The organism is Roseovarius sp. MMSF_3281 (genome assembly GCF_030733685.1).
Lineage (GTDB): Bacteria > Pseudomonadota > Alphaproteobacteria > Rhodobacterales > Rhodobacteraceae > Roseovarius.
The window spans coordinates 1-57,671 of the sequence record NZ_JASHIM010000011.1 but is presented as its reverse complement, the minus strand read 5'-3'; the positions used below and the strand labels follow the sequence as shown (position 1 = coordinate 57,671).

51 protein-coding genes (1 of these 51 running past the window's edge) are annotated in these 57,671 nt (G+C 61.7%); 33 read left to right on the top strand and 18 right to left on the bottom strand.

The annotated features are described in order from the left end of the window. The 7 genes from comD to RBB32_RS11960 all read left to right on the top strand — a co-directional run. Positions 1 to 490, top strand: the 3' portion of a protein-coding gene (comD, locus tag RBB32_RS11990) for a sulfopyruvate decarboxylase subunit alpha (RefSeq protein ID WP_306152949.1). Its footprint begins 8 nt before the window's first position; the window shows 490 of its 498 coding nt (coding positions 9–498); its start codon lies beyond the left edge, outside the window; it ends in the stop codon at positions 488 to 490. A gap of 1 nt (position 491) precedes the next feature. Next, the gene (gene comE, locus RBB32_RS11985) at positions 492 to 1,055 is read left to right on the top strand and encodes a sulfopyruvate decarboxylase subunit beta (protein WP_306152948.1); all 564 of its coding nucleotides are present in this window, start codon (positions 492 to 494) and stop codon (positions 1,053 to 1,055) included. Between the two features lie 45 nt (positions 1,056 to 1,100). Further along, positions 1,101 to 2,057: a tripartite tricarboxylate transporter substrate binding protein gene (locus RBB32_RS11980; RefSeq protein ID WP_306152947.1), complete on the top strand. Its 957-nt coding sequence runs from the start codon at positions 1,101 to 1,103 to the stop codon at positions 2,055 to 2,057. A 26-nt stretch (positions 2,058 to 2,083) separates the two neighbouring features. Then, the gene (locus tag RBB32_RS11975) at positions 2,084 to 3,586 is read left to right on the top strand and encodes a tripartite tricarboxylate transporter permease (RefSeq protein ID WP_306152946.1); all 1,503 of its coding nucleotides are present in this window, start codon (positions 2,084 to 2,086) and stop codon (positions 3,584 to 3,586) included. Then, entirely contained in the window at positions 3,586 to 4,041 is a 456-nt protein-coding gene (locus RBB32_RS11970; RefSeq protein WP_306152945.1) for a tripartite tricarboxylate transporter TctB family protein, read from the top strand. The genes RBB32_RS11975 and RBB32_RS11970 overlap by 1 nt, the downstream gene beginning before the upstream one ends. Positions 4,042 to 4,180: 139 nt before the next feature. Then, a complete protein-coding gene (locus RBB32_RS11965) occupies positions 4,181 to 5,344 on the top strand; it encodes a mandelate racemase/muconate lactonizing enzyme family protein (protein WP_306152944.1) in 1,164 nt (387 codons plus the stop codon). Between the two features lie 286 nt (positions 5,345 to 5,630). Next, positions 5,631 to 5,936 (top strand): hypothetical protein, encoded by a 306-nt coding sequence (locus tag RBB32_RS11960; RefSeq protein ID WP_306152943.1) that lies wholly within the window; start codon positions 5,631 to 5,633, stop codon positions 5,934 to 5,936. A 254-nt stretch (positions 5,937 to 6,190) separates the two neighbouring features. Here the strand turns inward: RBB32_RS11960 and RBB32_RS11955 are convergent, their stop codons facing one another. Beyond that, positions 6,191 to 8,482: an adenosylcobalamin-dependent ribonucleoside-diphosphate reductase gene (locus RBB32_RS11955; protein WP_306152942.1), complete on the bottom strand. Its 2,292-nt coding sequence runs from the start codon at positions 8,480 to 8,482 to the stop codon at positions 6,191 to 6,193. 90 nt (positions 8,483 to 8,572) lie between these two features. On the opposite strand from RBB32_RS11955, the gene RBB32_RS11950 reads away from it, so the two are divergent. The 9 genes from RBB32_RS11950 to RBB32_RS11910 all read left to right on the top strand — a co-directional run bounded on the left by RBB32_RS11950 (position 8,573) and on the right by RBB32_RS11910 (position 18,122). Next, positions 8,573 to 9,001 carry a DUF1489 family protein gene (locus RBB32_RS11950; protein WP_306152941.1) on the top strand — a complete coding sequence of 143 codons (429 nt, stop codon included), beginning with the start codon at positions 8,573 to 8,575 and terminating at the stop codon, positions 8,999 to 9,001. Positions 9,002 to 9,042: 41 nt separating this feature from the next. Further along, positions 9,043 to 9,276, top strand: a complete 234-nt coding sequence (locus tag RBB32_RS11945) for an N-(5'-phosphoribosyl)anthranilate isomerase (RefSeq protein WP_306152940.1) — start codon at positions 9,043 to 9,045, stop codon at positions 9,274 to 9,276. A gap of 248 nt (positions 9,277 to 9,524) precedes the next feature. Beyond that, on the top strand, positions 9,525 to 10,388 hold the full coding sequence (locus tag RBB32_RS11940) for a LysR family transcriptional regulator (protein ID WP_306152939.1): 864 nt from the start codon (positions 9,525 to 9,527) through the stop codon (positions 10,386 to 10,388). A gap of 176 nt (positions 10,389 to 10,564) precedes the next feature. Next, the gene (locus tag RBB32_RS11935; protein WP_306152938.1) at positions 10,565 to 12,016 is read left to right on the top strand and encodes an aldehyde dehydrogenase family protein; all 1,452 of its coding nucleotides are present in this window, start codon (positions 10,565 to 10,567) and stop codon (positions 12,014 to 12,016) included. Between the two features lie 4 nt (positions 12,017 to 12,020). Beyond that, a complete protein-coding gene (locus RBB32_RS11930) occupies positions 12,021 to 13,016 on the top strand; it encodes a membrane dipeptidase (protein ID WP_306152937.1) in 996 nt (331 codons plus the stop codon). 42 nt (positions 13,017 to 13,058) lie between these two features. Next, a complete protein-coding gene (locus tag RBB32_RS11925; RefSeq protein ID WP_306152936.1) occupies positions 13,059 to 14,615 on the top strand; it encodes a BCCT family transporter in 1,557 nt (518 codons plus the stop codon). A 64-nt stretch (positions 14,616 to 14,679) separates the two neighbouring features. Continuing rightward, on the top strand, positions 14,680 to 16,374 hold the full coding sequence (locus tag RBB32_RS11920) for a hypothetical protein (protein ID WP_306152935.1): 1,695 nt from the start codon (positions 14,680 to 14,682) through the stop codon (positions 16,372 to 16,374). Then, entirely contained in the window at positions 16,371 to 17,015 is a 645-nt protein-coding gene (locus RBB32_RS11915; RefSeq protein ID WP_306152934.1) for a DUF3726 domain-containing protein, read from the top strand. Before RBB32_RS11920 ends, RBB32_RS11915 begins: the two co-directional genes overlap by 4 nt. Positions 17,016 to 17,261: 246 nt before the next feature. Further along, positions 17,262 to 18,122 carry a DUF2189 domain-containing protein gene (locus RBB32_RS11910; RefSeq protein WP_306152933.1) on the top strand — a complete coding sequence of 287 codons (861 nt, stop codon included), beginning with the start codon at positions 17,262 to 17,264 and terminating at the stop codon, positions 18,120 to 18,122. A gap of 110 nt (positions 18,123 to 18,232) precedes the next feature. Here the strand turns inward: RBB32_RS11910 and RBB32_RS11905 are convergent, their stop codons facing one another. Together RBB32_RS11905 and RBB32_RS11900 are read right to left on the bottom strand one after the other, a co-directional pair. After that, complete coding sequence (locus tag RBB32_RS11905) at positions 18,233 to 19,198, bottom strand: MBL fold metallo-hydrolase (protein WP_306152932.1); 966 nt, start codon at positions 19,196 to 19,198, stop codon at positions 18,233 to 18,235. 99 nt (positions 19,199 to 19,297) lie between these two features. Next, complete coding sequence (locus tag RBB32_RS11900) at positions 19,298 to 19,885, bottom strand: riboflavin synthase (RefSeq protein ID WP_306152931.1); 588 nt, start codon at positions 19,883 to 19,885, stop codon at positions 19,298 to 19,300. Positions 19,886 to 20,475: 590 nt separating this feature from the next. Here RBB32_RS11900 and RBB32_RS11895 point away from each other — a divergent pair. From RBB32_RS11895 to RBB32_RS11835, 13 genes are all read left to right on the top strand, one after another. Then, a complete protein-coding gene (locus RBB32_RS11895) occupies positions 20,476 to 21,768 on the top strand; it encodes a capsule biosynthesis protein (RefSeq protein ID WP_306152930.1) in 1,293 nt (430 codons plus the stop codon). A gap of 141 nt (positions 21,769 to 21,909) precedes the next feature. Continuing rightward, entirely contained in the window at positions 21,910 to 23,010 is a 1,101-nt protein-coding gene (locus RBB32_RS11890; RefSeq protein WP_306153009.1) for a polysaccharide biosynthesis/export family protein, read from the top strand. After that, positions 23,010 to 25,025 carry a capsular polysaccharide biosynthesis protein gene (locus RBB32_RS11885; RefSeq protein ID WP_306152929.1) on the top strand — a complete coding sequence of 672 codons (2,016 nt, stop codon included), beginning with the start codon at positions 23,010 to 23,012 and terminating at the stop codon, positions 25,023 to 25,025. The genes RBB32_RS11890 and RBB32_RS11885 overlap by 1 nt, the downstream gene beginning before the upstream one ends. A 174-nt stretch (positions 25,026 to 25,199) precedes the next feature. Beyond that, a complete protein-coding gene (locus tag RBB32_RS11880; RefSeq protein ID WP_306152928.1) occupies positions 25,200 to 25,985 on the top strand; it encodes an IclR family transcriptional regulator in 786 nt (261 codons plus the stop codon). Between the two features lie 357 nt (positions 25,986 to 26,342). Next, positions 26,343 to 26,855, top strand: a complete 513-nt coding sequence (locus RBB32_RS11875; RefSeq protein ID WP_306152927.1) for a TRAP transporter small permease — start codon at positions 26,343 to 26,345, stop codon at positions 26,853 to 26,855. Positions 26,856 to 26,867: 12 nt separating this feature from the next. Then, positions 26,868 to 28,172, top strand: coding sequence for a TRAP transporter large permease (locus RBB32_RS11870; RefSeq protein ID WP_306152926.1), 1,305 nt, complete (start codon positions 26,868 to 26,870; stop codon positions 28,170 to 28,172). Between the two features lie 49 nt (positions 28,173 to 28,221). Next, positions 28,222 to 30,462: a thiamine pyrophosphate-dependent enzyme gene (locus RBB32_RS11865; RefSeq protein WP_306152925.1), complete on the top strand. Its 2,241-nt coding sequence runs from the start codon at positions 28,222 to 28,224 to the stop codon at positions 30,460 to 30,462. After that, positions 30,459 to 30,917, top strand: coding sequence for a VOC family protein (locus tag RBB32_RS11860; RefSeq protein WP_306152924.1), 459 nt, complete (start codon positions 30,459 to 30,461; stop codon positions 30,915 to 30,917). Before RBB32_RS11865 ends, RBB32_RS11860 begins: the two co-directional genes overlap by 4 nt. Continuing rightward, positions 30,914 to 31,861 carry an NAD(P)-dependent oxidoreductase gene (locus RBB32_RS11855; RefSeq protein WP_306152923.1) on the top strand — a complete coding sequence of 316 codons (948 nt, stop codon included), beginning with the start codon at positions 30,914 to 30,916 and terminating at the stop codon, positions 31,859 to 31,861. The genes RBB32_RS11860 and RBB32_RS11855 overlap by 4 nt, the downstream gene beginning before the upstream one ends. Then, positions 31,858 to 32,139: a hypothetical protein gene (locus RBB32_RS11850; RefSeq protein ID WP_306152922.1), complete on the top strand. Its 282-nt coding sequence runs from the start codon at positions 31,858 to 31,860 to the stop codon at positions 32,137 to 32,139. The genes RBB32_RS11855 and RBB32_RS11850 overlap by 4 nt, the downstream gene beginning before the upstream one ends. Further along, positions 32,136 to 33,296 (top strand): TRAP transporter substrate-binding protein, encoded by a 1,161-nt coding sequence (locus RBB32_RS11845; RefSeq protein ID WP_306152921.1) that lies wholly within the window; start codon positions 32,136 to 32,138, stop codon positions 33,294 to 33,296. Before RBB32_RS11850 ends, RBB32_RS11845 begins: the two co-directional genes overlap by 4 nt. Positions 33,297 to 33,379: 83 nt before the next feature. Continuing rightward, positions 33,380 to 34,708 carry an acetoin dehydrogenase dihydrolipoyllysine-residue acetyltransferase subunit gene (locus RBB32_RS11840; protein WP_306152920.1) on the top strand — a complete coding sequence of 443 codons (1,329 nt, stop codon included), beginning with the start codon at positions 33,380 to 33,382 and terminating at the stop codon, positions 34,706 to 34,708. A gap of 160 nt (positions 34,709 to 34,868) precedes the next feature. Further along, positions 34,869 to 35,558, top strand: a complete 690-nt coding sequence (locus RBB32_RS11835; RefSeq protein WP_306152919.1) for an SDR family NAD(P)-dependent oxidoreductase — start codon at positions 34,869 to 34,871, stop codon at positions 35,556 to 35,558. A 377-nt stretch (positions 35,559 to 35,935) separates the two neighbouring features. Here RBB32_RS11835 and ribD read toward each other — a convergent pair whose 3' ends face one another. Next, a complete protein-coding gene (gene ribD / locus RBB32_RS11830) occupies positions 35,936 to 37,006 on the bottom strand; it encodes a bifunctional diaminohydroxyphosphoribosylaminopyrimidine deaminase/5-amino-6-(5-phosphoribosylamino)uracil reductase RibD (protein ID WP_306153008.1) in 1,071 nt (356 codons plus the stop codon). A 23-nt stretch (positions 37,007 to 37,029) separates the two neighbouring features. After that, a complete protein-coding gene (gene nrdR, locus RBB32_RS11825; RefSeq protein WP_154152810.1) occupies positions 37,030 to 37,515 on the bottom strand; it encodes a transcriptional regulator NrdR in 486 nt (161 codons plus the stop codon). 195 nt (positions 37,516 to 37,710) lie between these two features. Here nrdR and RBB32_RS11820 point away from each other — a divergent pair, with 195 nt between their 5' ends. Further along, a complete protein-coding gene (locus tag RBB32_RS11820; RefSeq protein WP_306152918.1) occupies positions 37,711 to 38,388 on the top strand; it encodes an SDR family oxidoreductase in 678 nt (225 codons plus the stop codon). Positions 38,389 to 38,391: 3 nt separating this feature from the next. Here the strand turns inward: RBB32_RS11820 and RBB32_RS11815 are convergent, their stop codons facing one another. The 11 genes from RBB32_RS11815 to RBB32_RS11765 form a co-directional block, all read right to left on the bottom strand. Further along, positions 38,392 to 38,808, bottom strand: a complete 417-nt coding sequence (locus RBB32_RS11815) for a secondary thiamine-phosphate synthase enzyme YjbQ (protein WP_306153007.1) — start codon at positions 38,806 to 38,808, stop codon at positions 38,392 to 38,394. 5 nt (positions 38,809 to 38,813) lie between these two features. Next, a complete protein-coding gene (locus RBB32_RS11810) occupies positions 38,814 to 39,323 on the bottom strand; it encodes a hypothetical protein (protein ID WP_306152917.1) in 510 nt (169 codons plus the stop codon). A 411-nt stretch (positions 39,324 to 39,734) separates the two neighbouring features. Then, on the bottom strand, positions 39,735 to 40,019 hold the full coding sequence (locus tag RBB32_RS11805) for an HlyU family transcriptional regulator (RefSeq protein ID WP_306152916.1): 285 nt from the start codon (positions 40,017 to 40,019) through the stop codon (positions 39,735 to 39,737). A gap of 8 nt (positions 40,020 to 40,027) precedes the next feature. Further along, positions 40,028 to 42,022, bottom strand: a complete 1,995-nt coding sequence (rpoD, locus tag RBB32_RS11800; protein ID WP_306152915.1) for an RNA polymerase sigma factor RpoD — start codon at positions 42,020 to 42,022, stop codon at positions 40,028 to 40,030. A gap of 119 nt (positions 42,023 to 42,141) precedes the next feature. Next, positions 42,142 to 44,088: a DNA primase gene (gene dnaG / locus RBB32_RS11795; RefSeq protein ID WP_306152914.1), complete on the bottom strand. Its 1,947-nt coding sequence runs from the start codon at positions 44,086 to 44,088 to the stop codon at positions 42,142 to 42,144. 53 nt (positions 44,089 to 44,141) lie between these two features. Further along, complete coding sequence (locus tag RBB32_RS11790; protein ID WP_306152913.1) at positions 44,142 to 44,438, bottom strand: DNA primase; 297 nt, start codon at positions 44,436 to 44,438, stop codon at positions 44,142 to 44,144. Between the two features lie 97 nt (positions 44,439 to 44,535). After that, complete coding sequence (locus RBB32_RS11785) at positions 44,536 to 45,084, bottom strand: sarcosine oxidase subunit gamma (RefSeq protein WP_306152912.1); 549 nt, start codon at positions 45,082 to 45,084, stop codon at positions 44,536 to 44,538. Further along, a complete protein-coding gene (locus tag RBB32_RS11780; RefSeq protein WP_306152911.1) occupies positions 45,077 to 48,007 on the bottom strand; it encodes a sarcosine oxidase subunit alpha family protein in 2,931 nt (976 codons plus the stop codon). Before RBB32_RS11780 ends, RBB32_RS11785 begins: the two co-directional genes overlap by 8 nt. Then, a complete protein-coding gene (locus RBB32_RS11775) occupies positions 48,004 to 48,276 on the bottom strand; it encodes a sarcosine oxidase subunit delta (RefSeq protein ID WP_306152910.1) in 273 nt (90 codons plus the stop codon). The genes RBB32_RS11780 and RBB32_RS11775 overlap by 4 nt, the downstream gene beginning before the upstream one ends. A gap of 49 nt (positions 48,277 to 48,325) precedes the next feature. After that, positions 48,326 to 49,579 (bottom strand): sarcosine oxidase subunit beta family protein, encoded by a 1,254-nt coding sequence (locus RBB32_RS11770; protein WP_306152909.1) that lies wholly within the window; start codon positions 49,577 to 49,579, stop codon positions 48,326 to 48,328. 120 nt (positions 49,580 to 49,699) lie between these two features. Beyond that, entirely contained in the window at positions 49,700 to 51,130 is a 1,431-nt protein-coding gene (locus RBB32_RS11765) for a Glu/Leu/Phe/Val dehydrogenase (RefSeq protein WP_306152908.1), read from the bottom strand. 303 nt (positions 51,131 to 51,433) lie between these two features. On the opposite strand from RBB32_RS11765, the gene RBB32_RS11760 reads away from it, so the two are divergent. From RBB32_RS11760 to RBB32_RS11750, 3 genes are read left to right on the top strand one after another with little or no spacing between them, the layout of a single operon-like run. After that, positions 51,434 to 53,506 carry a TadE/TadG family type IV pilus assembly protein gene (locus tag RBB32_RS11760; RefSeq protein WP_306152907.1) on the top strand — a complete coding sequence of 691 codons (2,073 nt, stop codon included), beginning with the start codon at positions 51,434 to 51,436 and terminating at the stop codon, positions 53,504 to 53,506. Further along, positions 53,503 to 54,036 (top strand): TadE/TadG family type IV pilus assembly protein, encoded by a 534-nt coding sequence (locus RBB32_RS11755; protein WP_306152906.1) that lies wholly within the window; start codon positions 53,503 to 53,505, stop codon positions 54,034 to 54,036. Before RBB32_RS11760 ends, RBB32_RS11755 begins: the two co-directional genes overlap by 4 nt. A gap of 1 nt (position 54,037) precedes the next feature. Continuing rightward, positions 54,038 to 54,631, top strand: a complete 594-nt coding sequence (locus RBB32_RS11750; protein WP_306152905.1) for a TadE/TadG family type IV pilus assembly protein — start codon at positions 54,038 to 54,040, stop codon at positions 54,629 to 54,631. 8 nt (positions 54,632 to 54,639) lie between these two features. Here RBB32_RS11750 and RBB32_RS11745 read toward each other — a convergent pair whose 3' ends face one another. Continuing rightward, complete coding sequence (locus tag RBB32_RS11745; RefSeq protein WP_306152904.1) at positions 54,640 to 55,116, bottom strand: hypothetical protein; 477 nt, start codon at positions 55,114 to 55,116, stop codon at positions 54,640 to 54,642. A gap of 62 nt (positions 55,117 to 55,178) precedes the next feature. Beyond that, the gene (locus RBB32_RS11740) at positions 55,179 to 57,626 is read right to left on the bottom strand and encodes an FAD-dependent oxidoreductase (protein WP_306152903.1); all 2,448 of its coding nucleotides are present in this window, start codon (positions 57,624 to 57,626) and stop codon (positions 55,179 to 55,181) included. Positions 57,627 to 57,671 lie beyond the last annotated feature (45 nt).

Here is a 57,671-nt window from a genome sequence, read left to right as displayed (position 1 = left end):
AGACTCAAAGATCGTTGCGGATCTGGTCAAGAACGACGTCAAACTGGTCACGACGGTCCCGTGCAAACAGCTTGCCGGGGTCATAACCGAAATCGACCAGTGCGAAGACATCCACCACATCCCCGCGAACAAGGAAGACGAAGGTATCGGCATCTGTGCCGGGGCGTTCATGGGCGGCAAGCGGTCCGCGATCATCATGCAGAACACCGCACTTGGTGTGACGGTCAACACACTGGTGACGCTGACGCAATTCTACCGCATGCCCCTGCCCATGCTGATCTCATATCGCGGAGAGCTGGGCGAACCCGTGGCCTGCCAGGTGGAGATGGCCGTGCATACCAAGGCGCTGCTGAATCAGCTTCACATCCCGACCTATCACTTCCACCATGAATCCGACGCCGACGAGTTGGACAAGATCCTGGAATACACCTTCATGTGCAACAAACCGGTCGCGATACTGACGGATGCCACCTTCTGGAAAGGGTACTGACATGATTCGATCTGATGTCCTGCGCACGCTGGTCCCGGTGATCTCGGACCATTTCGTCATCTCCAACATCGGCCTGCCCAGCCAAGAATTGCACATGCTGGATGACCAGCCTACCAACTTCTACATGCTGGGGACTATGGGCCTCGCCTCGTCGATCGGGCTCGGCGTGGCACTGGCACAGTCGAAAAAGGTGATCTCGATCGACGGCGACGGCTCGGTCCTGACCAATTTCGGCACGCTGCCCACCATCGCCAACAACGTGGCCGACAATTTCATCCTGCTGATCATCGACAATGGCAGCTACGGCTCGACCGGCGACCAACCGACCTATGCCGGCATGAAGACCTCGCTGGCCAAGGTGGCCGAGGCCTGCGGGTGCGAAAACGTCATCGAGTGTCAGGCCGAAGACTGCGCCTCCGTCATGAAAGACGCACTGGAAGGTGACAGGATGACCGTGATCGTGTGTAAATGCGAAAGCGGGAACATCCCTGTTTCCGTCATCAAGACTGACCCGGTCGTGATCCGCGACCGGTTCATGAACGCGTTGAAGGAGGCCAACGCGTAATCACGGCAGCGAAAGCTGCCGACACAACAGCTTTGGGAGGAATACATGCTGAAAAGAACATTTCTGAAGATGAGCGCGGCGCTGGCCGTGACGGCATCGCTGGCAACCGGTGCCAGCGCGGCCGAACTCAACGGCCCCGTCAATTATATCATCCCGTTCGGACCCGGCGGGGAATCCGACATTTCCGCACGCTTTCAGCAGCCGTTCTTCAAGGACAAGTTCGGTCAGGACATGGTAATTTCGTACCAGCCTGGCGGCGGCGGTGCGGTGGCATGGGCCACGCTCAACGGGCTGACAAATGACGGGCAGACCATCATGGGTGTCAACCTGCCTCATATTATCATCAAGCCCGCGCAAAAGGATGTGGGATTCAAGACTGAAGACCTGAATGTCTTCCACATGTTCCACTTCACGCCGGACGCGATCATCGTGCGCGCAGACAGCCCCTATGAAACGCTCGGAGACCTGATCGAGGACGCCAAGGCGAACCCGGCGCAGGTCACCATGTCGGGTTCGGGCAAGGCAACAGCCAACCACCTTGCGCATATCAAGTTCGACAAGTTGGCCGACGTTCAGACCACCTATGTTCCCTTTAAAGGCACCGGCGCCGCCGTGACCGCGCTTCTGGGCAACCAGGTCAAGGCGGAATGGGGCTATTCCACCGTCGCCGCCACCCAAGGCGAAGAAGTGCGGATGTTGGCCGTTGCGATGGAAGAACGCCACCCGCTTTTCCCGGACGTGCCCACCTTCAAGGAGCTGGGCTATGACATGGTGGGCGGCGCTTATCGCGGGATCGCCCTGCCCAATTCCGCCAGCGACGAAGTCACCCAGATGTGGTCGGACATGATCGCCGAGATCAACAACGACCCCGAGTTCCGTCAGCAGATGCTTGATAACGGCTTTGCGATGCTGGATGTCGAAGCTGATGGCATGGACGATTTCATGGCCGCGCGCAGCGAGGAATATCTCAGCGACGCGCGCGAAGCGGGCCTAATCGAATAAACTGACCCCGCGCAAAGGCCCACCTCATGGAATTCGGTCACTTCCTGTCCGCCCTGACACCGTTCAACCTTCTTCTGGCGTTGTTCGGTGTCGTGGCGGGCACGATCATCGGCTCGATCCCGGGCCTTACCGCAACAATGGCGCTGGCCGTGCTGGTGCCGATCACGTTCAGCATGGACCCCGCTTCGGCGCTGATCCTGCTGGGCGCGATCTATACCGGGGCAATCTATGGCGGGGCCTACGCGGCGATCCTGCTGAACACGCCCGGCACGCCCTCGGCCATCGCCACCACCTTTGATGGCTACCCGATGGCGAAACGCGGCGATGGCGACCTTGCCGTTGCCCTCGCCTGCTTTGGCTCGGTCGTCGGCGGGTTGGTGGGGGCGTTCTCGCTCCTGCTGCTGGCGCCGCCCCTGTCGAAGGTGGCGCTGGCCTTCGGACCGATCGAGTATTTCTGGTTGTCGATCTTCGGACTCTCGCTGATCGCATCGCTTTCCACCAGCAACTTGATGAAGGGACTGGCGGGCGGCGCCTTCGGGATGCTGCTTTCCACCGTCGGCGTGGCCGAAGTTTCGGCCGATATCCGGCTGACCTTCGGCAGCCAGATGCTGGTCGGCGGCTTCGGCGTGATCGGCGCACTGATCGGCCTTTACTGTATCCCGGTGCTGATTGACCTCGTCGCGACGCCCGACCGCCACCTCAAGATGGAAGAGGACGTGCGTTCAGTCCGCATCGGCGAGGCGTTCCGCATCGCCACGCGCTCCAAGTTCAACCTGATCCGATCATCCGTCATCGGCACCCTGATCGGCATCCTGCCCGGCGCGGGCGGCTCGGTCGCCGGGCTCGTCGCCTATTCCGAAGTCAAGCGCACCGGCAAACCCGATCAGAAATTCGGCGAGGGCGAACCCGACGGCATCCTCGCCACGGAATCGGCCAACAACGCCACCGTGGGCGGCGGCTTCATCCCGACGCTGGTGCTGGGCATTCCCGGCACGCCGCCCGATGCCATCGTGCTTGGTGCCCTGCTGGTGCAGGGCGTGCGCACCGGCCCCACGATGTTCAGTCAAAGCGGCTCGATCGTCTTTACCTTCATCTACGGCCTTTTGATCGCCACCGTTCTGATGCTGCCCGCGGGCCTGCTGATCGGGCGCTACGCCTACAAGTCGATCGTGAACATCCCCAAGGCCGTTCTCGTGCCAACGGTGGGCTTCATGACCATCATCGGCACCTTCTCGATCCGCAACAGCGTGACCGACGTGATCCTGATGCTGGGCCTCGGCGTCTTCGGCTGGATCGTGGCGCGCTTCGGTTTCGCGGCCTCGCCCATCGTGCTGGGCCTGATCCTTGGCCCCATTGCAGAACAGGGTTTCGTGCAGGGCTGGACCATCGGCTCGGCCACGGGCAACCTATTCGGCATGTTTTTCGGGCGCCCCATCTCGCAGGGGATCATCGCGTTCACGCTGATCACCCTCTTCCTGCCACTCTACACGGCCAGACGGCGCCGCAAGAAAGCACGGGAGCAGACCTGATGCCAAACCAGCAACGCCACCCGGACGGCCACATCGGATCGCTGGTGATTTCCGCGCTTTTCGTAATCATGGGGATCATCGCGCTCTACGACACGACGGGCTACTCCGACCGCGACAGCCAAGTGTTCCCGCGTACCGTCGCGATCCTGATGATCCTGACGGCCGGGGTGTCGCTGATCACGCGCTTTCTTCACCCACAAGAGAGCGGCGGCTTCGGAACCGGCACGTGGTGGCGTCGGGTCCTGCTGATCGTTGCCATGTTCGCGGGATGCCTCGCCATACCGCACATCGGTTTTCTCGCCAGCGGCGTGATCTCCTTTGCTGGCGGGCTCATCGCGGCGATGCATGACAGGTGGACCCCGATAACTGCGGTGCTCTATGCTGGCAGTGGCATGGCGGTCATGATCGCGTTCTTCGCTCTTTTTCGCTATGTTCTACACGTCCCCCTGCCGTGAAATCAGGCCTCCGATCTCCAGCCCTTCCTGCCAGAAATCACGACTGGCCCAATCCGTACGGGCATCCCCGACAGGCGATCCGACAAGCTCTGCATTGAACGCGAAAAGGCGACAGCAAGCATGAACAAGGAACATGGCCATGAAAATCGTTGATATCCGTGAGGTGACCAAGCCGATCGCGTCGCCCATCCGCAACGCCTACATCGACTTCAGCAACATGACGGCAAGCCTGGTGGCCGTCGTGACGGACGTCGTCAGGGACGGACGCCGGGTGGTCGGGTATGGTTTCAACTCCAATGGCCGTTATGGACAGGGCGGTCTCATCCGCGAACGTTTTCGCGACCGCATCCTCCAAGCCGACCCCGCATCACTCCTGAACGATGACGGCAGCAACCTGGACGGGCACAGGATCTGGGCGGCCATGATGCAGAATGAAAAGCCCGGCGGGCACGGCGAACGCTCGGTCGCGGTCGGCACCATCGACATGGCCGTCTGGGACGCCATCGCCAAGATCGAGGAAAAGCCCCTATTCCGCCTGCTGGCCGACCGCAAGGGGTGCGAGGCGAATCCGCGCGTCTTCGTCTACGCCGCCGGTGGCTACTACTATCCGGGCAAGGACCACGCGGCGCTACGCAAAGAGATGCGCAGCTACCTCAACCGCGGCTACAACGTCGTGAAGATGAAGATCGGGGGGGCGTCCATCGAAGAAGACCAGCGCCGGATCGAAGCGGTCCTGACAGAAATCGGAACCGAGGCGCAACTGGCCGTCGATGCCAACGGTCGCTTCGATCTTGAGACCGCGATCGCCTATGCCAAAATGCTGCGGCAATACCCGCTCTTTTGGTATGAGGAAATCGGTGATCCGCTGGACTATCAGCTTCAGGCCGCGATGGCCGAATTCTACCCCGGGCCTATGGCGACCGGTGAAAACCTGTTCTCGCATCAGGACGCACGCAACCTGATCCGTCATGGCGGGATGCGCCCCGACCGGGACTGGCTGCAATTCGACTGTGCACTGTCATACGGGCTTGTCGAATACCTGCGCACGCTCGATGTCCTCGACCAGCTCGGCTGGTCCCCGTCGCGCTGCATCCCGCACGGCGGCCACCAGATGTCTTTGAACATCGCGGCAGGGCTCGGTCTCGGCGGCAACGAAAGCTACCCGGATTTGTTCCAACCCTACGGTGGGTTCCCGGACGGCGTGCAAGTCGAGGAGGGGCACATCCTCATGCCCGAACTGCCCGGTATCGGCTTTGAAGGCAAATCCGACCTGATTGAAGTGATGCGCGCGCTGGCAGAATGAACAGCATTGGCGGTGCAGGTGAAGACCTACGGCCTCCGCTGCGAACACATTCCCCGTCAAAGTGGGCTCTCTCCAGACCTCGGATGCGGCGCGGCATGAGTCCGACGTTGGTCGCGAGGCATGGCAATGACGGCCCGAAGCGGACCTCCGTAGCGACTTGTGCCAATCACCGGTATCTTGACATTCCAAGGCCCTACCAAGGTGGGCAGCAATACTTCTTAGTTGATCGCACCTGTCAGATGTCGGAACCTGTATCGGATGGGCTATGATTGGACGGAGAACCTAAGTGGCTGGCAAACTTCTCGGCGATACAGAGGTTCGTGAGGCGATCAAGGATGGACTGCTGGAAGTCTCGGAACTTGACGCTGACGGGGTTAATTTGCGCAGTGCAGACTGTCGAATTCAACCGCGCTCTCTAGATCTCACGGTCGGTCAGATTTTTGATCCACCGAAGGACATGCATGGCCTCGACAACCTTGAGCGTTGGCCGCAACCGCTTATGAGATTGCTGTCACTGCGAACGCGCGCTCGATTCGGCATTTTCTCAAGCTGCGCGGAGCGATTATCGGTGATATCGAAATGCGCCGAGTGAACACCGCAATCCATCATATGGTCGTTGGCGATACTCGCGCGCTTTTTTCCGATTTCGAGGTCGTTGAGCATAGCGACGGATATCCATTAGTCCGTCAACGTCTCACTTCCTGAGCAAGGCTCCATGCTCGAACAAGGCATGCCAACCGATTTCGATAGTTATGCTTCTCCGAATTCCTACGTTGGCCGTTTGCTAGGGCTGCGAGCAACCACGGCGCGGCGGCGGCCTTTACAGACATCTTGCCCGCCACGGCCTCACCCACATTTGGAATGCCCACAGCTGGCGCAGGTCATGCAGCCCTCGACCATCCGCATGTCATAACCGCCACAGGCCGGGCAGGCCGGGCCGCGGGGTGCATCTAGGTTCACAACCGTCTGCGTCGGGTCGGCCTTGAGGCCAAGCCCCTCACCTTCCAAAAACCCTATGGACACCATGTGCTGCTCCAGAATTCCGCCAATCGCGGCAAGGATCGAGGGGATGTATTTCCCCTGCATCCAGGCCCCGCCACGTGGGTCGAACACGGCTTTCAACTCCTCGACCACGAAGGACACGTCCCCACCACGCCGGAACACCGCCGAGATCATCCGCGTCAGCGCCACGGTCCAGGCGAAATGCTCCATGTTCTTGGAGTTGATGAAAACCTCGAAGGGCCGCCGGTGGCCGTTCAGCACGATATCGTTCACCGTGATATAGATCGCGTGATTGCTGTCGGGCCACTTCAGCTTATAGGTCGCGCCCTCCAACTCGGTTGGGCGGTCCAGCGGCTCGGACATGTAAACGATCTCGCCACCCTCGGGCGGCATCGTGCCCCGGACTTGATCCGGGGCCTCAGCGGGGGCCTTGTCTTCGTTTTCCGAGACGCTCAAGACGCTGCCGGTCACATCATTGGGCCGGTAGGTGGTGCAGCCCTTACAGCCGGTTTCATAGGCCTGCATGTAGACATCCTTGAACGCGGCAAAGGAAATATCCGCCGGGCAGTTGATCGTCTTGGAAATCGAACTGTCGATCCAGCGTTGTGCCGCGGCCTGCATCTTCACATGGTCCTGCGGGGCCAGCGTTTGGGCGTTGACGAAATAGTCGGGCAATTCGGCATCGCCGAAGCGTTCGCGCCACATGCTGACAGCGTAATCCACCACCTCTTCCTCGGTGCGGGTGCCGTCCTTTTGCAGGACTTTGCGGGTGTAGCTATAGGCAAAGACCGGCTCGATCCCGGAACTGACGTTGCCGGCATAAAGGCTAATCGTGCCGGTGGGCGCGATAGAGGTCAAAAGCGCGTTGCGAATACCGTGTTCGGCAATCGCGGCGCGCACGTCGTCGTCCATCCCCTGCATGGCCCCCGAGGCAAGGAAAGCCTCGGCATCGAACAAGGGGAAAGGCCCCTTCTCTTTGGCCAATTCGACACTGGCCAGATAGGCCGCCCGCGCGATCTGATGCAACCAGGCCTCGGTTTGCGCCGCCGCCTCGTCACTGCCATAGCGCAGCCCCATCATAAGCAGGGCATCTGCCAAGCCGGTCACGCCCAGCCCGATCCGCCGCTTGGCCGCAGCCTCCCGCGCCTGCGCCTCCAACGGGAAATTCGAGGCATCCACGACATTGTCCATCATCCGCACGGCCATGGCGACCAGATCGTCAAGCGCGGGCCCGTCCAGCTCCGCCCCCTTGCCGAAGGGGTCCTTCACCAGCCGCGCCATGTTGATCGACCCCAGAAGGCAGGCCCCATAGGGCGGCAAGGGCTGTTCGCCGCAGGGGTTCGTAGCGCTGATCGTCTCGCAATAGCTCAGGTTGTTGGCGGCATTGACCCGGTCGATGAAAATCACCCCCGGCTCGGCATAGTCATAGGTGGCCTGCATGATCTGGTTCCACAGATCACGCGCCTCGACGGTCTTGTAAACCTTGTCCCCAAAGCGCAGGTCCCAAGAGGCGTCTTCTTTCACCGCCTCCATGAAGGCGTCACTGACCAGCACCGACAGGTTGAACATCCGCAGCCGCGCAGAGTCCGCCTTGGCGGTGATGAAATCCTCGATATCGGGATGATCACAGCGCATGGTCGCCATCATCGCGCCGCGCCGCGAGCCCGCGCTCATGATGGTGCGGCACATGGCATCCCAGACATCCATGAAGGACAAAGGCCCGCTGGCATCGGCGGCCACGCTTTTCACCTCGGCCCCCTTGGGCCGGATGGTGCTGAAATCATAGCCGATCCCGCCACCCTGCTGCATGGTCAGCGCGGCCTCTTTCAGCATCTCGAAAATGCCGCCCATGTCGTCGGGGATGGTGCCCATGACAAAACAATTGAACAGCGTCACGCTCCGCGCCGTGCCCGCGCCCGCCGTGATCCGGCCCGCGGGCAGGTACTTGAAATCCTCCAAAGCGGCATAAAACCGCTCTTCCCAATGATCCGGGTCGCTTTCCACCTCGGCCAAGGCACGCGCGATGCGGCGCCAGGTATCCTCCACCGTTTCGTCCAACGGCGTCCCGTCAGCTTCTTTCAGGCGGTATTTCATGTCCCAAATAGACTGGGCGATGGGGGCAGCAAAGCGGGTCATTCGGCGAATCCTGTCTTGGGCAGGCAACTACAATAGCTTGAAGCCACCCACATTTCCACTACCCTATATGCCCTGACACGGGGGAATCGCATGGCCAAACTGCACCTCATCAAACTGAGCGTCGGATCGGAAAGCGTCGACAGCCTGATCCAATGGCAATCCTCGGCCCGCGCGCAAGGGCCCGATGGCCTGCCCCGGCATATCACCCGCATGTGGCCCAAGCGCGAGGCCGAATTGCTTGAGGGCGGCTCGATCTACTGGGTGGTGCAGGGCCTCGTGCAATGCCGCCAACGGCTTTTGCGCTTTGACGAGGTTATCGGCAGCGATGGCATCCGCCGCTGCGCCTTCGTGCTGGACCCCGAGGTGATCCGCACCTCCACCGCCCCCAAACGCCCCTTCCAGGGCTGGCGCTACCTGAAGCCCGAGGATGCCCCCGCCGACCTGCCCGCCCATCGGCAGGAAGAAGACGACCTGCCCGCCGACCTGTCGGCGGCACTGGCCGATATCGGGGTGCTCTGAGGATAACCTTTCCTTAACCCTCCCAGGGCAGGCTCCTGCCCATGAAAACCCTGCCCCGACACCTCACACCCGATATCTGGCTGCAACAGGTCTTTACCTCGACCGAAGCCCGCAAGGGCGGCGTGGTGAAACGCAAAATACGCGATGTCGAGCGCCTTGTCGGCCGCCACGCCTTTTTGCACGAGGTGGAAAGACGCGGCTTTCAGGCGGTGGAAAACCACCAGCACTATGTCGTCTTCTGCAACACCCTTCCCCTGCGCCGCGCCAAACCGTGACCGCCCGCCAAGGGCTTTCGAAAACCCTTGCGCACCCCCGGCGCGCGCCGGGGCAAAAAGCGGTTTCGAAACCGCTTGCCCAAGGCGTTTCGAAACGCCTTGCCCCGTCCCCCGCCCGAAACGTCGCTTTTCCACCCTTTTCTGGTGCGAAAGCGCATGACAGGGATGCGCTCAACACGGATTTAAGCCAAAACAAAGGTTCAAACACAAAACTCAAGGGAATCTGAACTTTGGCGATCAAAATCGAAATGCTGCGTTGTTTTCGCGCCGTGGCCGACCACGGCTCTCTCGCCGATGCCGCCGAGGTTCTGGGCCGCACCTCTTCGGCGGTCTCCATGATGCTGCGCCAGTTCGAGGATCACGTCGGCGCACCGCTTTTTGAAAGCACCCGGAAATCGCGCCTCACCCCCCTTGGGGAGCTTATCCTGACCGAGACCAACCGCGAACTGTCGCATTTCGAACGTACCGTCGCCGCCATCGAAGGGCTATCACGCGCCGAGATGGGGCAGGTCCGGCTTGCAGTAACCCCATCGGTGGCGCAGGTCGTCATGCCGCCGATCCTGCAGGGCTACATGCAAGCTCATCCAGGCGTGGGGATCGACATGCGCGATACCGATTCCGCCTCGGTGCAACGCGAACTTACCGCCGAACGTGCGGATATCGGCATGGCCAGCGTCGGCCACATGCCCGGGTTCGAACGTCACCTGATCTTTACCGACCGCTTCGGCGTGGTCTGCCCGGTCGATCACCCGCTGGCGCAGAATTGGGCGCAACTGACGTGGAAAGACCTTGAGGGCGTGGATTTCATTGCCAACGGCCTGTGCGATTTCATCACCGATGAAGGCTTCGCGCCGATCATGGCCGCCTCCCGGCTCAATGTTCTGAACACCGCCTCGATCCTCAGCCTTGTGCGCGGCGGCGTGGGCGTGACCCTTCTGCCAGAGCTTGCGGTCCTGCCCGAATTCCTCGATCTGAAATTCCTGCCCCTGGTCGATACCTCGGCCCGCCGCGAGGTTTGGATGGTCACCCCACCCTCGCATATGCTGACCCCGGCGGCCCAGGCCCTGACACGCGCGATCCTGAACGCCAATATCCCGGTCACCCACGGCTGAAACCGGAATCTTCAAAAGAGTCCGGGCCGATTTCTTTTCAAGACATCGTCACTCAACACCCCAAACTTCAACTCAGCTGAAAAATACTTCACCAAATTGCGTTTGATTGAATCGGCCATCCGTGGCTTCCTGCCGCGTCAGATGGATTTCCAATGGTTACGCAGGACGGACGAGACATGGCTGAGACAAAACTGAACTATATCGCGGGGGAATGGGTGGCCGGGCCATCCGAGATCGAAAACCGCAATCCTTCCGACCTCAGCGACCTTGAGGGGATGTACACCCAAGCCAGCCAAGACCAACTTGAAACCGCCCTCGACGCCGCCAAGCAGGCACAGGCCGAATGGGCCGCCTACGGGCTGGAGCGTAAGCAAGCGGTGCTTATGGCCATCGGCAACGAATTGATGGCCCGGGCCGATGAACTGGGCGAATTGCTCAGCCGGGAAGAGGGTAAACCGCGCGCCGAAGGCCGCGGCGAGGTTTACCGCTCGGGTCAGCATTTCACCTATTACGCCGCCGAAATCCTGCGCCAACTGGGCCAGAACGCCCAATCCGTACGCCCCGGCGTCGAAGTGAATATCAAGCGCGAACCCGTCGGCGTGGTCGGCGTCATCTCGCCCTGGAACTTCCCCACCGCCATTCCGGCGTGGAAAATCGCCCCGGCACTGGCCTATGGCAACGCGGTGGTCTGGAAACCGGCCAACCTGGTGCCCGGCTCGGCCCATGCGCTGGCCGAGATCATCTCGCGCCAAGACATCCCCAAGGGCCTTGTGAACCTTGTCATGGGTTCGGGCGGCGGCATCGGTCAGGCACTGGCCGAAAGTGCCAAGATCGACGCGATGACCTTCACCGGCTCGGTCCCCGTGGGCCGTGGTATCGCCGCCGCTGGCTTGGAAAACATGACCAAGCTGCAAATGGAAATGGGTTCCAAGAACGCGCTGGCGGTAATGGACGATGGTGATCTGGACGTCGCCGTCGCCATGACCCTCAACGGCGCCTTCAGCGGCACGGGCCAGAAATGCACCGCCTCCTCGCGCCTGATCGTGCATGAAGGCATCCATGACGCCTTCGTCGAAAAACTGGTCGCGGCCACCAAGGCGATGAAAGTGGGTCACGCGCTGGAGGACGGCACGCAAATGGGCCCGGTGATCAGCGAAAGCCAGCTTGTCGAAAACCTCAAATGGGTCGAAAAAGGCCGCGCCGAAGGCGCCGAACTGGCCTGTGGCGGCGAGCGCCTGAACATGCCGCACGAAGGTTACTACATGTCGCCGGGCATCTTCGTGAACGCCACCAACGACATGGCCATCAGCCGCGAGGAACTTTTCGCGCCGCTGACCAACGTGATCAAGGTCGGCAGTTATGACGAGGCGCTGGCCACCGTCAACGACACGCGCTTCGGCCTCAGCTCGGGCATCATCACCGGGTCGCTGGCCCGCGCCTCGCACTTCAAGCAAAACGCCCGCACCGGCGTCGTTACCGTCAACCTGCCCACCGGCGGCATGGATTATCACGTGCCCTTCGGCGGGCGCGGCGACAGCTCCTATGGCCCGCGCGAACAGGGGCAGGCCGCTGCCGAATTCTTCACCACCATGAAGACCACCTACACCGCCGCTGGCACACCGGAGTAAGATCATGAGCTACCGCATCGACTGTCTGCAATATGCCAACTGGTCCGAAAAAATCTTCCGACAGATGCGCGAAGGTGGGGTCGATGCGGTGCATGTCACCATCGCCTACCACGAGAATTTCCGCGAAACCGTCCTCAATATCGAGAAATGGAACCGCTGGTTCGAACAATATCCCGGCCTGATCTTTCACGGGCAATGGGCCAGCGACGTGGAAAAAGCCCGCGCCACCGGGCGCACGGCGATCTTCTTTGGCTTCCAGAACCCCTCGCCCATCGAGGATGACATCGGCCTTGTCGAAGTGCTGCACAAGCTGGGCGCGCGCTTCATGCAACTGACCTACAACAACCAGTCGCTTCTGGCGACGGGCTGTTACGAGGCCGAGGATCCCGGCCTCACCCGCATGGGCAAACAGGTCATCAAGGAAATGAACCGCGTCGGGCTGGTCATCGACATGAGCCATTCCGCCGACCGCTCCACCATCGAAGCGGCAGAGTTTTCCGAACGGCCCATCGCCATCACCCACGCCAACCTGCACGCATGGCAGCCCGCCCTGCGCAACAAACGTGACGACGTGGTGCGCGCGGTGGTCGAGAACGGCGGCATGATGGGCTTTTCGCTTTACCCCCACCACCTCAAGGACAAGGGCGATTGCACCCTGCAATCCTTCTGCCAGATGGTGGCGCAGGCGGCGGAACAATTCGGGGCTGAACATTTCGGCATCGGTTCGGACCTCTGCCAGGATCAACCCGACAGCGTGGTGGAATGGATGCGCGTGGGCCGCTGGTCGAAGGAAATCGACTATGGCGAAGGCTCTGCCGCCAACCCCGGCTTCCCGCCGCAACCCGATTGGTTCCGCGACAACCGCGATTTCGGCAACATCGAACAGGGCCTGCGCGACGTGGGCTTTTCCGAGACCGAGGTCGCCGGCCTGATGGGCGACAACTGGCACCGTTTCTTCGCGGAAAACTTCACCCCGGCCAACGCGCAGCCGGATACCTAAGGGCCCCTGGCCCGCCCTCGGGATGTTCACAGGGAGGAAAGAATGTCCGACACAACCGAAACGCAGGGCGGCCAAGGCCACTTGCACCACATCAACAAGCCACTGTTCGCCATCACCGGCGGCTTCATCGCGGCCTTCTGTCTGGTGGCCCTCTATGACCTCGACCTGCTGTCCGGCATGGTCGATGCGGGCTTTGCCTTCTCGGCCAAGTACTTTGGCCTTTACTGGCAAGTGCTTCTGCTGGCGACATTCCTGATCGGCCTCGTTCTGGTGGTTCTGCCCGGCAGCAAGGCGATCATGGGCAACCTCGCCGCGCCGGAATTTCCGGTGTTCCAATGGGGTGCCATGATCATGTGCACCCTGCTGGCCGGTGGCGGCGTCTTCTGGGCCGCCGGTGAGCCGATGGCGCATTTCCTGTCCTCGCCGCCCTACTTCGGCGCCGAAAGCGGCACGGTGGACGCGGTGAATTCCGCCCTCGCGCAAAGCTTCATGCACTGGGGCTTTCTGGCATGGGCCATCCTTGGCGCGCTGACCACCGTCATGCTGATGCATTACCACTATGAAAAGGGCCTGCCGCTCTCGCCGCGCACCCTGCTCTACCCGGTCTTCGGCGACCGTGCGATCAACGGCCCCATCGGCCTGATCGCGGATGCCTCCTGCATCATCGCCGTGGTCGCGGGCACCGTTGGCCCCATTGGCTTCCTGGGCCTGCAAGTCAGCTATGGCCTGAACGATCTCTTCGGTATCCCCGATACCTTCATCACGCAGGCCTTCGTGGTCCTCGCGCTGGTGGCGATCTATACCCTCTCGGCGGCCACCGGCCTGTCCAAAGGCATCCAGGTTCTCAGCCGCTTCAACGTGATCCTCGCCGCGCTTTTGCTGCTTTTCATGCTGCTTGCGGGCTCCACCGTGTTCATCTTCAAAGGCTTCTTCGGCGGCATGACCACCTATATCTCCGATTTCTTCGGCATGGCCCTCTACCGGGGCGACGCCGCCATCTTCGGCGATCCCGGCTGGCTGGGCTGGTGGACCGTGTTCTTCTGGGGCTGGTTCCTTGGCTATGGGCCGCTCATGGCCATGTTCATCGCGCGCATCTCGCGCGGGCGGTCGATCCGCTCGATCGTGATCATGCTGTCGGTGGTGGCCCCCGTCGTGACCTGCTTCTGGTTCACCATCGTCGGCGGCACGGGCATCAGCGCGGAACTGACCAACCCCGGCACGATCTCCACCGCGTTCGAGGGCTTCAACCTGCCCGCCGCCCTGCTGGCGATCACCCAATCGCTGCCGATGGGCTTCATCGTCTCGGTGCTGTTCCTGATCCTGACAACCGTTTTCGTCGCCACAACGGGCGACTCGATGACCTACGTGATCTCGGTCGCCATGTCGAACGAGGATATCCCCTCGCTCCCCATCCGCCTCTTCTGGGGCGTGGCCATGGGCGTCATGGCCCTGATCCTGATCTACACAGGCTCCGGCGGCGTCGGCAAACTGCAAAGCTTCATCGTCGTCACCGCCGTGCCGGTGTCGCTGGTGCTGCTGCCCTCGCTCTGGGACGCGCTGCGCATCACCCTTGCCAAAGGCCGCGAGGCGCAAAACTGACACGATCACGGGGCGGCCTGAACAGGCCGCCCTATATGTTTCTGGACAAGGAAGGAGGAGCCCCATGGAAAAATCCGCCGGACAAACCGTTTCCCCGCGCGATCCCAACCACGTGATGCAACTACATCGCCTCGGCGCCTTCCACCAATCCCGCCTCAGTTTCATGCGCATTCTTCTGCGCCGGTTGCAGGGCGAGGTCTGGACCTTCGACCGCCCGGTTTTCGATATCGACGCGCGCGGGGTGGGCCGCGCGGTCTATTCCGCCCATGGCCCCGACCGCAGCTACAGCCTCGTGGCCTTCGCCAATGACCTGCCGCCCGAGAAACGCTCGGACCGGGTGATTGCCACCGAATGGGATGCCACCTTTACCCTCTTCGACGGGGTGCCCACCACCGAAGACCTTGACCGCCTGCAAGACAACGTGCCCAGGCAAGAGGCCGGCCGCATCTCGGAAAAAGAACTCTCGCTCAGCCGCGCCAACCGCTCGGTCCGGCTTTGGGACCACGTGGTTGAATGTCTCTCGCACGGCCGACAACCCGACCGCCAGAAGGTGGCCGATGTGGGTTATCTCATGCGCACCACCGCCGTCTACGGCTCGGGAAAATTCGGGGCCGCCGACCGTGACATGACCTCCGACCGCCCCGAATTCCTCGCCCCCTTCCAAGTTGAAATGCTCTCGGTTTTCCTCACCCGCGCCTTCGTCATGGACCTGGTTGAACACATGGCCAGTATGCGCGCGCCCGACACCGCCGTGCCGCTTGATCCCGACCTGCGCCGCCGCTTCGGTATCGGCAATTCCACCGGGCTTGGCATGGCGCCCTTCCTGCTCAACCACCCAGCGCTTCTGAACAACTGGATCGCCGCGCGGGAAGAGGCGCTCGCCCGCATCCGCAGCCTTGAAACCGCCCACGCCCCCGAGGTCGAAACCTTCCGCCGCTTCGCCCTGCGCGCGCGCCTGCACGCCGAGGAATGGACCTCCGACCACCCGGTCCAGATCGAGAAACTCGCCGCCCTGCGCCACGACACGGCCACCCTTCTGGCCCATCTCGACACGGTGGACCTCACCGCCGACATGCCATGGAACCGCCTCTGGCTCTGGTCCGAAATCGCGCTCTCGGTCGAGGGTCAGGAACTTCTGGCCTCGCTTCTGATGGAACCCTATCCGCACCTCGTGGACGACCTCGCCACCTGCATGGCCGCCGACGAACCCGCCACTTGGCGCATCAACGGCGCAATGCCGCTTGATGATTTGCGCGCGCTCGTCGAAGACATCTACGGCTGGGCGCTCGGCATCGACTGGACCGCGCACAAGGCACAGGCCCGCATCTGGTACACCTCCGAGGCCAAGCTCGAACCCCGCCTCGGTGAACGCTTCGAGGAAGACCTGGACGCCTACGAACAACCCCTCTGCCCGGGCCGCGATGCCGCGCGCATGTATACCGATCTGCAAACCTCGGACGAGGCCACCGTGGCGGGCTTTCTCATGCGCCACCCCGAACACCGCCATGTCGCCCGCCGCGCCCAGATCGCAGGCCGCCTGCCCTATGCCGAAATCCGCGACAACACGATCGACGCCACTGTCATGCCCATCGACATGCTGCGCCTCAAGCTCAGCTTTTTCGGCGCCTGCCATTTCGACCCGCGCTCGGATCGTTGGGTCCGGATCAACATGTACCAACACGCCCCCTTCCCCCACGAGTTGGGCGAACGCTCCGGCGATGACTGGGCCTATCCCTTCCTGACGGAGGGCGTGGTATGAGCTGGTCTTTGAACGAAATCGAAACCCTTTCCCGCAAGGCCGCACGTGGCGCGGGGCTAAGCTGGGGCCTGGCCGAAGAGGCGGGCAAAGCCGCCCGCTGGCTCACCGCCGCGGGGCTGCCGGGGCCACAAGTGCTGGCCGATCTGCTGACCCGCAACGACGGGGCCGAATACGAGGCCCTCTGCCCCATGGAAGCCGAGGAAGGCACATGGGTGGCAAAGGGTGGCACCCTCTGCCCGCTGATTTCCGGCGCGGTGCTCTGCGACAATGCCCAGCGCCTGCAACAAGGCAAGGTCTCGCTGGGCCGTACCGCCGCGCCCATGTTGCTTCTGCCCTATCTCGATGCCGCCGCGCGTCAATGCGGCACGGCACTGACCGTGCAGTGGAACGGCACAACGATCACGCTTGGCAATGCGGCGCAGACCACGGGCAACGGCCTCGATGCCCCCATGGCCGAGAAGATCACGATCTCGCCCACGCCAGTCGCCTGCCCCGCACCGCCGGTTGCCCGTCGAAACCGTGGCGACATGCCCGCCGACGTGGCCCGGCGCCTCACCGCCTTCGCCGAACGCACCTATGCGCCCGAGACCGAGGAAAGCCGCCTTTCCGGCGCGGGCGCGGGCCTGACCGACAACGACTGACGGGCCAGCAAGGCCTTGCCAAAGCGCCTTGCAAGGCGCTCGGCCAAGCGGTTTCGAAACCGCTTGCCCCAAGGATTTTCGAAAATCCTTGGCCCCTTCCCTCCGCCCGGTCCCGAAATCGTGACCGCGTTCAAGGCGCAAACATGTTACCTTGTACTAAAGGCGGGTCTTCCGCCGTTGCCAAGTCCCGCCGCAACCTGTCCGGGCCGAGCCTTCCGCTCAGCCCGCCGGATAAAGGAGGGAACCATGGTAAAAACAATCGGCAATCCGCTATCTTGGGCCGCACAGGGCCTTTCGGGCGCGGGCCATGTGGTCGGCGACGCCACCGATGGGCTGCGGGGCAAGGTCACCCAACCGCCCGAGGTGAAAACCCTCACCATCGAAGATCTCGGGCTGGCGCTGCGCAAGGGCTACGAGGATTTCAAACGCTTCCGCAGCGACGTGATGTTCCTGGTGCTGATCTACCCGATCATCGGCATCTGTCTGGCGGTCTTCGCCTCCAATCAGGCACTCCTGCCCATGCTTTTCCCGCTTGGCGCGGGCTTCCTTCTTCTTGGCCCCATCGCCGCCGTCGGTCTTTATGAAATGAGCCGCCGTGGCGAACGCGATGACGATGTCGGCTGGGGCGCGGCCCTGTCCGTCCTCAAGGCGCAAAACGTCGGGCCGATCCTTGTCATGGCGCTATACCTGATTGGCATTTTCCTGCTCTGGATCCTGTCGGCCATGCAGATTTACCAATGGACCTTGGGCCCGCAGCCTCCTGAAAGCCTTGGGCAATTTGCCCTTGATATCGCGCTTACCGGCGCCGGGTGGATGATGGTGATACTGGGCGTGAGTGTGGGGGCCTGCTTTGCCGCCCTCGTGCTTGCCATCAGCCTGACAACCCTGCCCATGCTGATTGATCAGCGTGTCGGCCTTGTCATCGCCGTGGTAACCTCTTTGAAAGTGGCAAGGAAAAACCCGGTCACCGTCGCCGCATGGGGCCTGGTCGTGGCGGCGCTCATGCTGCTTGGCACGCTGCCCGCCTTCCTTGGGTTGATCGTGGTGCTGCCGATCCTGGGGCACGCCACGTGGTACATCTACCGCGCCGCCGTGCCGCGTAGCTAAAGCGTAAAGCGTGCCGCCCTTGCCGAAGTCTCGGGTCAAAGGCGGCACGCTTGCGGCAAAAGGCCGGGGCATCGCCTGCCCCGGCCATTCTTGTTTCCAATAGTCCCGGCTCAGAACTGCCAGAGTGCCGGAACAAAGCGATAGGCATCGCCGTCCCGCTGCACATGCCCGACCCCGGGAAAGGGAAAGTGATAGCCCAGAATGGCAATCCGATCCTCGGCGCACATATCCAGCAGGCGCTTGCGCGTCGCCACCGTCTGCTCGCCGTCGCTGTCGAAATTATTGTACCACTCGGGATGCGCGAAATTGGTATAGGCGTGGGTCATCGCATCGCCCATAGCGATCAATGACTGGTCCCCGCTGTCCACCCGCAGGCTCATATGCCCCGGCGTGTGGCCCGGCGTGTCGATCATGGTCAGGCCCGGCACCACCTCGTGCCCATCCTGCACCAAGGTCCATTCCGCGCCGTCCACCTCGATGGAATTCACCGCGCCCAGCACGAATTGTTGCATATCCGGCGCCACCTGGTTCACCAGGTCGTCCTGCATCCAGAAATCATGCTCGGCCTCGCCAAGGAAATACTCGGCATCCGGCAGGATCGCCTCGTCGAACCCGTCGCGAATACCCCAGATATGATCCGGGTGGGCGTGGGTGATCACCACATGGGTGATCCCGTAGGGGTCAATCCCCGCCGCCTCAAGGTTCCCCATCAACTGGCCGGTGTTCTCCATGAACCGGTTGCCCGAACCGACATCGACCAGAACCCGCGCATCGCCCACCTCCACATACAGGTGGTTGGTGTGCGAATAGCCCAGTTCGGGCGACAGGAAATGCCGCTTGAGAAAGGCCTGAACCTCCTCGGGGTCGGCATTCACGCCCAGGCCGCTGGTCGGCAGGCGGAAATACCCGTCGGACACCACGGTCACCCGCGCATCGCCGACCGAGAACTTGAAATGTGACGGGTTGCCACCCTCCGGCGCCCCCAGTTCCGCCCGCGCCGAGACAGGCATCGCAAAGGCCGGCGCAGCGGCGGCCATTTTGAACAGGTCGCGGCGCGTGGGTTTGAACACGGTCATAACATCCTCCCTATGGTGATTTGCACCTAGGATAGGGGCCATGCCCGATTACGCAATATGTTTCATGAATATGTTGCAAACACGGGCGGCACGCCGCGGTCAGCCCATCTCGTTCAACCGCGCCACGTAACGGGCCAGCGTGTCGATCTCCAGATTGACCATATCGCCCAAGCTTACGTCGCCCCAGGTGGTCACCTCCTTGGTATGCGGGATGAAGTTGATGCCGAAATCCCGGCCTTCCACCTCGTTCACCGTCAGGGATGTCCCGTTCAACGCCACCGACCCTTTCAGCGCGATGAATTTGGCCAGCGCCTCGGGCGCGCGCAGGGTGACGCGGGTACTGTCGCCCTCGTCCTTGATGGCCACGACCTCGGCCAGGCCATCCACGTGGCCCGACACGATATGCCCGCCCAACTCGTCGCCCACCTTCAAGGCGCGTTCAAGGTTCACCCGGCGCCCCTCGGTCCAGGTCTCAAGGTTGGTCTTGGATACCGTTTCGGCGCTGATATCCACATCGAACCAATCCGCGCCCTTGTCCACCACCGTCAGGCAGACACCGTCACAGGCGATCGAGGCGCCCATATCCACACCGGCCATATCATAGGCGGTGCCGATCCGCGCCCGCAGATCGCCGCGCTTTTCCAAGGCCCGCACCCGGCCCACATCCGTCACAATCCCGGTGAACATGGCGTTTTACCCCTCTTGGTCTTTCTTCCGAGGTAACGCTCCGGGCAGGGAACGGCAAGTGTGGAACGTCAGCAGATCACACCTCGGCGGGTCGGTTTATCCTTTGTCAAGCGCGCAGGCCTTACACCCGACCTTCAAAGGCACCTGAGCAAAGGTCAGCGATACGGACGAAGCGGGCATTTAAACAAATCAAGAAGGGCCGCGCCCGACCCTGGGAGGGCCTTGCAACAGGTATTCAGGGAATGACAGCGTCACACGCAAATCATTGAGTCGGTGCATAACGCCACCCATGCGCCCTCCCGGGGGGAGGGTCGGGCGCGGCCCGGGGCAAGCCCGGGCGAAACGGTGAATGACTGTCCAGCAAGGGCTCACACCCGTCACTCCCTGCGTCTGACCTCAACAGCAGCTGCCAGGAAATGCGCTGGCTTTGCAAGGCTCACTCCTGCGCAACGCTATCGCTCAAACGAGACCCGCACCCGATAGAACCTCCTCACCGAAGACCGACACACCAGCCCCAAAGCCACATTTTTGCCCTATTCATTACTTAGTCCGCGATGTTGTATATTACGCGGTAAAAGGCAGTCGCATTCATGAGCACCCTAACGGGCGACAATCGGGTATTTCTATTCCTGCAAGGGCCGCACGGGCCCTTTTTCGCACGCTTGGGGCGGATGCTTGAACGGGCCGGCGCAACCGTCTGGCGCATCGGCTTCAACGCCGGCGACCGGGCCTTCTGGCGCGACCGGCACAGTTATATCCCCTTCCTCGGCAGCCACGAAGACTGGCCCGCCACCTTCGACACCCTCGTCGCGGATAAAGGCGTGACCGATCTTGTCCTTTACGGCGACACCCGACCAATCCACGCCCAAGCGGTTTCAATCGCCAAGGATCAAGGCCTGCGCGTGCATGTGTTCGAGGAAGGCTACATGCGCCCCTATTGGGTGACCTATGAACGCGATGGCAGCAATGGCAATTCGCGCCTGATGGAAATGACCGTCCCGCAAATGCGCGAGGCGCTGCAAAACTCCGATATGGACACCGCCCTGCCGCCGGCCAGCTGGGGCGACATGCGCCAACATATCTTTTACGGCGCGGCCTACCACGGCTGCGTGATGCTGCTGAACCGACGGTATCGCAATTTCCGTCCGCACCGCGCGCTTGGCGTGACACAGGAATTCAAGCTTTACCTGCAGCGCCTTCTGCTGATGCCCGCACAGGCCATCGACCGGCGCATCGCCACCTGGCGCATCCGGCACGGCGGCTTTCCCTATCACCTGGCACTGCTGCAACTGGAACACGACAGTTCCTTTCAGATGCATTCGCCCTTCTCCACCATGACCGAGTTTCTGGAAACCGTGATCGACGGCTTTGCCAAGGGCGCGCCGCCGCATCACCACCTCGTGGTCAAGGCGCATCCGCTGGAAGATGGCCGCGCACCAATCCGCCGCGAATTGAAACGGCTGGCCCGCGCCGCCGGTGTGGCCAACCGCGTGCATTACGTGCGGGGCGGCAAACTGGCCCAATTGCTGGACGAGGCGCGCAGCGCCGTCACCGTCAATTCCACCGCCGCGCAACAGGTGCTGTGGCGCGGTATCCCGCTCAAGACCTTCGGCGCGGCGGTCTACGCCAAGCCCGAGTTCGTTTCCACCAAACCGCTGCGCGATTTCTTCGCCGGGGCCGAACGCCCTGACAGGCGCGCCTATACCGATTACCGCCGCTACCTTCTGGAAACCAGCCAGGTGGCGGGCGGGTTTTATTCCTCGTCCGGGCGGCGGCAACTGCTGCGACAGGCCGTCGATATGATGCTTGCCCCCGAAGACCCCTACGATGCGCTGAAATCCGGCACCGCGGCCCCAAGGCAACAGTTGCGCGTCGTGACCTGATCCCAACAGGCCAAGAGACTGGATTTTTCCACAGGGCTTGGCTACACTAACAAAAAAAACACCGAGGCAGAAATAGGTCGAGGAGACCGAGCAGTGAATTCCAAACCGAACCGTTGGGCGCGGTCCGTCGCCCTCGTTGTCATGGTGTCGATGGTATCGTCCTGTGGCGTCCTGCCCCGCGTGGGCCCCAACAAACGCGAAATCTACGCAGGTTCCGTGCAGCGCCAAGGCGACGCCTTCGTTGTCACCGTGAATGACCGCGTGACGCGCGCCACCGCCGTGCAGCCCGCGCTTGGCTTCACCGATGATTTCCGCAACGCCGGTCGGCTTGGCTCCGACACGATCCGCCCGGGCGATACGCTGGGCCTGACGATCTGGGAAAACGTCGATGATGGCCTTCTGGCGGGCGAAGCCGCCAACCAGACCGTCCTCGAAGAAGTACAGGTCGATGGCGCGGGCTTCATCTTCGTGCCCTACGCGGGCCGCATCCGCGCCGCCGGAAACACCCCCGAGGCCATCCGCCGGATCATCACCTCCAAGCTCGATGAACAAACCCCCGATCCGCAGGTGCAGGTCCGCCGCCTTGCCGGTGATGGCGCAACGGTCAGCCTGATCGGCGCCGTGGGGGGCCAGGGCGTCTACCCGATTCAACGCCCCACCCGCACCCTCTCGGCCATGCTGGCCAATGCGGGCGGCATCGCGATCGAACCCGAGATTGCCCAGATCACCGTGATCCGCGGCGAGCAACGCTCCAAGGTCTGGTTCCAGGACCTTTTCAAACACCCCGAGTTCGACATCGCCCTGCGCGCCGGTGACCGTATCCTGGTCGAGGAAGACACCCGCGCCTTCACCGCGCTCGGGGCCACCGGCGCACAGGCCCGCGTGCCCTTTGAATCGCAAACCCTCAGCGCGGTCGAAGCCCTCGCCCAGGTCGGCGGCCTCAGCGCCAGTGCCTCTGACCCGACCGGCGTCTTCGTCATGCGCAACGAACCCGCGGCCATCGCCAACCAGGTCCTGGGCCGCAACGACCTGCAGGGCGCACAGCGCCTGATCTACGTGCTCGACCTGACCAAGCCCAATGGCATGTTCATGGCGCGCGACTTCTCGGTGCGCGACGACGATACGCTCTACGTCACCGAAGCGCCGTTCGCACAATGGAGCAAGGTCATCTCGGCCCTTACCGGCACGCTCGGTGCGCTTGGCAGCGTCTCCACCGCAAGCGACACGCTCGGCGGCGGCTGATGCCCGCACCGGATGCGACACCACCCGCCGCGACACCCTCGCGGCGGGTTTTCTATTTCAACGCGGGTTTCCTGCGCCAATCCCGCATCCGCCGCATCATGGCGCTTTCGGGCCTGCCGCTGCACCTCGGCCGCCCCGGCGCGGGGGACCTGATCGCCGTCTGGGGCAAAAGCCCCTACGCCAAACGCGGCGAGAGGGTGGCCGCCAAAACCGGCGCCGCCCTTCTCCGCCTCGAAGACGCTTTCCTGCGCTCGCTGCATCCGGGCCGCGAAGGCGAGTCGCCCCTTGGCCTGATCATCGACCGCTCAGGCATCTACTTTGACGCCAGCACGCCGTCGGACCTTGAAACCCTGCTGGCCACCCATCCCTTCGACGACACCACGCTGATGGACCGCGCCCGCGCCGGAATCGCCCGCATGCAAGAGGCGCATCTCAGCAAGTATTCTGCCTTCGATCCCACCACCCCCTGCCCCGATCCCGGCTATGTGCTGGTGATCGACCAGACCCGCGGCGATGCCTCGGTCACCCACGGCGGGGCCGATGCCAACACCTTCCGCGAAATGCTGACAGCGGCGCAAACCGACCACCCCGGCGCGCGCATCGTGATCAAAACCCACCCCGAAACCGCCAAGGGCCATCGCCCCGGCTATTTCGGCGCGGAGGATGCAACCGACCGCATCACGCTTCTCTCGGATCCGGTCAGCCCTTGGGCCCTGCTCGACGGGGCCATCGCCGTCTATACCGTCACCTCGCAACTGGGGTTCGAGGCGATCTTCGCCGGCCACAAGCCGCATGTTTTCGGCCAACCCTTCTATGCCGGATGGGGCCTCACGCAAGATCACCACCCTGCCCCCCTGCCCCGCCGGGGCCGCCCCCTCAGCCGCGCACAGCTTTTCGCCGGGGCGATGGCGCTCTATCCCACGTGGTACGATCCCTACCACGACCGGCTTTGCACCATGGAAGAGGCCATCGAGACACTGGCCGCCCGCACCCGCGCATGGCGCGAGGACAGGCAGGGCTGGACAGCCCACGGCATGCGCCTGTGGAAACGCAAACCGCTGCAACAATTCTTCGGCAGGCCACACCGGGTCAGTTTCAATCCAAAGGCCAACGGTCAACGCCGCCATATGGTCTGGGCCAACCGCACCGACAAGGCCCCCGAAGGCGCCCTACGCCTAGAGGACGGCTTCCTGCGGTCACGCGGGCTTGGGGCCGATCTCATCCCGCCGCTGTCGCTGGTACTGGACGATCTGGGCATCTACTACGACCCAAGCCGCCCCTCGCGCCTTGAAACACTGATCGAAAAACGCGCCACCCTGCGCCCCGATCAACAGCGCCGCGCCGAGGCGCTAATCGCCAACCTGATCGACCTGAAACTCTCGAAATACAACCTCGGCAACCCGGCCCCTGATCTGCCCCAAGGCCACCGTATCCTTGTCCCCGGACAGGTCGAGGACGACGCCTCCATCCGCCTCGGCGCGGGCAAGATAAACACCAACCTCGCCCTGCTGCAAAAGGCCCGCGCGGCCAACCCAAAGGCCGTGATCCTCTACAAACCCCACCCCGATGTCGAAGCCGGCCTGCGCCCCGGCAGCATCCCCGAGGACGATCTGAGAACGCTGGCAGACACCGTGCTGCCCAACACCGACCCCGCGCAATTGCTCGACCACGTGCAAGAGGTCTGGACCATGACCTCGCTTCTTGGGTTCGAAGCGCTCCTGCGCGGCCTGCGCGTCACCACCACCGGCGCGCCCTTCTACGCCGGTTGGGGCCTCACCCGCGATCTGGGCGATGTGCCGCCCCGCCGCCGCGCGCGCCCCGCCCTTGCCGGGCTGGTGCATGCCACGCTCATCGACTACCCGCGCTACCACGATCCGGTCACCGGCACCGCCTGCCCGCCCGAACTGGTGGTTGACCGCCTCGCCCATGGTCCACTGCCCACCCCCGGTCCCGCCAATCGCCTCACGGCAAAGCTACAAGGCGCACTGGCCAGCCAGGCCTGGCTCTGGCGCTAGCGCATCACCGCGAACCCTTGGCGTGGCGATCATCCGCCTTGTGCCTCCACGATGTACGGCCAGACCGACCGCCCCGAATTCTCGAAGTTTCGTGGATAGCCGATTGCTCCTGAACCCACCTTGGAGTAGAACTCACCGCTACTCGAATGACAAACCAGCGCCCTAGCCGATTTCATGAATGACAATCCCTTCAAGACCGAAACAACGACACATTCCGGCACGGTCGCCAAGGCATTTCAGATCGTCAGATATGTCACGGCGTCGCCGCGCCACGCGGTGACCGTTTCCGAGATCGCGGAAGAACTCTCGCTTCCGCGCCCAACGGCCAATCGTTTGATCGGAAACATGATCAAGCTTGGGATGCTCAAACGCGAACTGGGCAGCAAACGTATCATCGAAGGCGACGCGTTATTAAGCATCGCCGGCGACGTGCTTGAAGGCGCCGCTTCGCGCGGACCGCGCCATGAGATACTCAGGCAGCTTGTCATCGACACGCGCGAGACAGCCAACATTGGCGCGATATCGTCAGGTCAGGTCCTGTACGTGGATCGCGTCGAGGCGATCTGGCCATTGGCGTTCCGGCTCGACGTGGGAAGTCGCGTTCCGCTTCATTGTTCGGCAATCGGTAAATTGCTGCTTGGCCATATGCCCCAGGCACAAAGGCAGAAATACGTTGATACCCTGCCCCTGTCGCAACGAACCGACAGAACGATCTGCGATCGTGATGCCCTGAGCGCCGAATTGGACAGCATACTCGAAACCGGCGTCGCCCTGGACAACGAAGAATGCTTCGAAGGCGTCATCGGTATCGCCGTGCCGATACCTTTCAAGCGAAACCTTCATACCATGGGTCTCGCGCTGGCCGCCCCAAGCGCGCGCCAAACAACGCAAGGCCTGCGCGATTTTCTTCCCGCGATGAAAGACGCGGCTGCAAGCTTGGCGAAAACCTACCCCGAGTAAACGCGGCTCTGCCCATAAAGCGGTTCGCGAAAAACCTGAATCACAGATTTTCGCGAAACGCAGTGCTCCGCTCAATCGTTGCACGCGTTCCGCCTTTCGCTGATGCATCAGGTTAAAGGTGGAACGCTTTAGCTTCTGCAAAATTCGAAAAACCCGGCATGGCGCCGGGCTGAAGGGACTCGAAGTTTCTCAAGACTTTTATTGACAACAGATCACATAGTGATCCATTATAGATCACATAATGAACTTTGCAGCATTTTGGGAGGAGGGTTGCATGGTTATGATCTTCGCTGAACCGGGTGATTTTCGCGAAAAATCACGCCAGACGAATCCATTCTCCAACGCAGCGTTCGCCTGATGACACGGCTTGGACCCCTTTTGCGCAACGCCGAGCGCCTTGCGATGCTATGGCTCTATGCCTTCATCGTTGTGGTCATCGTGGTCGAGGTTCTGCGCCGCTTCGTGTTTGACTACTCTTCCATCTGGGGGGAGGAAGCCGCGCGTTTCGCCTTCATCTACCTGGTTTGGATAGGCGCAGCCGTCGGCGTGCGAAACCGCTCTCACATTCGCTTTACCATCTTGGCGGATCTGCTGCCTCCACGCGGGGCCACGGCGCTTTCCATGCTCGGGAACCTCGCGATCATGGGCTTTGCCGCCTTCGCGTTTTACTGGTCAATCGAACCGATTGAGACCTCCCTGCGCTTTGGCTCTGTCTCCGAAGGCCTCAGGCTTGCCCGGGCTTGGTTTCTCGTGGCCGTTCCCATTGGCTTCACCCTCGTTTTCCTTCGAGCGATCGGCGTCATCCTTGAGGATATCGCCAACTTTCGTGCCAACCAGCCCCCTTCGACGGGCGAAAAACTGTTCGATTAAAAGGGGCTAGACATGCTTTACGGAACCGCAGAAGCATCGCTCGATATCGGTTGGGATGTCATCATTCCGCTTATCGTGCTCGCCGTGCTTTTCCTGTTGGCCATTCCCATCTGGGTTTCGCTTGGAATCACCGCCCTGCTGATGTTGACCCTGACCGGTGCGCTGCCGCTTTCCTTGCTGGGCGAAAGCCTGTTCAGCGGGGTGAACCACTACGCGCTCATCGCGATTCCGCTTTACCTGCTGACGGGTGATGCACTCGTCCGAACGGGCCTTTCGAAAAAGCTTCTGGATTTTGCAGAGGCCACCATGGGGTCCGTCCGCTCAGGGATGGGAACATCCACCGTGCTGGGCTGCGGGTTTTTCTCCAGCATCTCGGGGTCCGACGCGGCAGGCTGTGCCGCCGTTGGCCGGATGACCTATGCACGGCTTGTCGAAAAGGGATACCCCACCGGCTACGCGGCGGCCCTTGTCGCGGCCGGCGCCTGTACGGGCATCCTGATCCCGCCCTCGATCGCCTACATCATCATTGGCATGATCCTTGGAATTTCCGCGGCCAGCCTCTTCGTTGCGGCAATCCTGCCGGGGGCCCTGGTTCTCCTCTCGATCATGCTGACCAATATCGTCCTGAACCGCATTCACGGCTACGAGAACAGCAGCGCGGCCTTTTCGTTTTCCAACTGGTTGTCGGCGCTATGGAACGCGAAATTCGCGCTCGCCATTCCCTTTGTTATCCTTGGCGGCATCTATTCCGGAATATTCACGCCGACCGAAGCCGCCGCCGTCGCCGTGGCACTCACCTTGCTGATCGGTTTCTGTCAGAAAACGCTGACCTTGGCGGATGTCCCCGCGATGTTGTGGAGTTCGGCCAAGGTCAATGGGATCATCGTGCCGATCATCGCCGTCGCCCTACCGCTGGCACAGGCCCTGACGCTGGTACAGGTGCCGCAGGGCTTCGCGGACCTGATCCGGTCGATCACCGACGATCCCAGCCTTACCATTCTGCTCATGCTGGGGGTCTTCATCCTTGCCGGCTGCGTGATGGAGGCCACGCCGAACATCGTGATCCTCGCCCCGATCATGTTCCCGCTTTCCCAGGAAATCGGCATGAACGACATACAGTTCTGCATCTTCCTTATCACCTCGCTGGGCGTCGGTTTCATCACGCCCCCGCTCGGCCTCAATCTTTTCGTCATCTCTTCCGTGACCGGCCAGCCGATCATGTCGGTCGCCGCGCGCGCGCTTCCCTATGTCTTCGGGATGCTTTGCGTCGTGCTGCTGATCGCCTTCGTGCCGGGGATATCGACATGGTGGATGTGACACCGAACCAACGGCCCGCGGGCCATATCCTTTCGAAAGGACGCGCTACATGACCCAAGCTGCCAGAAAGACGAATGCCGATCCCGACCGCCTTCGGAACCTGAAACCGTTGCCGATCGAGACGCCTTGCTGGACGCTTTCCACCACCGATGACGACCTCCGCGCCGTACCGGTGGCCGAGCTTGCCGCGATGCTCGAACAGGTGTTCCTGATCCGGCATTTCGAAGAAAGGCTTCTCGATCTCAGCAAGGAAGGGCTTCTGCATGGTCCGGCGCATGCCAGCATTGGCCAGGAAGGCGCAGCCGTCGGGATCATGTCGGCCCTGGCCTCCGAGGACAAGATCAACGGCACCCACCGGATGCATCACCAGTTCCTTGCCAAGACGCTGAACCACGCAAGGGTCGAAGGCTACAACCCGTTAGAGCAAGAATTCTCGCAGCAGTCGCAAGAAGTCCTGTTTTCCACGTATTCGGAAATTCTTGGCCTCTCCACCGGCTACTGCGGCGGTCGCGGCGGGTCCATGCACCTGCGCGAACCCCAGGCCGGTGTCTTGGGGTCAAACGCCATCGTCGGGGGGAACCCTCCCCATGCGGTGGGCTATTCGCTGGCCGACAAAATGCGCGGTAGCGATTCGATCTCGGTGGCCTTCTTCGGGGACGGCGCCACGCAGATGGGCACGACATACGAAGCGATGAACCTTGCAGCGCTCTACGACACCTCGACCGTCTTCGTGATCGAGAACAACTTATACGCGGTATCCACGCATCTGTCCGAGCAAACCCGCGAAACACGGTTAAGCGCGCGGGGGTTGGCGCTGGGTATTCCCGCGATCACCTTTGACGGCATGGATGTCATCGCGGCGCGGCGGGCCATGGAAATCGCACGAGACCTGATGACCCAAGATAAGGGTCCAGTCATTCTCGAAGCCCGCACCTACCGCCACTTTCACCAATCGGGCCCAATGCGCGGCAGCGCCTTTGGATATCGCGACAAGGACGAGGAACAGGCATGGCTTGAAAGGGATCCGGCGAAAAATTTCCCGGCACAGCTTGAACGCCTTGGCCTTCTGGATGAACAGGCGGTGGAACAGCTTCGCGACCGCGCCCAAAACGCGGTTGATTCAACGCTGGACAGGCTGATCGAGGGATCGGCGGCAGACCGTCGCCTGATCCCAAGCCTCTGGCCCGACCCGACGACTGTCGAATTCGGTATCCGTGGCGATCTTTCGGAACTGGCTGATCGGCGCGCCCTTGAAGAACAGGACATCGCCGAGGATGAAAGCCGCGAGGCGCGCTTTCAGGATATCATCTCGGAATCGATGCTCCTCAATATGGATCGCTACGAAAACCTCTTCATCATGGGCGAGGACGTTCACAGGCTGCGCGGCGGCACCGCGGGGGCAACGCGCGGCATCGGCGAAAAATACCCCGACCGGCTTCTCGGCACCCCGATCTGCGAGAACGGCTTCACCGGGGTCGCCCTCGGCGCGGCGCTGAACGGCATGCGCCCGGTTGTGGAAATCATGTATCCCGACTTCGCACTTGTCGCCGCCGACCAGCTTTTTAACCAGATTGCCAAGGTGCGGCACATGTTCGGCGGCGGGTTCCCCGTCCCCGTCGTGGTCCGAAGCCGGGTAACCCAGGGCACGGGCTATGGGTCACAGCATTCCATGGATGCGGCGGGGCTTTTCACCCAATACCCCGGCTGGCGGATTGTGGCGGCCTCAACGCCGCATGACTACATAGGGTTGCTCAACGCTGCGGTGGCCTGCGACGATCCGGTCCTCGTTCTGGAATATCATGAGCTTTTCCCGAAAAAGGGCCGCGTCCCGACAACGGACTGGGACTACATCGTTCCTTTCGGCAAGGCCCGCATCGCGCGCGCCGGGCGCGATGCCACGATCCTTACATACGGTCCGATGGTGGATATCTGCACCGACGTTGCCGATAACGCCGGCCTTGATGCCGAAGTGATCGACCTGCGCACGCTCGACCCTCTCGGGCTGGACTGGACGACGATCCAAGCCAGCGTTGAAAAAACCAACGCGCTGCTCGTGGTCGAACAGACGACGCGGGGCACGTCCATCGGCTCGCGCATCGTCAATGATGCCCAGCGGCGGCTGTTCAACCTGCTCGACTACGAGATCATGCACGTGACCGGAACCGAGTCTTCCGCGGTTGTCTCGAAGGTTCTCGAAGAAGTCGCCTTTGCCCGCCCGCAGGATGTGGAAGCGGCCCTGCGCAAGGTCATCGAGGACCGGAACCTGCACCGTTCGGAGGGTGCCCAATGAGTGTCGCACCCCTCGTAAAACGTGTCCATCACACGGCTGTCTGCGTACAGGATTTCGACGCGATGCGAGAGTTCCTGGTCGCGTTTCTGGGCTTTGAAACAGAAGGCGAGATTTCCAGCCGCAGCGAAACCGAGCTTGCAACGGTGGTTGGTCTTCCCGGCACGCATATCCGCTGGGGCCTTTATCGCTGTGACACGCACAGAATCGAATTGTTCAAATACTTCGAACCTGCCGGGAAATCCGCCCCCCCGGCACAATGCGACACCGGCTTTACCCACCTGGCCTTCGAGGTCAGCGATGTGCGCGCAGCCTATGACCGTTCGGTCGAGGCCGGGTACACGCCATTTTCCACGCCACAGTCGATGCGCGGCGGCCTCAGCCATGTCTTCTACCTTGAGGGCCCGGAAGGCCTGGTGGTGGAATTCATGCAATTTCACAAAGAACAGACACCATGACAGATACATTGCCAATCCCACGCGTAGAACCGCACACCGTGGCTTTCATCGGCCTTGGAACCATGGGCAGCGGCATGGCCGCGCGGCTTGCCAAGGCCGGTCACCGCGTTCGCGGCTATGATATTGATCCCGCAAGGCGACAGGCGCTCAAGGCACATGGCGGCCACGCCGCCACCAGCATCGCAGAGGCCTGCAACGGCGCTGAAATCATCATGACCATACTGCCCCGCGACGCGCATGTGCTTGAGGTCTGTACCGGGCCCGGCGGCATTTCGGAAAGCGCGGCAAAAGGGGCTTTGCTACTGGAAATGAGCACCGTTCTCCCCGACACCAGCTTGGCGGTGCACGATGCCCTGTCACAGGCCGGGTTGCGTGTTCTTGACGCGCCGGTCGGGCGCACGCCGCGCGATGCGGAACGCGGCTCGCTTCTGGTGATGGCCGGGGGCGATCCGGCGGATTTCGAGGCCGCGCAACCCGTGATCCTGCCGATTTCCGACAAAGCCCTGCATCTTGGCCCCAAGGGCAGCGGCATCCGCATGAAGATCGTGAATAACTACATGTCCATGGTCGGAATGGTGATGACAGCCGAAACCCTCGCCATGGCGCGCAAGGCCGGCATAGACAGCGCCGCCGCGGTCGAGGTCTTGCAGAACACGACCGCAGGGCGTGGGCAAATCAACGTGAACTTTCCCAACAAGGTTCTAAGCGGTGACGTATCGCCCGATTTCCCGCTCGGCATGGGTCAAAAGGATATCTCGCTTGGCGTGACCTTGGCCGAACAACTCGGGGTGCCGCTTGCGCTGGGGGCTCCGGCGCGCGACCTGTTTTCCTTGGCTGGCCCCATGCAGATGGGCGACCTCGATTGTACCGCCATGCTGCTGCTGATCGAGAAACTCGCCGAAGATCGGTCAAGCGGCCCCGACAGCACGGAGCAGACCGAATGACCGTCCCCCCGAAACGAACCCTTTTTCACCGTCTTACCGGTTTCGCCGCGCTCGCGCTTTTCACGGCATTCATGGGCAACATCGTCTTGGCGAAATTCGCCATGATGATTGATTTCGCGGCCCCGCGCCTTTCGGCGCAGACAGAGTTCCTAATCGTTCTGGCGGCAACGCTGCTGACAATCATTTACCTGCTCCGCGAGGAGAAAAGGAAGGCACCAAGCCTTGCCGACCCCACGGATCATGACAACGACGTTCAACCAGAGGAGGAGACCCCATGACCACACCTAGAACACCCACGAGTGCGCCCAGCTCCGAAGATCGGCGCAACTTCCTGAAACTGGCCAGCACTGCAGGCTTCACCGTCGCCGTGGCGGCGATGGGGGCCGGAACGCTTGGCGTCGCACCTGCCGAGGCGCAAACCAGCGCCGAGGAAGCCGAGCGTGAAGCCGCCGCCGAACACGTGATGACCATCGGCACCGCCTACCGCCTTGGGACAACGCGCACTTTCCCGGTCATGCAACTGCACCTGAAGGAAAATATCCAGAACGCGACGCGTGGCAAAGTCTATGTAAAGCTTGTGCCGAACGGGTCGCTGGGGGCCGGGGCCGAATTGGCCGAAAAGGTGCAAAACGGAACCATTCAGGCCGCGCAGCATTCGATGGCCAACTTCGCGCCCTTCGCATCGGCTGTCGACGTCATCAACCTTCCGTTCTGGTGCGGCGACAATCAGAAGTTCGTGAACCTCGTGACCTCCGATATCTGGAAATCCGAGGTCGATGCCCGCGTCGCACAGAACGGGTTCAAGGTTCTGCTTTATCAACCGGTCGATCCGCGTACCGTCAGCGTGCGTCGCGGGCTGCGCGATGACCCCATCAAAACACCTGATGACATCCGCGGCATCAAGTTCCGTGTGCCCGGCTCCAAGATCCTTGCGCAGACCTACAGCCTGCTGGGGGCAAACCCGACGCCGATCGCCTGGGGCGAGACCCCCTCGGCGCTAAGGCAGGGGGTGGCCGATGCGCTTGATCCCAATACGATGGGCCTGAACCTTTTCGGCTTCAAGGACATCGTGTCTCACGTCACCTTCACGCGAACCGTCCCCGATGGCGGGGTGTATTCGTGCAACGGCGAATGGTTCGACTCGCTCGACAGCGACATTCGCGAAGGCATCGAATGGGGGGCGCATATCACCTTCCTGCAGAACCTCTCGCAGATTCCCGCATCGCGGAACTACGCGATCAACGAGATGGCCTCGGCCGGAGTGCAGTTCTACTCCCCCACCGACGATGAAATGGCACAGTGGGTCGATGCCGCGGGGGCTCAACGCCCGGAATGGGACGACATCAAGAAAGAGCTGGTCGGCTCTGTCGCCACCTTTGACAAGCTGCGCGAAGCCGCGGAAACCGACAGCGGCTTCTACGTGCACGACGCCTGACCCCATGCCGCCACCGTGACCTGACATCCCGGTGGCGGTACATCCCATCCGCTGAAACAGTCGCATTTACGAAAGAAACATGCATGCCAAAGCAAGTATCCATGCCACGTCTGGACAAGGACATGGAGGAAGGCCGCATATCGACGTGGCTCCGCTCCGAGGGGGACGAGATCGCCAAGGGGGACGTCCTGTTCGAAATCGAAACGGACAAGGCGGCCGTCGAGGTCGAAGCCGAGCATGCGGGCATTCTGCACCATATCGCCCTGGGCGACGGCGAAAGCGCCCCCGTGGGCGATGTCCTGGCCTGGATCTACGGCCCCGACGAAGACGTCGGGCCGCCGCCCGAGGTGCAACCTGCGACCCGGCCCGGGGAACCGACGGATGATCGGGCCGCCCCCTCGGCAAGCGCCACGCCAAAGGAACGCGCGGCAACAGGAAAACCAGCCGCGCCGGAAACCACGCCCCCCGCCGAGCCCGGGAGTCCCTCAAGGAAACGGCTTCTCGCCACCCCCGCGGCGCGCGCCGAAGCCAAGGCGCATGGGGTGCCCTTGCAAAGCCTCGCCGGTACGGGCCCCTCGGCGCGCATTCAAAAATCCGATATCCAGGCCGCGATAACCAGCCCCCCCGCGCCGGATGCCCCCGCTCAGGCCAAAGACCAGCCGGGCGCGCTTTCGGTACAGTCGTCAGGCCACGGCACGGCAACGCCCATGGTGATGATCCACGGGTTTCTCGCCGACGCCTCCGGCTGGGAAAAGCTGACAAGACCTCTTGAAGCGAAACGCCGAATTCACCGCATTGAGCTTCCCTGCCACGGGCGCTCACCGATGCGGCAACTGGCAAGTTTCGCGGATCTGGCACGCGATCTCCGCAAGGCTTTCGACGACCTGGGGCTGGAGCGTTGTCACCTCATCGGTCATTCCCTCGGAGCAGCGCTTGCACTTGCAATCGCGGATACACGCCCCCGCACTATCGGGTCCCTGACCTTGATTTCACCTGCCGGCCTTGGTCCACAGATCAACGGCCCGGCCATCGAAGGCATGTGCCGCGCTACCCGGGCCGAAAGCCTCGGACCGTGGATGAAGTTGCTGACCGCCGACCCGGACGCGATCGGCTGGCCCTATGTGCAAGCTGCTGCCGCCGCCCGGCGCGACCCCGCGTTGCGCGCATCGCAACTCGCCCTTGCCAACGCCCTGTTCCCTGACGGCGTGCAAGCCTTCGACATGCGGCCAGCCCTGGACAGGATAACCGCACCGACGCGGATCATCTGGGGACGCGATGACAAGATCATTCCATGGAAACATGCGCTCCATGCGCCCGGGCATGCCTCGCTGAACCTTTACCACGGGGTCGGCCACATGCCGCAGTATGAAATCCCCGAAAAGCTCACCCCCATGTTCGATGCCCTTCCCTAAAGCGTTCCGCCTTTGACCCGATGCATCGGCGAAAGGCGGAACGCGTGCAACGTTCGAGCAGAGCACCGCGTTTCGCGAAAATCCGTGACCCAGGTTTTTCGCGAAACGCTTCAAGGGCCGACTAGAGACAAAAGAAAACGCATCCGAAGGAGACAATAAAGTGGAACATCGTGTTGCTATGATCTCAGGCGCAAGCGGCGGTATCGGGGCCTGCATCGCCAAGACCCTTACGGCCCAGGGGTGGGGGCTCTCCCTCGGGGCCCGCGATCCGGCCCCCCTGCAACGGCGCTTTCCCAAGGCACTGGTGGTTCCACAGGATGCAACAAGGTCCGATGAAGCCGCTTGGGTGGCGGACACACGCACCCGCTTCGGGCGCATAGACGCGCTGATCTGCTCGGCGGGGCAAATGATCCCCGAGGACATCGTTGATATATCCGACGAAACGCTCGATCTGATGTGGGACATCAACGTGAAATCCCCCCGTCGGCTTGTGCACGCGGCCTGGCCCGATCTGGTCGAGGCCAAGACGGGGCGCGTGGTTCTCCTGGTATCGCTTTCCGGCAAGCGCGTACGCTCGGCTGCAAGCTCTTCATACGCGGTGACAAAACACGCCGCGCTGGCGATGAACCACGGCATCCGCCAGAAAGGCTGGAAGGATGGCATCCGTTCAACGGCAATTTGCCCGGGACGGGTCAACACAAGCATGGCCCGCGCAATAGCCGATACCCCGCCTGGGCAAATGACCCAGCCAGAAAACATCGCGAAACTCGCCAAGCTTGCCATCGACATGCCGAACGAAGCCTCGATGGCCGAGATCATGGTCAATTGCGATCTCGAGGACCAATACTAAAGCGTTTCGCGAAAAACCTGAATCACAGATTTTCGCGAAACGCAGTGCTCCGCTCAATCGTTGCACGCGTTCCGCCTTTAGCTGATGCCTCAGGTTAAAGGTGGAACGCTTTAGGGCCTGTGAAACGCCGCCACCAGCCGTTCAACGGCCTGCCCGGAACGCGCTTTCCGGCCTCCCTCGAAGAAACCGAATGCCGCTTCACCCCCGCGATCAGACCCCCTACCGCCTCCTGATCACAGCGTGCAGATGACCCCGCTCAAACGCTGAGCTGTGGTCACCCCTTGGAAAAACAAGAAACCGCGCCCTTCTCGCTTTCTTCTTTTCAAAAATATCCTGGGGGAGTCGCCCGCAGGGCGGCGGGGGCAAAGCCCCCGAAATCATCGCCGCTGCCAGCGGTGCATGACATCGCCACCGATATCGCGCGTCTCGATCAGTTCGAACCGCGGCGCCTCGTCAAGGCGCTCCAAGCCCAGCGCACCGATCCCCGGCAGGCCCTCGGCCCCGATGGCCACCCCGGCGGTAAAGCCCACCAGTTCATCCACCAGGTCGCCCGCCAGAAGCGAGGCCGCCAGCGCGCCCCCGCCTTCGCAAAACACCCGCGTCAGCCCCGCCGCGCCCAATCGCTGCAGAACCCCGGCCATGTCCAACTGCCGCCCCGTCAGGCCGCAGGGGATCAGCTCCGCCCCCACCCCTTGCCAGGCCTCCACCAGCGCAGGGTCGGCATCCGGCCCATGGCACAGCCACACCGGCACCTCGCGCGCCGTCCGCGCCAGTTGCGACATCAGGGGAATATCCAAGCGGCGCGAAACCACCACGCGCAGGGGTTGGCGAACGGCCCCCATATCCCGCACGGTCAGCATCGGGTCATCGGCCCGCGCCGTCCCCGCCCCCACCATCACCGCGTCATGGCGCGCGCGCATCCCGTGCACCGCGCGGCGGGCCTCCCCCCCGGTGATCCACTGGCTATGCCCGGTGGCCGTGGCAATCCGCCCATCGAAGGAGCTGGCCAATTTCAAGGTGACATGCGGCGGCCCGCCCGCCGCCTTTCTCAGGAACCCGCCCAGATCACGCGCGGCCTCCTCGGCCAGAACGCCGGTGTCAACCGCAATGCCCGCCGCCCGCAGAATATCGAACCCCTTGCCGGCCACCCGCGCGTCACTGTCGGTCAGGCACGAGACAACCCGCGCCACCCCCGCAGAGATCAGCGCCTCGGCACAGGGCGGCGTCTGCCCGTGATGGGCACAGGGCTCAAGCGTGACATAGGCCGTGGCCCCCCGGGCCGCCTCTCCCGCCTGCGCCAGGGCCACCACCTCGGCATGGGGCCGCCCCCCGGGCGCTGTCCAGCCACGCCCGACGATCCGCCCCTCGCGCACGATCACGCAGCCCACCGCCGGGTTGGGCCAGCACTGCCCCTGCCCCCGCCGCCCAAGCGACAGGGCCAAAGCCATGAACCGCGCGTCGCCTTGCCCGGTCACTCGTCCGATTGCTTGGCTTCGGCGATCGCCTCGTCGGGGCGCAACTCGCTCACGAACTTGTCGAAATCATCGGCCGCCTGGAAATTCTTGTAGACGCTGGCAAAGCGCACATAGGCCACGGTATCAATCCGCGCGAGGCTTTCCATCACGATCTCCCCCACGGTTTTCGACGGGATATCCGTCTCGCCCATGCTTTCCAAACGCCGCACGATGCCGGAAATCATCTGCTCGATGCGCTCGGGCTCCACCGGGCGCTTCTGCAACGCGATCCGGATCGACCGTTCCAGCTTGTCACGGTCGAAATCCTCGCGCCGCCCGTTGGTTTTCACCACCACCAGATCGCGCAGCTGCACGCGCTCATAGGTGGTAAATCGCCCGCCACAGGCCGGGCAAAACCGTCGCCGCCGGATCGAAACATGATCCTCCGCAGGCCGGGAATCTTTTACCTGAGTGTCAACATTTCCACAAAACGGGCAGCGCATGGGCCGTCCCCCTTTTCTTCTCTGCCTCTTCGGTCGTGGGTCTGCAGGCCCACTTATCCACAGCCACTATAGGACACCCGCAAGGTTTTGGGTAGAGGGGAATTTACACCCCTAGATAGGCCGAACCCCAAGGGGTTTAAGAACCGGCCCAACAGCATAGGTCATGCCCAAGACCAACCAAGGAAAGGCCACGACATGACCGACAAGACCCTCTTCATCACCGGTGCCTCCTCCGGCATCGGCGCCGAAACCGCCCGCGCCGCCGTGGCCAGGGGCTGGCGCGTGGCGCTCATGGCCCGCAGCGCCGACAAACTGGATGCGCTGGTACAGGAGCTGGGCGCCGACCACGCCCTCGCCATCACCGGCGACGTCACCAACTACGATGACCTGACCGCCGCCACCACCGCCACCAAGGACAAATTCGGCCAGATAAACGCCGTCTTCGCCAACGCGGGCATGGGCCTTGATACCCCCGGCGTGGCCGACGGCGACCCCGGGGAATGGCGCCGCATGATGGAGTTGAACGTCATGGGCGTGCTCTGGACGGTCAAGGCGACCTACGAGGCCCTGAAAGAGACCAAGGGCCATCTTGTCCTCACCGGCTCGGTCGCCGGGCAAATCCACCTGCCCGCCTCGGTCTATGGCGCCTCCAAATGGTTCGTCCACGGCTTCGGCGGCAACATGAGCGAGGACATGCGCAGCTGGGGCGGGCGCTGCACCGTCATCGCGCCCGGCATGGTCGATACCCCCTTCTTCGACGAGGCCAAGCCAGACAAGCTCAAACCCGAGGATGTCGCCCAAACGGTGATCTTCGCCCTGGACCAGCCCAAGCGCGCAGATGTCCGCAACCTCACGATCATGCCCACGGGCTAAATCTCACACCAGATGCGCCGCCACGTTCCGGCTGTGCGGCGCATCGCGATGCTCGAACAGGTAAATCCCCTGCCACGTGCCCAACACAGGCACGCCGCCACTCACCGGGATAGTCAAACTCACCGGCATCATCGCCGCCTTGATGTGGGCGGGCATGTCATCGGGGCCTTCGTAGGTATGCGTCAGATACCCCATCGCGGGGTCGCTGGTGGGCGGCACCAACCGGGCGAAATAATTGCGCAGGTCGGTTTGCACCTCCGGGTCGGCATTTTCCTGTATCAACAACGAACAGGAGGTATGCCGCACGAAGAGCGTCAAAAGCCCCGCCTCGACACCCTGCGCACGGGTCCAGCCCACCACCTCGCGGGTAAACTCGTACAGGCCCTGCCCCCGGGTGCTGATTTGAAATTCGCTCTGCACCCCGCTCAACACGGCCCCCATTCAAAGGCCTCGCGGTCCCAACACTGGCCCGCCGCCTGCTTGGCCTCGTAAAGCGGATAAATATCATTCACGGAAACCGAACCTGCATCACAGGCCAGTTGCGCCATGGTCTGATCCCCCTTGATCACCGTCACCCCGCCCGAGACCGAAACTTTCACTTCACCGTCTTGGGGAATGCGGTCGATGGCGTAATGGATGGTGTAATCAAAGGCCCGGTTGTTGAAACTCGCCTCCTCATAGATCGTCCGCCCAACCCCGTTCCACGGCATCATATATACCTCGCTCACGGGCCGCGCCAAAAGCATCTCGGCCATGCCGCCTTGGGGGCCAAAGCGGTAATAGGCGACCTGATCCTGCAAACACAGGTCCACCGTTTTCGCCCCACCCTTCACCGTACAATGAAACATCGGCACGCCGGGCCCGAAACACCCTTCGGCCCGCGCCGCTCCCGTGGCGGCCATGAACACCGACAGACCCAGGAAAAACTTTCGCATCCGGCAACCTCCACTCCTCGCCTTGCAACAGGTCTAGCACGGGCAAAGCGCCCCGGCCCATCCCTTTCGATACCATGAACAGGGCGCGCGCCCTGTTTACCCTTGGCTTGCGGCTTTCACTGCCGCGTTAACCAAGCTTGCGCAATCCTCACCAAGGCGCACGGTGGGCGCTCATCGCTTCGCTCCTCGCGCAAAAGGCCGTCAGGCCTGATAAGCGGGCCGGTCTCCTACGGGTCGTACGACTCGTACGATGCCCGGACAACACCCGCCGATTTTCGTACGAAACCCGGGGGCAAACGTACGACTCGTACGACTTTTCAGTCTGTACAGAGACCACGTAAAACCCCCCGCGTTCTGTACAGAACACGGGGGGTCAATGTACAATCTGTACAGAATGCGGCAGGCCCGGGCCTAGCGGAAAATCCGCTCGCCCTGTTCGTCGATCACCTGCTTTGCCTTGCGAATGGAAAAGGCCTGCGCCTCCTCCAATGACCGGATGACATCCGCGCGCAGCAGGTGATGCACCTTCACCTCGCCATCCACCTCTTTCTCGATCCGCGCCCCAAGGCGAAAGCCGTCGCTTTCCGACTGCGGCGTGGGGAAGATGCGAAACCCTTCATAGGTTTCCCCTTCGGCCTCGGCCTCCGGTTCGGCCTTGGGTTTGCCGCCGCCAAAAAGCTTGGAAAACAAGGACATACCGGCGCCTACTGATCCAGGAACGACCGCAGCTTACGCGACCGCGAGGGATGCTTGAGCTTGCGCAGCGCCTTGGCTTCGATCTGCCGGATACGTTCGCGGGTGACGCTGAATTGCTGGCCCACTTCCTCCAGCGTGTGGTCGGTGTTCATGCCGATGCCGAAACGCATCCGCAAAACCCGTTCCTCGCGCGGTGTGAGGCTGGAAAGAACCCGCGTGGTGGTTTCCTTCAGGTTGTCCTGAATCGCGCTATCCAGCGGAAGAACAACGTTTTTATCCTCGATGAAGTCGCCAAGCTGGCTGTCTTCCTCGTCCCCGATGGGGGTTTCAAGGCTGATCGGCTCCTTGGCGATCTTCATCACCTTGCGGACCTTCTCCAGCGGCATTTGCAGCTTCTCGGCCAGTTCCTCGGGCGTGGGTTCACGACCGATTTCATGCAGCATCTGGCGCCCGGTGCGGACCAGCTTGTTGATGGTCTCTATCATGTGCACCGGGATACGGATGGTCCGCGCTTGGTCGGCGATCGAGCGGGTGATCGCCTGCCGGATCCACCATGTCGCATAGGTGCTGAACTTGTAGCCCCGGCGATACTCGAACTTGTCCACCGCCTTCATCAGGCCGATGTTACCTTCTTGAATAAGATCAAGGAATTGCAGGCCACGGTTCGTGTATTTCTTGGCGATCGAGATCACGAGGCGCAGGTTGGCCTCGACCATTTCCTTCTTGGCCTGGCGGGCCTCTTTCTCGCCCTTTTGCACTTGGCTCACGATGCGGCGGAACTCGCTGATATCCAGACCCACGTATTGGCCCACCTGCGCCATGTCGGCGCGCAACTCGGCCACTTTCTCGGGGCTGCGTTCCATGAACATCTGCCAGCCGCGCCCGGATTTCTGCGCCATGTCGTCCAACCACGTCGGATCCAGCTCGCGGCCCCGGTAGGCCTCGACGAATTCCTTGCGGTTGATCCGCGCCTGGTCGGCCAGTTTGACCATGGCGCTGTCGATCTGCATGATCCGGCGGTTGATGCCATAAAGCTGGTCGATCAGCGCCTCGATCCGGTTGTTGTGCAGGTGAAGCGAGTTCACCAGCTCCACGATTTCCGAGCGCAACTGTTGATATGTCTCCTCGGCCGCTTTGCTGAACGACCCATCTTCGTTCAGCGTGGCCGAGATCCGGCTGTCCTGCATCTCGCTCAGTTCGGCGAAATCCTCGGCGATGCGATCCAGCGTTTCCAGAACACGCGGCTTCAGGGCGGCCTCCATGGCCGCAAGGCTCATGTTGGCCTGTTCCTCTTCGTCGTCGTCATCGTCCTTGGCAATCGGGTTGCCGTCGGCATCAAGCTCCGGCTCGCTGTCCTCGGATTTTTCCTTGGGCGCGCTCGTAACATTGGCCGCCTCGGCCACCACGCCTTCTTCGGCCTCTTCCAGGCCCTCGCCCATCTGGCCCGAGAAGGTGGTCTCAAGGTCGATCACATCGCGCAAAAGGATGTCTTCACCCAGAAGTTCGTCGCGCCAGATCGTGATCGCCTGGAAGGTCAACGGGCTTTCGCACAGGCCCGCGATCATCGTGTTGCGCCCGGCCTCGATCCGCTTGGCGATGGCAATCTCGCCTTCCCGGCTCAACAGTTCGACCGAGCCCATCTCGCGCAGGTACATGCGCACCGGGTCGTCGGTCCGGTCCAGCTTCTGCTCCTTGCCCGAGCCAAGGGTGACCTCACCCTTCTTGCCGATCTCGGCCACGGCGGTGGATTTGCTTTCCTCCTCCTCGGCTTCCTCGGCCTCGATGATGTTGATGCCCATCTCGTTGAGCATCGACATCACGTCCTCGATCTGTTCACTGCCCACCTGGTCGGGCGGCAGAACCTTGTTCAACTGATCGTAGGTAATAAAGCCCTTCTCACGCGCCTCCCCGATCATTGCTTTGACCGCGGCCTGGCTCATATCAAGCGAGATTTCAGCCTCTTGGTCTTCGGGTTTCTGGTCGTCGGTGTCCTTGGCGGCCATGAAGTTCTCCTGAACGAAAGGGCGATCGGGTGATTCTTAAAATCGAATCAATAACGCGTTCGCATGATTCGCACACCCGTTTACCCTGTTTTTCTTACCTAATCCTAGCCAAAAGCCCTTCAATGGCCTGACTTGGAGTATCTGATCCTTTCCAGCAACGCCTCGAAAGCGTCGCGTTCGTCACGACTGATTCGCGCACCGTTGTCGCCAACCTCGTATTCTGCCTTGTCCTCCTGCTGACTGCGCTGTGCCCTATTTCGCGCTTCTGCGGCTTGGCCAAGGCGCCATGTCACCGCTTCGTCAGCCACGCCCGCGATATCCTCGGAGGCCTCGTTCACCTCGGCGGACCACCCCACTTCCGCCTTCAGTTTGGCCAGTTCCTCGGCCACGGTCATGCGGGCCGCTTCATCATCGTCGCGGCGGCGTACAGCAGGCGCTATGGCGACATGGGGCAAGGCCATCAGGGTTTCAAGGGCTTGCCCCCCAATTGCGGCCTCGATCCGGTCGTACAAGGCCGCTCCGCCATCCGGGCCATGGCGCAGGATCAAATCGCGCAGCCGCGCATGATCCGGGTCGGCGCATTCCATTCCTTCAAGGGCATCCTCGAATTCATCACAGATGGACGGGCAACAAATCAGGGTGGCAAGGATCACCGCCTCGCGCATCTGCACGCGAGCCTCATCCCCCGCCGCCACCAGAAGCGAGGTTTTGGTGCTGGCCCGTGCCGTCGGAATGGGCTGCCACTTACCCGGTTTAAAACCGCTTTGCCCACCACTTCGCCGGGGATTGAATAATTGCCAGCGAAGGTCTTTCACCGCCTGCCCATAATGCGCCTTGATCGACGGATCACGGATCAACATGATCTTTTCGCGCAGGGCCTTGTCCAAGGCCGCCTTGCGCTCGGGGCTATCGAAATTACGGCCTTCGGTCTCGCGCTGCCACAAAAGCTGCACCATGGGCATGGCCTCATCCAGCAGCTTTTGAACCGCGCCCGCCCCCTTGGCGCGCAACAGGTCATCGGGGTCTTGGCCTTCAGGCATCAGCACGAACCGCAGGCTTTTACCCGCTTCCAACAGTGGCAAGGCCAGATCAATCACCCGATACGCCGCCCGCAAACCTGCCGTGTCGCCATCAAGGGCCATGATCGGCTCATCCGTGATACGCCAGAGCAGTTGCAACTGATGCTCGGTGACCGCCGTGCCCAAAGGGGCCACCGAGGCCCCGAACCCGGCCTGCGCCAATGCGATCACATCCATATACCCTTCGGCAACAATCAAGGGCTGGCCCTTGCCCGCCGCCTCGCGCGCGGGACCGTGGTGATAAAGCGTGCGGGATTTATCGAACAGCTCGGTCTCGGGTGAGTTGAGGTATTTGGCGTTGTCGTTGGGGTCCATGGCGCGCCCGCCAAAGGCGATGCACCGCCCACGCGGGTCACGGATCGGGAAGATGATCCGGTTGCGGAACGTATCATAGGGCCGCCCGCCCTTCTGGCTGGGCTTGGCAAGCCCCGCATCAAGGATCATCTGATCCTCGACTCCCTTGTTCTTCAGGTGATCCCAAAGGCCCTGCCACGCATCGGCGGCAAAGCCGATTTCAAACCGCTCCTGCGCCGCCTCGTCCAATCCGCGCCCGGCCAGATAGTCACGCGCCGCAGCCCCCGCGCCGGTTTTCAGCGACAGGCGAAAATGCTGCACGGCCATTTCCATGACTTCAATAAGTTGCGTGCGGCGGTCGGCCTTTTCCTGTGCCCTCGGGTCGCGTTCGGGCATCTGCATGCCCGCCTCTTCGGCCAGAATGCGCACCGCCTCCATGAAATCCACGTTCTCGGTTTCGCGGACAAAGGAAATCGCGTCGCCCTTGGCGTGACACCCGAAGCAATAATAAAACCCCTTACGGTCATCGACATGGAAGCTGGCGGTTTTCTCGTGGTGAAACGGGCAAGGCGCCCACATGTCGCCCTTGCCCTGGTTGGATTTGCGGGTGTCCCACATGACCTTTCGCCCGACCACATCGGTCAGCGACAGGCGCGAGCGTAGCTCGTCAAGGAATCCGGGGGGCAAGCTCATATATCCATATATGGGCAAGCCTGCGGAATGGGCAAGCCGGTGAAGTGCAGAGTTTACTGCGCCAAGCAGGCCTTTTCGTAGGTCTGGCCGACCTCTTCGTTCAGCTGGCCTTCCTCAAGAGTATAGACCCAGTTCACGATCGGCTCGACAGCAGGTTTGTAGATCGCCGCGTCGCCCTCCAGGCCATCGCCGATTGTTCCGATGGCCTGTTGCTGGTCCGCACCGCTTGTTCGTTCCGCGACAGCCGAGTCCACGATCTTTGCGGAATTGGCACAAATGCTTGCCTTGTCTTGAGCCGCCAAGGGCGAGGCCAACAGCAGGGCGGGTAGAATTGCGGCAAAGCGGGTCATGGTCACCTCGTCATATCTTGTGTGTCGTTTGGCAATCTAATGCCCGAGGCGTGGAATGAAAGGGGGGTGGCCGGGGAAATGCGCCCCCGCTCTCCCCTCAGCCTTGCCTTGCGGCCACGGCCTGCATCGCGGTTTTGAGGTCATGGACAAGCGTTTCGGCAAAGGCGCGGAACACCATGATCTGATAATTGCCCTCCTCCAGACAAGTGACCGAGGCCTGCATATGCTGAAGCTCGGTTCTTGCTGTTGCTCCGGGGTCAAAAACGCCGGGGCGCAGATCAATGGGCGTCAAACGTGCCAAGACATCGGCAGCCCCGTCGCCTTGCAATCGCACAACGGCCCAAGCATCCGATTGATCGGTCAATGCGGCATGGCTGGCAAGGCCCGGGTCGGCCGCCGTACCTGTCAAAAGCGCCATGCGCGGCCCGAACCAGATGGCGCGCGCATTTCCGCTCTCGGTTACAGAGTTCGGTTCCGGCAAGGTCACCCCATGCGCCGCCTTCATCTCGGTCGACAATGTCGCGTCCTGCCCTTGGAAGGCCGCGACCGAGGTCATCGGTCCGGCCTCGGCCTCACTCAGCCGCAGGGCACCTACCTCAAGCGGCAGCAATCCCTCGCAAGGCGTTCTTGCTTTCAACTCAACCACGCATCCGCCCTCCCTCTGGATCGAACTGCACCGGGCCGCAGACCTCGCACAGGGTCTCGACGCCATTCAGATGATCCACCATGCGGATCACCTCACCATGCCGCGCCCGGCCATTGCGCAGGAAGCCAAGGCCGATATTCGTCTCCAGAACCGGCGAATAGCCGACCGAGGTGACATATCCCTGATCATTCACCCGCACCGCCGCGTCATCGGCGTTGAACAAATGCGCGCCGGCGACCAGCATCTTGACCTCGCCCGCCGGACGCAGGCCGACAAGCTGCTCGCGCTCGGGGCCATTCAGCCCCTCACGCGCGGCGGCGGTCTTCCCGATGCAATCCTTCTTGGCGCTCACCATCCGCTCCATGCCGATGTCAAAGGCCGTCACCCGGCCATGTATTTCGGCATGGGTGATGAACCCTTTTTCAAGCCGCAAGACGTTCAGCGCCTCCATCCCATAAGGTCCGCCGCCCAGGCCCTCGGCGCGGCTGACCAAAGCACGGAAAAGGGCATCGCCATAGCGCGACGGCACGGCGATTTCATAACCATGCTCGCCCGAAAAGGAGATACGGAATAGCCGCCCCTCGACCCCGGCCAGGGTGACAGGTCCGCAGGACATGAAGGGCCACGCCTCATCGCTCAGCGGCGCGTCCAGCAACCCGTTTAGAACCTCGCGCGCCTTCGGCCCGGCAACGGCGAACTGCGCCCATTGTTCGGTGACCGAGGTAAAACGCACGTCCAGATCAGGGCGTAGGGCCTGATGCACGAACTCCAGATGTCGCATCACTTGTCCTGCCGCCGCCGTGGTGGTGGTCATAAGATAGTGGTTTTCACCCAAGCGCGCCGTTGTGCCATCGTCCATCACATGGCCATCCTCGCGCAGCATCAGGCCATAACGCACCCGCCCCACCTTCAGGGTCGAGAACATGTTGGTATAGACGAAATCCAGAAACGCCCCGGCATCCGGCCCCTGAATATCGATCTTGCCAAGGGTCGAAACATCGGCCACGCCCACGGCCTCGCGCACCATGCACACCTCGCGGTCACAGGATTGCCGCCAGTGGGTCTCGCCCTTCTTCGGGAAGTAACTGGGCCGGAACCACAGCCCCGCTTCGATCATCGGTGCCCCGCGCGCGACGCTGGCCTTATGCGAGGTGGTGAAGCGTTCAGGCGCAAAGCCTTTGCCCTGCCCGCCCGCGCCCAAGGCCGCGATCGGCACCGGCACGAAGGGCGGGCGATAGGTGGTCGTGCCCGTTTCGGGAATACCCCGCCCCGTGGCATCGGCCAGCACCGCCAAGGCCCCGATGTTGGAGTTTTTGCCCTGATCGGGTGCCATGCCCTGCGTGGTATAGCGCTTCATATGCTCCACGCTTTGGAAGTTCTCGGTCGCGGCCTGTTTGACGTCCTTCACCGTCACATCGTTCTGGAAATCCAGCCACGCGCGCCCCTTGCCCGGCACCGCCCAAAGCGGCGTGATGTCATAGGTGCTATCCTCGGCGCGCGGCAGGTCAATATCCGGCACCGCATGGCCCAAATCCTGCAACACCTCACGCGCCGCGGCCATTCCGCCTTCAAGGCAGGCGCGGGTCGAAAAATCCCCGCGACAGGCCCCGGCGGTCACCATGCCCGGAATGGCCCCGTCTTGCGGAACGAAGGCCGCGATTTGCTTGTTCCAAGCGGGCCGCCCGTTCATGTGACAGGTCAGGTGCACCGATGGATTCCAGCCACCGGACACCGCCAGCGTATCGGTCTGGATTTTCTCGACCCCGCTGATCGAACTGATCGAGATCGCCTCAACGCCTCGACCGCCATGTACCGCGCTCACCTCGCGGCCCGCATAGAACGGCACATCCAGATCGCATTGCGCATCCTGTCGACTGTCGATCAAGGCACTCACATGCACACCTGCCGCGATCAGGTCGGCGGCGGTGCGATGCGCGCTGTCGTTGTTGCCGAAAACCGCCACGCTGCGCCCCGGGCTGACCCGCCAGCGGTTGACATAAGATCGCACCGCGCCCGCCATCATCACGCCCGGACGGTCGTTGTTGGCAAAGGCAACGGGCCGCTCCAAGGCCCCCGCCGCCAGAACTGCACGTTCGGCCACGATGCGCCAGAAACAGTCGCGCGGCGCACCGGGGCGCATGGCCACATCCGGGGCCAGCCGCTCAAGCGCGCCATAGGTGCCTTGGTCGTAGGCCCCCGTGACCGTGGTCCGGGTCATCACCCGCACATTGGGCATCGCTTGCAACTCGTCGGTCACGGCCTCGGCCCAATCCGCACCACTTTGGCCCCCCACTTCAAGGCGTTCGGCATTGAGCCGCCCGCCGGTGCGCATATCCTCATCGCAAAGGATCACGTCCGCGCCCGCACGCCCCGCCGCCAATGCCGCCATCAGCCCCGCAGGCCCCGCACCGATCACCAGCAAGTCACAATGGGCAAAGGCCTTTTCATAGCGGTCGGTATTGGCCTCCATCGACAAGGCCCCAAGCCCCGCCGCGCGGCGGATGATAGGCTCATACAGCTTTTCCCAAGCCGCCTTGGGCCACATGAAGGTCTTGTAATAAAACCCCGCGCCAAGGAATGGCGCGGCAAGGTCATTCAACGACAGCAGATCAAACCCAAGCGAAGGCCAACAGTTCTGCGGCCGGGCCATCAGGCCCTCGAAAAGTTCCACCGTGGTCGCCCGCACGTTCGGGTCCTGCGCCGGACCAAGGCCAAGGGTGACAAGGGCATTGGGCTCCTCGCTGCCTGCCGTCATGATCCCGCGCGGGCGGTGATATTTGAACGACCGCGCCACCATCCGCCGGTCATTGGCCAAAAGCGCCGAGGCCAGCGTATCGCCCTTTAGCCCCTCGTATTCCACCCCGTCGAACCGAAACTTGATCGGGCGGCTGCGGTCGATCTGACCATCTCCTGCAAGTCTCATGCGCCCGCCTCCTTGGCGCCACGCGCCAACTCACAACTCAAAATCTCATGCGTGACGGTATTGCGGGTCACGACCACCCAAGCGCCACAGCCGGTTTCGTGATACCAAAGATCACGGGTCACACCCGCCGGGTTGTCACGGTTGTGGATGTAGTCATCCCATGCCGCCTCACCAGCCTCGGGGTCGGGCCGATCCAAAGCGACAGCATCGCCCTGATAATAAAACTCGCGCCGGTCGCGCTCTCCGCAATAGGGGCAGGTGATCCTCATGCCGCGCTCTCCCAACTCATCCGCTTTGTGCAAATACCCATGTCGCGCCTCAATGCAGGTTGTGCTGCATGCCGGTGCCTTCTTCGTCCATCAGGCCCCGGCCCGTGCGGAACCGGTCCAGACGAAAGCGCGCCGCCGGGTCGTGATGCCGGTCCGTGGCCACCAGATGCGCCATGCTGAACCCCGATCCCGGCACCGCCTTGAACCCACCATAGCACCAGCCCGCATCCAGATAGAGGCCCTCGACCCCGGTCTTGTCGATGATGGGCGACCCATCGGGCGTCATGTCCATGATCCCGCCCCAACTGCGCAAGACCTTGGCCTTGCCGATGGCGGGCATCAGGGTCATCCCCGCCTCCATCACATGCTCAACCATCGGCAGGTTGCCGCGCGCAGCGTAGGAGGCATAGAAATCCAGGTCCCCGCCAAACACCAGCCCGCCCTTGTCCGACTGGCTGATATAGAAATGCCCCATCCCGAAGCTGACCACATGGTCGATACAGGGCTTCAACCCCTCGGTCACGAAGGCCTGCAAGACATGGCTTTCGATCGGCAGGCGCATGCCCGCCATCTGCGCCACTTGGCTGGACCGGCCCGCAACGATGATCGCCACCTTCTTGGCCTTGATCGCCCCGCGCGTGGTCTCCACGCCCTTCACGACACCACCCTCGATATCAATGCCGGTGACTTCGCAGTTCTGGATCAGGTCCACGCCCCGCTCGCTCGCCCCCCGGGCATATCCCCAGGCGACGGCATCGTGCCGCGCCGTGCCGGCGCGACGCTGCAACAAGCCCCCGTAGATGGGAAATCGCGCTTGGTCATAGTCCAGATAAGGCAGCATCCGCTTGAGGTCCGCCACGCTGAGCAGTTCGGCATCGTCCCCTTGGTTACGAATGGCATTGCCCCGCCGGATCGCCGCATCCCGCTGTGCATCCGAGTGGAACAATCCGATCTGCCCGCGTTGCGAATGCATGACGTTATAGTTCAGGTCTTCTTCCAGACCTTCCCACAGTTTCAGCGAATGACTGTAGAATTCCGAGTTTCCCGGCAGGAAGTAATTGGCCCGCACGATGGTCGTGTTCCGCCCCACGTTGCCGCCGCCAAGATACCCCTTTTCAAGCACCGCGACATTGGTGATGCCATGCTCCTTGGCAAGGTAATAGGCGGTCGAAAGGCCATGCCCGCCGCCACCGATGATCACCACGTCATAGGCATCCTTGGGCGTCGCATCGCGCCAATGCGCCTGCCAGCCCTTGTTGCCTGTAAGCCCCTCTTTCAGAACGCGCAAACCGGAAAAGCGCATCGACATCTCCCTCATAGGTCGGGCTGGAGTGAACCAAGCCTTCCCCGGAATAGCAACGGGGGGCGCGACCGCCCCCCAAGTTTTTCGACAGGTTCTTGTCTACGGGCGACCCCGTGGGCGTTACAGCCCCAAGGCGCGATAGCTGGCGGCAACCTTGTCGATAGACACCAGATAGGCCGCGGTACGCAGGTCTTCGCAATCGCCCCGCTCGTGCCAGACTTCGCGCATGGATTGATAGGCCGTGCGCATCGTGTCATCGAGGCCCGAACGTACAAGTTCCAATTCATCGGCCCCGCGCAGGTACTTTTCCTTGAAGTCGGGCGACATGGACCAAGAACTGCCCAGATGTTCATCCAGCTTGTGCAGTTCGTTCACGATCAATTCGTGCCGCGCCTCCTCCTGTCGGCGCCCCATCCGGCCAAAGCGGATATGGCTCAGGTTCTTGACCCATTCGAAATAAGAAACGGTCACACCCCCGGCGTTGGCATACATGTCGGGGATAATCACCGCCCCTTTCTCGCGCAACACGGCATCAGCCCCGGCCGTCACCGGGCCATTCGCGGCCTCGATGATCAACGGCGCCTTGATATTCTCGGCATTGCCCAGATTGATCACCCCTTCAAGCGCCGCCGGGATCAGGATGTCGCAGTCATGCTCAAGATATTTCGAGCCATCCTTGATATACTTGCCCGACGGATAGCCATCAACGCCCCCGTGCTTGACGATCCAGTTGCGAATGTCCTCTACATCAAGGCCATTCTCATCCATCAGGCCGCCGTCACGTTCGATAATCGCCGTGATCTTGCACCCGTCTTCTTCCGACAGGAACTTCGCGGCGTGAAAGCCCACGTTACCAAGCCCTTGAACCACGACACGCTTGCCGTCGAGCTTGCCACTCAACCCGGCCTTTTTCACATCTTCCGGGTGGCGGAAGAATTCGCGCAGGGCGTATTGCACACCCCGGCCCGTGGCCTCGGTCCGGCCCTGGATACCGCCCGCGTTCACCGGCTTGCCCGTCACACAGGCGCGCGCGTTGATGTCGGTGGTGTTCATCCGCCGGTATTGATCCGCGATCCAGGCCATCTCACGCTCGCCGGTGCCCATATCGGGTGCAGGCACGTTCTGGCTGGGATGAATCAGGTCGCGCTTGGCCAGTTCATAGGCAAACCGCCGGGTGATACGCTCAAGTTCGTGCTCATCCCATTCACGCGGATCCACACAAAGCCCACCCTTCGAGCCCCCGAAAGGCGCTTCCACAAGGGCACATTTGTAAGTCATCAGCGCGGCCAGGGCCTCGACCTCGTCCTGATTGACCGCGGTGGAATACCGTATCCCGCCCTTCACAGGCTCCATATGTTCCGAATGAACACTGCGATAGCCGGTGAACGTATGAATCTGCCCGCGCAGGCGCACGCCGAAACGCACGGTGTAGGTAGCATTGCAAACCCGGATCTTTTCCTCCAGCCCCGGCGGCAGATCCATCAGCGAAACCGCGCGGTTGAACATCAGATCCACGCTTTCACGAAAAGTCGGTTCCTTGGTCTTTGTCATGTTGGTCTCCCGGGTATTGGCTGGTCTTGTCGCCAGTTCTGGTCGCAATGGTTACGTTCCAGTATCGTTAAAGCATGCGACAATTTTGTCCACCCACAGCGGGCAAAGCCACGAATTTTTACTGAAACGAAACTGATTGTGGCCGGCACTTCGACAATCACCAGACTTCTCAACAATCGTCACCGTATGGTTGCCCTTCCGCCACGTTCTTTCCCAATTTGGCCCTAATTCCGCCACCTGTCCGGTTAATAAATCGCCAGTTAATTCCGTGCTTTGGGGCTAGTCCGTCCTGAGAGGTATCAAATGCTGACGAATGAAATGAAACCGAACAACGCGTTGTTCAAAGTCGTACAGTCACCGCTGCAATCGCTCAAGCGTTTGCGCCACGACGAAGATGGCGCCATGACGATCATGACGTTCTTCATCTTGATGCTGATGTTGATGATGGGCGGCATCGGGGTCGACGTCATGCGCCAAGAAATGCACCGCGCCAAGTTGCAGGCCAATCTTGATGCTGCCGTTCTGGCCGCGGCCTCGGCACCTTATCCAAGTGGACTTGACGAAGACGGGCGCAGCGAAGCCGCGGAAAACCTCGTCAAGGACCACTTCAAGAAAGCAGGGCTGGAAGACTATCTCAACACCTTCAAGGAAGGCGATGTGCGGATTACCGCAACCACGTCCAAGGTCACTGCATCCGCCAACCAAACACTCGATACCCACCTGATGCGCCTTTCGGGCGTGAAAGAACTCGAGGCCGCAGGCCTGTCAACGGCCCAGACCGGCGTTCAACAGCTTGAGATCGCGTTGGTGATCGACGTGTCCGGCTCCATGGCCTCGGGCTCATGGAACGAATCGCGTCTTGATGCCGTCAAAAGCGCAGCCAAGGAATTCGTGACGCAGATCATCGATAATTCCGGCGGTCATGTCGCGATTTCGATCGTGCCCTACAGCTTCAACAGTGCACCGCAAAAGGCGCTCTACGACGCCCTGAACGCAAACACGACGCACCATTATTCGCGTTGTCTCACGTTCCACGAAGACGATTTCGAAGATGCCTACATCGATCCCAACCGCGCCTATGCGCAAACCATCTATACATCCGTGGATTATTCAAGCTGGAACAACGCCGATTTCGGCACGGTGGGCGAAGGCAATGTGCTTAATAGTTCTTCAAGCGCCTATAACGCATCGTGTTATGCCGACCCGCGCTTCGAAATCCTTGCCTACTCCAGCGATGAAGCCGACCTGCACGACAAGATCGACGCACTGGCACCGGCGGGGGGGACATCCTCGGAAATGGGGGTCAAATGGGGTGCGGCTCTCTTGGATCCGAAGTTTAGCTCGGTAGGGAACGCGTTGAAAACCAACGCACAGACCATTCCGCTGACCGATGAAAACGGCGTCTTGACCGGCACCCGCAACATGACGGTCAATAGCGCCCTCACGACAATACCCGAGGATTACAATAGCTCACGTGCCATGAAGATCATGATCATCATGGGCGACGGCGCCAACTCGAACAGTTATGTTTTGGAAGACCCCAACAGGCTTCTGGACCCCGATGTTCCCGAAAACCATGCGAGCAACGATTACCGTGGGCCTAATTCCAACCTGTATCTTCTGAACGAACCGCGTGCCGCGGAAACCGAAATGGTGTTCGTCCGCGCCGTCCATGTCTATGGTTATACATCAGATCAGGAATGGCGGTGTTCGCGCTATTGGTACTGGTCCTGCGAATATGAGGAGGTGGAAGTTTCAGGCGCCGGTCCTGGTTTGCCCGAACCGTCTTTCTATCTCTATTCGCCAACGCGCAACCGGTATCTCAGGCTCGATCCCGAGGATGATTTCGCGACCGGGGAAGAATTCACTCCATCCGAATTCAATGACAAGATCGAAGATCTGCCCGAACACACTGGCATCCTTTCGGATCTTTCCGGAAACTTCGACGTGGCCGTAGACACCTTCGATCTGGCCGAGGAAACCATTGATAAGGTTGAAGAAAACTACGCAGAGGAAGGGGACAAATTCTACGAGCGCTTCTCGTGGGAGGAAGCCTGGGGCTTGATGACACCCTATGAATACGCCGATATCACCGGCGATTGGGGCGCATACGATCAGTACAATTCTCGATCCAGAAACCGCCTGACCAGCGACGAAAAGAACGCGCGCATGGTCGATGTCTGCGACGCCGCGAATAAAGAGCGCGTGCGAATCTACACCATCGCCTTCGAATTGGGCGAAGAAGACAGCGCCTCGGAGGAACTCGAGAAATGTGCTACCATCTCGGCCAATCACTATAACTCGACCAAGCTCAACATCAGTCAGACCTTCGGCTCGATCGCGGCGAATGTCCTTTCACTCAAGTTGACCCAATGACACAGCGTTTCAATGCATTGCTCCGCCGGTTCCGGCGTGACACGTCGGGCTCTGTGAAGCTGGAGTTCGTACTTGTCGTGCCCTTGTTCCTGTCGTTCCTGCTATTCTCCATCGAACTGGGGTTCATCACCTTGCGCAGTACGCTTTTGTCGCGCGGCCTTGATATGACGGTGCGTGAGATTCGCCTGACCACGGGGGCCGAATGGACACACGATGAAATCAAGGAAAAGGTCTGCGCCAATGCCGGTCTGCTAAGGGAGTGCGACAGCATGCTCCGGTTGGAAATGCGCAGAAAGAGCATTCGCGAATACAGCTCGCTGGGCGATGATGTGGATTGCACGGACCGGGCCGAGGAAACCCATCCCGTGATGTTCCAATCCGGCGGCGCAAACGAGCTGATGGTTCTGCGGGCGTGCTATAAATTCGATCCGTTCTGGAACAACGCCTTCATGGGCGAACAGCTCGAGTTGGATTCCAGCGGCGATGCCAGCATCGTCGCCATGACAGCCTTCGTGCAGGAGCCCCGGTAAGATGTTGATTCAGCGCTTTAAAACCCTGCTGCGCCGACTGCGCAAGGATATGCACGGCGCGGTCGTTGTGGAAAGCATGATCGCCTTGCCGTTGCTCTTCTGGGTGACGATGGCCAGTTTCGAATTTTACGAGGTCCACAGGTACAAAGCCGTACGTGAAAAGGCGACCTATACCGTCGCCGACATGATCTCGCGCGAAGGGTGCCAGATCACCAGGAACTACCTTGATAAAACTTTCGTCCTTTACAATGACATGTTGCGCGACAGAGGTGCGAACCAGATCCGGTTTACCGTCGTCGAATATGACGGAAGCAATGACAAGTACGAGGTTAAGTGGTCATTCCTGCGCGGCGATGGCGACCTTGAAAGTTTACCTTCGGGCGAACTTGCCAACGGGGATGAAATCCTGCCCGCCCTGTCATCGGGGCAGCAGATAATCCTTGTCGAAACCTTCTCGACCTACAAACCTTACTTCCGGGTTGGAATGGGCAACTCGATCGACATGGAAACACGTATTTTCATTTCACCCCGCTTTGTGCCCAAAGTCGACTACAAGTCGGCCCTCGAAGCGGGCGATTGCGAAGATGCCGTATGAAGGATGTGCTATCCTTGTCGCTGATGCATCAAGGCGGCAAGGATTTCGGCCATTGCCTTCGACTGTGACCCCGGCGTCACGCCGCCGATCCCCACGCGCCGCCCAAGGCACCACCAAAGGCCCGGTTCCCAACGGGCCTTTTTCCTGACGCTCAGCCTCATCAAAAAACCGTTCGACGGCTTGAAGGCGAAAAAACCTCGGTCCAGATGCTCGATCTCTTCGACCCGCGCGATCACGGTGCCATCGGTGCTACGCAATTCCTCGCGCGTAAGCTCCAGAACCGCCGCCGTGGCAAGGCGCATCCGGTTGGCCAGGTAAAGCGAAGCGGCACCGAACACGATCAGGACCATCTGCCAGCCAAAATGCTCGGGCGGGCGGGCCATGGCCACATAGACCAGGATCAACCCAAGCCCACCCATCGACACAACGCCCAAGACGCGCCGCGCAGGCGAGGCCGAAATACGCGCCAGAACCTCATCGTCCATCATCACACTCCCAATCCGTTGCCCCGGGCCATAGCCCGAACAGGCACCGATTGCGAGGGGGATTAGCCGCGCATCCGTTCGGATGCCGGGTCATACATCGGCTTCAGGCTTGCTTCTGCCGCCACGCGCGTGCCCGCCACGTCGATCTCATAGCTCGAGGTCAGAACATCCGCCGCACTCTCGCCCTCGCACGGCACGTAGCCAAGCCCGATGGCCCCACCCAAATGATGCCCGTAGTTGCCTGAACTCAGGTAACCCACGATTTGCCCGTCCCTGAGGATCGGCTCATTGTGATACAGCATCGGCTCGGGGTCGCTCAGCCGGAATTGCACCATGCGATGGCGCAATCCCTCGTCGCGCTTGCGCTCTACCGCCGCGCGGCCAATGAAATCGGGTTTGGTCTTCGACACGGCAAAGCCAAGCCCCGCTTCCAGAACATGATCCTCGCAGGTGATGTCATGGCCGAAATGCCGAAAGCCTTTTTCGATCCGGCAGCTATCCATCACATGCATCCCGCAAAGTTTCAGGTCATGCGCCTGCCCGGCCTCCATCAATGTCTCGAAAACATGGCCGCACATATCGGCGCTCACATAGATTTCCCAGCCAAGCTCACCCACGTAAGACACCCGATGCGCCCGCGCGAGGCCCATACCGATCTCGATCTGGCGGGCCTGCCCAAAGGGGTGCGCGGCATTGCTGAAATCATTGGGCGACACGGCCTGCATCACCTCTCGCGCGCGCGGACCCATGACAGCCAGAACCCCCTCGCCCGCCGTCACATCGGTGATCACCACCATGCGTTCGCCCAGATGGCGGCGCAGCCATGTTTCATCGGCCAGCCGCGTCGCCGCAGGCGTGACCACCAGATAGGCGGTTTCCGACAGGCGGGCGACGGTGACATCCGCCTCGATCCCGCCACGCTCGTTCAGGAACTGGGTATAGACGATCTTGCCCACCGGCACGCTCATATCCGCGCCGCAAACATGGTTGAGGAATCCTTCGGCCTCCGGCCCCTCAACCCGCAATTTGCCGAAACTCGACATATCATACATGCCCACCCGGCCCCGGATCGCGGCATGCTCGGACGCGGCATTCTCAAACCAATTCTGCCGTTTCCAGCTATACTGGTATTCCCGTTCCTGCCCCGGCTTGGCGAACCAGTTGGCCCGCTCCCACCCGGCCATCTCGCCCATGACCGCGCCCTGCTCCAGAAGCTGCGCATGGAACGGCGTGCGCCGCACACCGCGCGCCGTGGCCTTTTGCCGGTAGGGGTAGTGGTCGGCATAAAGCAACCCCAAGGTCTCAGTCGACCGATCCACCAAATACCGCTTGTTGCCTTGGAAGGGCTGCATCCGGGCAATATCCACATCGCCCAGATCGAAAGGTTTCGCGCCATCCTCCATCCATTGCGCCAGCGCCATGCCCGCGCCGCCCGCGCTTTGGATACCGATGGAGTTGAACCCGGCCGCGACCCAGACATTCTCCATCTCGGGGCAACGCCCAAGGTGATAGGCATCGTCGGGCGTGAAACTTTCCGGCCCGTTAAAGAACGTGTGAATCCCCGCCTCGCCCAGCATCGGCATCCGGTTCACCGCCCATTCAAGGATCGGCTCAAAGTGGTCGAAATCCTCGGGCAGTTGGTCAAATTCGAAATCCTCGGGGATGCCATGCATCCCCCATGGTTTGGAATTGGGCTCGAACGCGCCCAGCATCATCTTGCCCGCATCTTCCTTGTAATAGGCACATTCATCCGGCACCCGCAGGACCGGAAGCTGGCTCAACCCCTCGATAGGTTCCGAGACAATGTAGAAATGCTCACAGGCCTGAAGCGGCACATTGGTGCCCAGCATCCGGCCCACCTCGTGGCCCCACATGCCCGCGCAATTGACCACCATCTCGGCCTCGATATGACCCTCGGCCCCATCCTCGGCCTGCCAATCGAGGCCGGTGATCCGTTGGCCGCTGCGCGCCACTCCGGCCACTTTCACACGTTCTTTGATGACCGCGCCCCGCTGCCGCGCGCCCTTGGCCAAGGCAAGCGCGATATTGGCCGGGTCGCCCTGCCCGTCCTTGTCGAGGTAAACCGCGCCTTTGACGCCTTCGATATTGAGATGCGGATACTTGGCCTGCACCTCTGCCGGGCTGATTTCCTCGACATCCACGCCAAAGGCGCGGGCCATGGCGGCTTGACGGTAGATCTCCTCGCGGCGTTCCTCGGTCAGGGCCACGGTGATCGACCCCACCCGCTTGAATCCCGTGGCAACGCCGGTTTCCTCTTCCAGGTTGCCGTAAAGCTCTTGCGAATATTTGGCGAGCTTGGTCATATTCGCCGTCGCCCGAAGCTGCGCAATCAGCCCTGCGGCATGCCATGTAGTGCCGCTGGTCAACTGCTTGCGCTCCAGCAAGACGACATCTGTCCAGCCCAGCTTGGCCAGGTGATAGGCCACCGAGCAGCCCACCACACCACCACCGATGATGACCACGCGGGCCTTTTGCGGAAGTTCAGCCATTTTTATCCTCGTCGCGTCTTGGTTTCATGTCTCGGATCGCTGTCG

Bases quoted from the DNA above. Each gene is read 5' to 3' on its own strand.
- RBB32_RS11895 (WP_306152930.1), top strand. From the start codon at position 20,476: ATGAGCACCCTAACGGGCGACAATCGGGTATTTCTATTCCTGCAAGGG.
- RBB32_RS11840 (WP_306152920.1), top strand. From the start codon at position 33,380: ATGCCAAAGCAAGTATCCATGCCACGTCTGGACAAGGACATGGAGGAA.
- RBB32_RS11965 (WP_306152944.1), top strand. From the start codon at position 4,181: ATGAAAATCGTTGATATCCGTGAGGTGACCAAGCCGATCGCGTCGCCC.
- RBB32_RS11750 (WP_306152905.1), top strand. From the start codon at position 54,038: ATGTTGATTCAGCGCTTTAAAACCCTGCTGCGCCGACTGCGCAAGGAT.
- RBB32_RS11760 (WP_306152907.1), top strand. From the start codon at position 51,434: ATGCTGACGAATGAAATGAAACCGAACAACGCGTTGTTCAAAGTCGTA.
- RBB32_RS11805 (WP_306152916.1), bottom strand. From the start codon at position 40,019: ATGTCCTTGTTTTCCAAGCTTTTTGGCGGCGGCAAACCCAAGGCCGAA.
- RBB32_RS11850 (WP_306152922.1), top strand. From the start codon at position 31,858: ATGACCGTCCCCCCGAAACGAACCCTTTTTCACCGTCTTACCGGTTTC.
- RBB32_RS11975 (WP_306152946.1), top strand. From the start codon at position 2,084: ATGGAATTCGGTCACTTCCTGTCCGCCCTGACACCGTTCAACCTTCTT.
- RBB32_RS11845 (WP_306152921.1), top strand. From the start codon at position 32,136: ATGACCACACCTAGAACACCCACGAGTGCGCCCAGCTCCGAAGATCGG.
- RBB32_RS11930 (WP_306152937.1), top strand. From the start codon at position 12,021: ATGAGCTACCGCATCGACTGTCTGCAATATGCCAACTGGTCCGAAAAA.
- RBB32_RS11820 (WP_306152918.1), top strand. From the start codon at position 37,711: ATGACCGACAAGACCCTCTTCATCACCGGTGCCTCCTCCGGCATCGGC.
- rpoD (WP_306152915.1), bottom strand. From the start codon at position 42,022: ATGGCCGCCAAGGACACCGACGACCAGAAACCCGAAGACCAAGAGGCT.
- RBB32_RS11950 (WP_306152941.1), top strand. From the start codon at position 8,573: ATGGCCAAACTGCACCTCATCAAACTGAGCGTCGGATCGGAAAGCGTC.
- RBB32_RS11925 (WP_306152936.1), top strand. From the start codon at position 13,059: ATGTCCGACACAACCGAAACGCAGGGCGGCCAAGGCCACTTGCACCAC.
- nrdR (WP_154152810.1), bottom strand. From the start codon at position 37,515: ATGCGCTGCCCGTTTTGTGGAAATGTTGACACTCAGGTAAAAGATTCC.
- RBB32_RS11905 (WP_306152932.1), bottom strand. From the start codon at position 19,198: ATGACCGTGTTCAAACCCACGCGCCGCGACCTGTTCAAAATGGCCGCC.
- RBB32_RS11980 (WP_306152947.1), top strand. From the start codon at position 1,101: ATGCTGAAAAGAACATTTCTGAAGATGAGCGCGGCGCTGGCCGTGACG.
- RBB32_RS11755 (WP_306152906.1), top strand. From the start codon at position 53,503: ATGACACAGCGTTTCAATGCATTGCTCCGCCGGTTCCGGCGTGACACG.
- dnaG (WP_306152914.1), bottom strand. From the start codon at position 44,088: ATGAGCTTGCCCCCCGGATTCCTTGACGAGCTACGCTCGCGCCTGTCG.
- RBB32_RS11915 (WP_306152934.1), top strand. From the start codon at position 16,371: ATGAGCTGGTCTTTGAACGAAATCGAAACCCTTTCCCGCAAGGCCGCA.
- RBB32_RS11865 (WP_306152925.1), top strand. From the start codon at position 28,222: ATGACCCAAGCTGCCAGAAAGACGAATGCCGATCCCGACCGCCTTCGG.
- RBB32_RS11880 (WP_306152928.1), top strand. From the start codon at position 25,200: ATGAATGACAATCCCTTCAAGACCGAAACAACGACACATTCCGGCACG.
- RBB32_RS11740 (WP_306152903.1), bottom strand. From the start codon at position 57,626: ATGGCTGAACTTCCGCAAAAGGCCCGCGTGGTCATCATCGGTGGTGGT.
- RBB32_RS11900 (WP_306152931.1), bottom strand. From the start codon at position 19,885: ATGTTCACCGGGATTGTGACGGATGTGGGCCGGGTGCGGGCCTTGGAA.
- RBB32_RS11945 (WP_306152940.1), top strand. From the start codon at position 9,043: ATGAAAACCCTGCCCCGACACCTCACACCCGATATCTGGCTGCAACAG.
- RBB32_RS11935 (WP_306152938.1), top strand. From the start codon at position 10,565: ATGGCTGAGACAAAACTGAACTATATCGCGGGGGAATGGGTGGCCGGG.
- RBB32_RS11870 (WP_306152926.1), top strand. From the start codon at position 26,868: ATGCTTTACGGAACCGCAGAAGCATCGCTCGATATCGGTTGGGATGTC.
- RBB32_RS11780 (WP_306152911.1), bottom strand. From the start codon at position 48,007: ATGAGACTTGCAGGAGATGGTCAGATCGACCGCAGCCGCCCGATCAAG.
- RBB32_RS11875 (WP_306152927.1), top strand. From the start codon at position 26,343: ATGACACGGCTTGGACCCCTTTTGCGCAACGCCGAGCGCCTTGCGATG.
- RBB32_RS11970 (WP_306152945.1), top strand. From the start codon at position 3,586: ATGCCAAACCAGCAACGCCACCCGGACGGCCACATCGGATCGCTGGTG.
- comE (WP_306152948.1), top strand. From the start codon at position 492: ATGATTCGATCTGATGTCCTGCGCACGCTGGTCCCGGTGATCTCGGAC.
- RBB32_RS11770 (WP_306152909.1), bottom strand. From the start codon at position 49,579: ATGCGCTTTTCCGGTTTGCGCGTTCTGAAAGAGGGGCTTACAGGCAAC.
- RBB32_RS11920 (WP_306152935.1), top strand. From the start codon at position 14,680: ATGGAAAAATCCGCCGGACAAACCGTTTCCCCGCGCGATCCCAACCAC.
- RBB32_RS11775 (WP_306152910.1), bottom strand. From the start codon at position 48,276: ATGAGGATCACCTGCCCCTATTGCGGAGAGCGCGACCGGCGCGAGTTT.
- RBB32_RS11790 (WP_306152913.1), bottom strand. From the start codon at position 44,438: ATGACCCGCTTTGCCGCAATTCTACCCGCCCTGCTGTTGGCCTCGCCC.
- RBB32_RS11860 (WP_306152924.1), top strand. From the start codon at position 30,459: ATGAGTGTCGCACCCCTCGTAAAACGTGTCCATCACACGGCTGTCTGC.
- RBB32_RS11890 (WP_306153009.1), top strand. From the start codon at position 21,910: ATGGTGTCGATGGTATCGTCCTGTGGCGTCCTGCCCCGCGTGGGCCCC.
- RBB32_RS11955 (WP_306152942.1), bottom strand. From the start codon at position 8,482: ATGACCCGCTTTGCTGCCCCCATCGCCCAGTCTATTTGGGACATGAAA.
- ribD (WP_306153008.1), bottom strand. From the start codon at position 37,006: ATGGCTTTGGCCCTGTCGCTTGGGCGGCGGGGGCAGGGGCAGTGCTGG.
- RBB32_RS11910 (WP_306152933.1), top strand. From the start codon at position 17,262: ATGGTAAAAACAATCGGCAATCCGCTATCTTGGGCCGCACAGGGCCTT.
- RBB32_RS11745 (WP_306152904.1), bottom strand. From the start codon at position 55,116: ATGGACGATGAGGTTCTGGCGCGTATTTCGGCCTCGCCTGCGCGGCGC.
- RBB32_RS11810 (WP_306152917.1), bottom strand. From the start codon at position 39,323: ATGCGAAAGTTTTTCCTGGGTCTGTCGGTGTTCATGGCCGCCACGGGA.
- RBB32_RS11885 (WP_306152929.1), top strand. From the start codon at position 23,010: ATGCCCGCACCGGATGCGACACCACCCGCCGCGACACCCTCGCGGCGG.
- RBB32_RS11855 (WP_306152923.1), top strand. From the start codon at position 30,914: ATGACAGATACATTGCCAATCCCACGCGTAGAACCGCACACCGTGGCT.
- RBB32_RS11765 (WP_306152908.1), bottom strand. From the start codon at position 51,130: ATGACAAAGACCAAGGAACCGACTTTTCGTGAAAGCGTGGATCTGATG.
- RBB32_RS11940 (WP_306152939.1), top strand. From the start codon at position 9,525: ATGCTGCGTTGTTTTCGCGCCGTGGCCGACCACGGCTCTCTCGCCGAT.